At 42.6% G+C, this 56,572-nt stretch carries 61 protein-coding genes and 1 tRNA gene (1 of these 62 cut by a window edge); 41 read left to right on the forward strand and 21 right to left on the reverse strand.

Annotated elements, in window-relative coordinates:
- Positions 1-344: 344 nt before the first annotated feature.
- Positions 345-2,261 (reverse strand): transcription termination factor Rho, encoded by a 1,917-nt coding sequence (rho, locus tag BUC17_RS08980; RefSeq protein ID WP_073363513.1) that lies wholly within the window; start codon positions 2,259-2,261, stop codon positions 345-347.
- Positions 2,262-2,451: 190 nt separating this feature from the next.
- On the opposite strand from rho, the gene BUC17_RS08985 reads away from it, so the two are divergent.
- The 3 genes from BUC17_RS08985 to BUC17_RS08995 all read left to right on the forward strand — a co-directional run bounded on the left by BUC17_RS08985 (position 2,452) and on the right by BUC17_RS08995 (position 4,091).
- Positions 2,452-2,865, forward strand: coding sequence for a DUF4293 family protein (locus tag BUC17_RS08985; protein ID WP_073363674.1), 414 nt, complete (start codon positions 2,452-2,454; stop codon positions 2,863-2,865).
- Between the two features lie 85 nt (positions 2,866-2,950).
- Positions 2,951-3,460: an STM3941 family protein gene (locus BUC17_RS08990; protein WP_073363515.1), complete on the forward strand. Its 510-nt coding sequence runs from the start codon at positions 2,951-2,953 to the stop codon at positions 3,458-3,460.
- 76 nt (positions 3,461-3,536) lie between these two features.
- Positions 3,537-4,091 (forward strand): porin family protein, encoded by a 555-nt coding sequence (locus BUC17_RS08995; protein WP_073363516.1) that lies wholly within the window; start codon positions 3,537-3,539, stop codon positions 4,089-4,091.
- On the opposite strand, the gene BUC17_RS09000 is transcribed toward BUC17_RS08995, so the two are convergent.
- Positions 4,088-4,600, reverse strand: a complete 513-nt coding sequence (locus tag BUC17_RS09000) for a metallophosphoesterase family protein (RefSeq protein ID WP_073363518.1) — start codon at positions 4,598-4,600, stop codon at positions 4,088-4,090. The genes BUC17_RS08995 and BUC17_RS09000 overlap by 4 nt on opposite strands.
- 108 nt (positions 4,601-4,708) lie before the next feature.
- Between BUC17_RS09000 and truA the strand changes: the two genes are divergently transcribed.
- Positions 4,709-5,458, forward strand: coding sequence for a tRNA pseudouridine(38-40) synthase TruA (gene truA / locus BUC17_RS09005; protein ID WP_073363520.1), 750 nt, complete (start codon positions 4,709-4,711; stop codon positions 5,456-5,458).
- A gap of 3 nt (positions 5,459-5,461) precedes the next feature.
- Positions 5,462-7,222: an ABC transporter ATP-binding protein gene (locus tag BUC17_RS09010; protein WP_073363521.1), complete on the forward strand. Its 1,761-nt coding sequence runs from the start codon at positions 5,462-5,464 to the stop codon at positions 7,220-7,222.
- Between the two features lie 13 nt (positions 7,223-7,235).
- Here the strand turns inward: BUC17_RS09010 and BUC17_RS09015 are convergent, their stop codons facing one another.
- Both BUC17_RS09015 and BUC17_RS09020 read right to left on the reverse strand, forming a co-directional pair.
- Positions 7,236-7,988 carry a peptide deformylase gene (locus tag BUC17_RS09015; RefSeq protein ID WP_083544839.1) on the reverse strand — a complete coding sequence of 251 codons (753 nt, stop codon included), beginning with the start codon at positions 7,986-7,988 and terminating at the stop codon, positions 7,236-7,238.
- 7 nt (positions 7,989-7,995) lie between these two features.
- Positions 7,996-8,610 (reverse strand): DNA-3-methyladenine glycosylase family protein, encoded by a 615-nt coding sequence (locus tag BUC17_RS09020; RefSeq protein ID WP_073363523.1) that lies wholly within the window; start codon positions 8,608-8,610, stop codon positions 7,996-7,998.
- Positions 8,611-8,837: 227 nt separating this feature from the next.
- On the opposite strand from BUC17_RS09020, the gene lpdA reads away from it, so the two are divergent.
- Positions 8,838-10,226, forward strand: a complete 1,389-nt coding sequence (gene lpdA / locus BUC17_RS09025; RefSeq protein WP_073363524.1) for a dihydrolipoyl dehydrogenase — start codon at positions 8,838-8,840, stop codon at positions 10,224-10,226.
- Positions 10,227-10,628: 402 nt separating this feature from the next.
- Positions 10,629-11,045: a hypothetical protein gene (locus BUC17_RS09030; protein WP_073363526.1), complete on the forward strand. Its 417-nt coding sequence runs from the start codon at positions 10,629-10,631 to the stop codon at positions 11,043-11,045.
- A 6-nt stretch (positions 11,046-11,051) separates the two neighbouring features.
- On the opposite strand, the gene BUC17_RS09035 is transcribed toward BUC17_RS09030, so the two are convergent.
- From BUC17_RS09035 to BUC17_RS14160, 3 genes are read right to left on the reverse strand one after another with little or no spacing between them, the layout of a single operon-like run.
- Positions 11,052-12,173, reverse strand: a complete 1,122-nt coding sequence (locus tag BUC17_RS09035; RefSeq protein ID WP_073363680.1) for a cysteine desulfurase family protein — start codon at positions 12,171-12,173, stop codon at positions 11,052-11,054.
- Positions 12,174-12,200: 27 nt separating this feature from the next.
- Positions 12,201-12,764, reverse strand: coding sequence for a Smr/MutS family protein (locus BUC17_RS09040; RefSeq protein WP_073363528.1), 564 nt, complete (start codon positions 12,762-12,764; stop codon positions 12,201-12,203).
- Positions 12,751-12,927: a hypothetical protein gene (locus BUC17_RS14160; protein WP_200798332.1), complete on the reverse strand. Its 177-nt coding sequence runs from the start codon at positions 12,925-12,927 to the stop codon at positions 12,751-12,753. Before BUC17_RS14160 ends, BUC17_RS09040 begins: the two co-directional genes overlap by 14 nt.
- Before the next feature lie 95 nt (positions 12,928-13,022).
- Here BUC17_RS14160 and BUC17_RS09045 point away from each other — a divergent pair, with 95 nt between their 5' ends.
- Both BUC17_RS09045 and BUC17_RS09050 read left to right on the forward strand, forming a co-directional pair.
- A complete protein-coding gene (locus tag BUC17_RS09045; RefSeq protein ID WP_073363529.1) occupies positions 13,023-13,307 on the forward strand; it encodes a DUF2752 domain-containing protein in 285 nt (94 codons plus the stop codon).
- Positions 13,308-13,324: 17 nt separating this feature from the next.
- Positions 13,325-13,660 (forward strand): CCC motif membrane protein, encoded by a 336-nt coding sequence (locus tag BUC17_RS09050; protein ID WP_073363531.1) that lies wholly within the window; start codon positions 13,325-13,327, stop codon positions 13,658-13,660.
- A gap of 56 nt (positions 13,661-13,716) precedes the next feature.
- On the opposite strand, the gene BUC17_RS09055 is transcribed toward BUC17_RS09050, so the two are convergent.
- The 3 genes from BUC17_RS09055 to BUC17_RS09065 all read right to left on the reverse strand — a co-directional run bounded on the left by BUC17_RS09055 (position 13,717) and on the right by BUC17_RS09065 (position 16,141).
- Complete coding sequence (locus tag BUC17_RS09055; RefSeq protein ID WP_073363532.1) at positions 13,717-14,154, reverse strand: DUF5362 family protein; 438 nt, start codon at positions 14,152-14,154, stop codon at positions 13,717-13,719.
- A gap of 3 nt (positions 14,155-14,157) precedes the next feature.
- Positions 14,158-15,444, reverse strand: a complete 1,287-nt coding sequence (rocD, locus tag BUC17_RS09060; RefSeq protein ID WP_073363682.1) for an ornithine--oxo-acid transaminase — start codon at positions 15,442-15,444, stop codon at positions 14,158-14,160.
- A 232-nt stretch (positions 15,445-15,676) separates the two neighbouring features.
- Positions 15,677-16,141, reverse strand: a complete 465-nt coding sequence (locus BUC17_RS09065; RefSeq protein WP_073363534.1) for a DUF1003 domain-containing protein — start codon at positions 16,139-16,141, stop codon at positions 15,677-15,679.
- Between the two features lie 163 nt (positions 16,142-16,304).
- On the opposite strand from BUC17_RS09065, the gene rlmD reads away from it, so the two are divergent.
- Genes rlmD through BUC17_RS09080 form a run of 3 tightly spaced genes read left to right on the forward strand, consistent with a single transcriptional unit; the run spans position 16,305 to position 19,037 of the window.
- The gene (gene rlmD / locus BUC17_RS09070) at positions 16,305-17,717 is read left to right on the forward strand and encodes a 23S rRNA (uracil(1939)-C(5))-methyltransferase RlmD (protein WP_073363536.1); all 1,413 of its coding nucleotides are present in this window, start codon (positions 16,305-16,307) and stop codon (positions 17,715-17,717) included.
- A gap of 5 nt (positions 17,718-17,722) precedes the next feature.
- Positions 17,723-18,232, forward strand: coding sequence for a DUF6452 family protein (locus BUC17_RS09075; RefSeq protein WP_159433942.1), 510 nt, complete (start codon positions 17,723-17,725; stop codon positions 18,230-18,232).
- Positions 18,213-19,037, forward strand: coding sequence for a DUF6048 family protein (locus tag BUC17_RS09080; protein WP_083544845.1), 825 nt, complete (start codon positions 18,213-18,215; stop codon positions 19,035-19,037). The genes BUC17_RS09075 and BUC17_RS09080 overlap by 20 nt, the downstream gene beginning before the upstream one ends.
- Position 19,038: 1 nt before the next feature.
- Here the strand turns inward: BUC17_RS09080 and BUC17_RS09085 are convergent, their stop codons facing one another.
- Both BUC17_RS09085 and BUC17_RS09090 read right to left on the reverse strand, forming a co-directional pair.
- Positions 19,039-19,272 carry a hypothetical protein gene (locus BUC17_RS09085; protein WP_083544861.1) on the reverse strand — a complete coding sequence of 78 codons (234 nt, stop codon included), beginning with the start codon at positions 19,270-19,272 and terminating at the stop codon, positions 19,039-19,041.
- Positions 19,273-19,275: 3 nt separating this feature from the next.
- Positions 19,276-20,433 carry a THUMP domain-containing class I SAM-dependent RNA methyltransferase gene (locus BUC17_RS09090; protein ID WP_143161765.1) on the reverse strand — a complete coding sequence of 386 codons (1,158 nt, stop codon included), beginning with the start codon at positions 20,431-20,433 and terminating at the stop codon, positions 19,276-19,278.
- A gap of 137 nt (positions 20,434-20,570) precedes the next feature.
- On the opposite strand from BUC17_RS09090, the gene BUC17_RS09095 reads away from it, so the two are divergent.
- The 7 genes from BUC17_RS09095 to BUC17_RS09125 all read left to right on the forward strand — a co-directional run bounded on the left by BUC17_RS09095 (position 20,571) and on the right by BUC17_RS09125 (position 25,390).
- On the forward strand, positions 20,571-21,326 hold the full coding sequence (locus BUC17_RS09095) for a class I SAM-dependent methyltransferase (RefSeq protein ID WP_073363541.1): 756 nt from the start codon (positions 20,571-20,573) through the stop codon (positions 21,324-21,326).
- A gap of 370 nt (positions 21,327-21,696) precedes the next feature.
- Positions 21,697-22,368 (forward strand): ZIP family metal transporter, encoded by a 672-nt coding sequence (locus BUC17_RS09100; protein ID WP_073363542.1) that lies wholly within the window; start codon positions 21,697-21,699, stop codon positions 22,366-22,368.
- An 83-nt stretch (positions 22,369-22,451) separates the two neighbouring features.
- On the forward strand, positions 22,452-22,832 hold the full coding sequence (locus BUC17_RS09105; protein ID WP_073363689.1) for a PH domain-containing protein: 381 nt from the start codon (positions 22,452-22,454) through the stop codon (positions 22,830-22,832).
- Between the two features lie 2 nt (positions 22,833-22,834).
- The gene (murQ, locus tag BUC17_RS09110; RefSeq protein WP_073363544.1) at positions 22,835-23,647 is read left to right on the forward strand and encodes an N-acetylmuramic acid 6-phosphate etherase; all 813 of its coding nucleotides are present in this window, start codon (positions 22,835-22,837) and stop codon (positions 23,645-23,647) included.
- Positions 23,648-23,830: 183 nt separating this feature from the next.
- Positions 23,831-24,058, forward strand: coding sequence for a DUF6095 family protein (locus BUC17_RS09115; protein WP_073363546.1), 228 nt, complete (start codon positions 23,831-23,833; stop codon positions 24,056-24,058).
- Between the two features lie 60 nt (positions 24,059-24,118).
- On the forward strand, positions 24,119-24,496 hold the full coding sequence (locus tag BUC17_RS09120) for a lipoprotein (protein ID WP_073363547.1): 378 nt from the start codon (positions 24,119-24,121) through the stop codon (positions 24,494-24,496).
- Between the two features lie 39 nt (positions 24,497-24,535).
- The gene (locus tag BUC17_RS09125; RefSeq protein WP_073363549.1) at positions 24,536-25,390 is read left to right on the forward strand and encodes a TerC family protein; all 855 of its coding nucleotides are present in this window, start codon (positions 24,536-24,538) and stop codon (positions 25,388-25,390) included.
- Positions 25,391-25,576: 186 nt separating this feature from the next.
- Here the strand turns inward: BUC17_RS09125 and BUC17_RS09130 are convergent, their stop codons facing one another.
- From BUC17_RS09130 to BUC17_RS09155, 6 genes are all read right to left on the reverse strand, one after another.
- On the reverse strand, positions 25,577-28,297 hold the full coding sequence (locus BUC17_RS09130; RefSeq protein ID WP_073363550.1) for a DNA gyrase/topoisomerase IV subunit A: 2,721 nt from the start codon (positions 28,295-28,297) through the stop codon (positions 25,577-25,579).
- A 124-nt stretch (positions 28,298-28,421) separates the two neighbouring features.
- Positions 28,422-28,796 (reverse strand): GxxExxY protein, encoded by a 375-nt coding sequence (locus BUC17_RS09135; RefSeq protein ID WP_073363552.1) that lies wholly within the window; start codon positions 28,794-28,796, stop codon positions 28,422-28,424.
- Positions 28,797-28,862: 66 nt separating this feature from the next.
- A complete protein-coding gene (locus BUC17_RS09140) occupies positions 28,863-30,713 on the reverse strand; it encodes a DNA topoisomerase IV subunit B (RefSeq protein ID WP_073363553.1) in 1,851 nt (616 codons plus the stop codon).
- 150 nt (positions 30,714-30,863) lie between these two features.
- A complete protein-coding gene (gene ychF / locus BUC17_RS09145) occupies positions 30,864-31,958 on the reverse strand; it encodes a redox-regulated ATPase YchF (protein WP_073363555.1) in 1,095 nt (364 codons plus the stop codon).
- 61 nt (positions 31,959-32,019) lie between these two features.
- Positions 32,020-33,189 (reverse strand): hypothetical protein, encoded by a 1,170-nt coding sequence (locus BUC17_RS09150; RefSeq protein WP_073363556.1) that lies wholly within the window; start codon positions 33,187-33,189, stop codon positions 32,020-32,022.
- 125 nt (positions 33,190-33,314) lie between these two features.
- Entirely contained in the window at positions 33,315-33,665 is a 351-nt protein-coding gene (locus BUC17_RS09155) for a 4Fe-4S dicluster domain-containing protein (protein WP_073363558.1), read from the reverse strand.
- A gap of 60 nt (positions 33,666-33,725) precedes the next feature.
- Between BUC17_RS09155 and BUC17_RS09160 the strand changes: the two genes are divergently transcribed.
- The 6 genes from BUC17_RS09160 (at position 33,726) to BUC17_RS09185 (ending at position 39,342) form a co-directional block, all read left to right on the forward strand.
- Complete coding sequence (locus tag BUC17_RS09160; protein WP_073363559.1) at positions 33,726-34,784, forward strand: acyl-CoA reductase; 1,059 nt, start codon at positions 33,726-33,728, stop codon at positions 34,782-34,784.
- A gap of 34 nt (positions 34,785-34,818) precedes the next feature.
- On the forward strand, positions 34,819-36,216 hold the full coding sequence (locus BUC17_RS09165; protein WP_073363561.1) for a T9SS type A sorting domain-containing protein: 1,398 nt from the start codon (positions 34,819-34,821) through the stop codon (positions 36,214-36,216).
- Positions 36,217-36,353: 137 nt separating this feature from the next.
- The gene (gene serC, locus BUC17_RS09170; RefSeq protein WP_073363562.1) at positions 36,354-37,424 is read left to right on the forward strand and encodes a 3-phosphoserine/phosphohydroxythreonine transaminase; all 1,071 of its coding nucleotides are present in this window, start codon (positions 36,354-36,356) and stop codon (positions 37,422-37,424) included.
- 103 nt (positions 37,425-37,527) lie between these two features.
- Positions 37,528-38,484, forward strand: coding sequence for a D-2-hydroxyacid dehydrogenase (locus BUC17_RS09175; RefSeq protein ID WP_073363564.1), 957 nt, complete (start codon positions 37,528-37,530; stop codon positions 38,482-38,484).
- A gap of 85 nt (positions 38,485-38,569) precedes the next feature.
- A complete protein-coding gene (locus tag BUC17_RS09180; protein ID WP_073363566.1) occupies positions 38,570-39,004 on the forward strand; it encodes a DUF6146 family protein in 435 nt (144 codons plus the stop codon).
- A 20-nt stretch (positions 39,005-39,024) separates the two neighbouring features.
- Complete coding sequence (locus BUC17_RS09185) at positions 39,025-39,342, forward strand: DUF6787 family protein (protein ID WP_073363567.1); 318 nt, start codon at positions 39,025-39,027, stop codon at positions 39,340-39,342.
- Positions 39,343-39,364: 22 nt separating this feature from the next.
- Here BUC17_RS09185 and folE read toward each other — a convergent pair whose 3' ends face one another.
- Entirely contained in the window at positions 39,365-40,039 is a 675-nt protein-coding gene (gene folE / locus BUC17_RS09190; RefSeq protein WP_073363569.1) for a GTP cyclohydrolase I FolE, read from the reverse strand.
- Between the two features lie 150 nt (positions 40,040-40,189).
- Here folE and BUC17_RS09195 point away from each other — a divergent pair, with 150 nt between their 5' ends.
- From BUC17_RS09195 to scpA, 7 genes are all read left to right on the forward strand, one after another.
- Positions 40,190-40,846, forward strand: coding sequence for an ABC transporter ATP-binding protein (locus BUC17_RS09195; protein ID WP_073363691.1), 657 nt, complete (start codon positions 40,190-40,192; stop codon positions 40,844-40,846).
- A gap of 3 nt (positions 40,847-40,849) precedes the next feature.
- Positions 40,850-42,559 carry an LIC_10190 family membrane protein gene (locus BUC17_RS09200; protein ID WP_143161766.1) on the forward strand — a complete coding sequence of 570 codons (1,710 nt, stop codon included), beginning with the start codon at positions 40,850-40,852 and terminating at the stop codon, positions 42,557-42,559.
- Entirely contained in the window at positions 42,537-43,301 is a 765-nt protein-coding gene (locus BUC17_RS09205; protein WP_073363572.1) for a TIGR02757 family protein, read from the forward strand. Before BUC17_RS09200 ends, BUC17_RS09205 begins: the two co-directional genes overlap by 23 nt.
- 107 nt (positions 43,302-43,408) lie before the next feature.
- On the forward strand, positions 43,409-44,017 hold the full coding sequence (gene udk / locus BUC17_RS09210) for a uridine kinase (protein WP_073363693.1): 609 nt from the start codon (positions 43,409-43,411) through the stop codon (positions 44,015-44,017).
- A gap of 6 nt (positions 44,018-44,023) precedes the next feature.
- Positions 44,024-44,377, forward strand: a complete 354-nt coding sequence (locus BUC17_RS09215) for an FtsB family cell division protein (protein WP_073363574.1) — start codon at positions 44,024-44,026, stop codon at positions 44,375-44,377.
- A gap of 120 nt (positions 44,378-44,497) precedes the next feature.
- Positions 44,498-45,862 carry a methylmalonyl-CoA mutase subunit beta gene (locus tag BUC17_RS09220; protein ID WP_073363575.1) on the forward strand — a complete coding sequence of 455 codons (1,365 nt, stop codon included), beginning with the start codon at positions 44,498-44,500 and terminating at the stop codon, positions 45,860-45,862.
- A 2-nt stretch (positions 45,863-45,864) separates the two neighbouring features.
- Entirely contained in the window at positions 45,865-47,988 is a 2,124-nt protein-coding gene (gene scpA, locus BUC17_RS09225; RefSeq protein ID WP_143161767.1) for a methylmalonyl-CoA mutase, read from the forward strand.
- 477 nt (positions 47,989-48,465) lie between these two features.
- On the opposite strand, the gene BUC17_RS09235 is transcribed toward scpA, so the two are convergent.
- Positions 48,466-48,539: transfer RNA gene (locus BUC17_RS09235), tRNA-Pro, on the reverse strand.
- Between the two features lie 36 nt (positions 48,540-48,575).
- Positions 48,576-49,712 carry a methionine aminotransferase gene (locus BUC17_RS09240; protein ID WP_073363695.1) on the reverse strand — a complete coding sequence of 379 codons (1,137 nt, stop codon included), beginning with the start codon at positions 49,710-49,712 and terminating at the stop codon, positions 48,576-48,578.
- Between the two features lie 93 nt (positions 49,713-49,805).
- Between BUC17_RS09240 and BUC17_RS14095 the strand changes: the two genes are divergently transcribed.
- The 9 genes from BUC17_RS14095 to lepB form a co-directional block, all read left to right on the forward strand.
- On the forward strand, positions 49,806-49,976 hold the full coding sequence (locus tag BUC17_RS14095) for a hypothetical protein (protein WP_159433943.1): 171 nt from the start codon (positions 49,806-49,808) through the stop codon (positions 49,974-49,976).
- Positions 49,977-50,097: 121 nt separating this feature from the next.
- Positions 50,098-51,018, forward strand: coding sequence for a LysR family transcriptional regulator (locus BUC17_RS09245; RefSeq protein ID WP_073363578.1), 921 nt, complete (start codon positions 50,098-50,100; stop codon positions 51,016-51,018).
- Between the two features lie 185 nt (positions 51,019-51,203).
- Positions 51,204-52,136 carry a T9SS type A sorting domain-containing protein gene (locus BUC17_RS09250; protein ID WP_143161768.1) on the forward strand — a complete coding sequence of 311 codons (933 nt, stop codon included), beginning with the start codon at positions 51,204-51,206 and terminating at the stop codon, positions 52,134-52,136.
- Between the two features lie 396 nt (positions 52,137-52,532).
- On the forward strand, positions 52,533-53,414 hold the full coding sequence (locus BUC17_RS09255) for an SDR family oxidoreductase (RefSeq protein ID WP_073363581.1): 882 nt from the start codon (positions 52,533-52,535) through the stop codon (positions 53,412-53,414).
- A gap of 166 nt (positions 53,415-53,580) precedes the next feature.
- On the forward strand, positions 53,581-54,345 hold the full coding sequence (locus tag BUC17_RS09260; RefSeq protein ID WP_073363583.1) for a ParA family protein: 765 nt from the start codon (positions 53,581-53,583) through the stop codon (positions 54,343-54,345).
- 5 nt (positions 54,346-54,350) lie between these two features.
- Positions 54,351-55,253 (forward strand): ParB/RepB/Spo0J family partition protein, encoded by a 903-nt coding sequence (locus tag BUC17_RS09265; RefSeq protein WP_073363584.1) that lies wholly within the window; start codon positions 54,351-54,353, stop codon positions 55,251-55,253.
- Entirely contained in the window at positions 55,250-55,822 is a 573-nt protein-coding gene (locus tag BUC17_RS09270) for a DUF5683 domain-containing protein (RefSeq protein WP_083544847.1), read from the forward strand. The genes BUC17_RS09265 and BUC17_RS09270 overlap by 4 nt, the downstream gene beginning before the upstream one ends.
- A gap of 35 nt (positions 55,823-55,857) precedes the next feature.
- Positions 55,858-56,556, forward strand: coding sequence for a 4-hydroxy-tetrahydrodipicolinate reductase (gene dapB, locus BUC17_RS09275; protein ID WP_073363588.1), 699 nt, complete (start codon positions 55,858-55,860; stop codon positions 56,554-56,556).
- A 12-nt stretch (positions 56,557-56,568) separates the two neighbouring features.
- On the forward strand, positions 56,569-56,572 hold the start of the coding sequence (gene lepB, locus BUC17_RS09280) for a signal peptidase I (protein ID WP_073363590.1). The gene runs 1,595 nt beyond the window's last position; 4 of the gene's 1,599 nt are visible here — the first part of the coding sequence; its start codon is at positions 56,569-56,571; its stop codon lies off the right edge, out of view.

A 56,572-nucleotide genomic window follows, 5' to 3' on the forward strand; every position in this document is an offset into this window, starting at 1 on the left:
AAGTCCTCAGAAAACTTACGATGCTTACTGATTAATTTGATGTTTGCTTTCATATAAATTGACTTGATGTGGTCAACCTATATCAGGGACGTACACACTGCCCACTGAACACTGCTTACTGAACACTGTTTACTGAACACTGCCAACTGATCCGGGCGATCCCCTTCGGGTCGGGCTTTCGGCAGTCGCTGCCTTCGTTCCTCCGGCGAGCTTCAACAATGCCTCAATCCCTATCGCGGGAGGGTGCGAGAAAGCACTTAGGTAAAAAAATAAAACCTAACAGGTTTCAAAAACCTGTTAGGTTTACTATCATCATAATACAACCTCCCTAAGAGCCTGCCCTTTTAATCATTCATCGAAATCAAAAACTCGTCATTCGTACGCGTCTTTTTGATTTTGTCATTGATGGTATCCATCGCTTCTACCGGATTCATATCGGCCAAAAACTTGCGTAAAATCCACATACGCTGTAAGGTTTTCTCATCCAACAACAAGTCATCACGTCGCGTGCTCGACGAGGTAAGGTCAATCGCTGGGAAGATACGTCGGTTGGCAATCTTACGATCCAACTGAAGTTCCATATTCCCAGTTCCCTTAAATTCCTCAAAAATGACCTCATCCATTTTCGATCCCGTTTCTGTCAATGCCGTCGCAATAATACTCAATGAACCGCCATTTTCAACATTTCGCGCCGCACCAAAGAATCGTTTCGGTTTTTGCAGTGCATTGGCATCTACCCCACCGCTCAATACTTTTCCTGAAGCCGGCTGCACCGTATTGTAGGCACGCGCTAAACGGGTAATCGAATCCAATAAAATCACTACGTCATGACCACATTCCACCAATCGTTTGGCTTTTTCCAAAACAATATTGGCAATTTTTACGTGTTCTTGCGGTTCACGATCAAAAGTCGAAGCAATCACCTCACCACGCACACTGCGTTGCATATCGGTTACCTCTTCGGGACGCTCATCAATTAACAATACCAATAGGTAAACCTCTGGATGGTTGGCCGCAATAGCATTGGCAATATCCTTCAACAACATCGTTTTCCCTGTTTTAGGTTGCGCCACAATCATTCCGCGTTGCCCTTTCCCAATCGGGGAAAACAAATCGATGATTCGGGTAGAAACCGACGCTTGTTTGGCATCCATCTTAAACTTTTCCTGGGGAAAAACAGGGGTCAAATGGTCAAAAGATACCCGATCACGAACCACTTGCGGGTCATGTCCGTTTATTTTTAAAACTTTAACCAAAGGGAAGAACTTCTCACTTTCTTTGGGAGGTCGAACCACCCCTTTGACCGTATCGCCCGTTTTCAAACCAAACAAACGAATCTGCGACGTTGATAAATAAATATCGTCGGGAGAAGCCAAGTAATTATAATCCGAAGAGCGTAAAAAACCATAACCATCAGGCATCATTTCCAAAACGCCCTCACAGTCGATAATACCGTCAAACTCGTAGTCAGCATCCCGAACATTTTGGGTCTTTTTAAATTTATTGTTTTGATTGGCATAGGAGGAATTTCCGTTGCCGTTCGTATTTCCATTTGCATTTGGATTCCCCTGACCATTGGCATTTGAAACATAAGCAGGTTCTGCTATCGGGATATCTACATTTGGACCGGGTGGTACAAACTCTGGGCGACTTTTCTGAGGCGGTGTTCCCATAGGTTTTCGCACCTCTTGCTTTGCACTCCGTAGCGGCTCCATAAAATCCGATGGAAGCGATTCTGTAGTGATTTGTGGCGGCATAAAAGGCTCATAGTCCACAGGAGCTCCAGTAATATTGGGCGTCACAATGTTACGTTGGAACGGTTTGCGTTGACGCTCTGGAGCATTTTCACGACCCTCACGCACAAACGATTTTGGGGTTTCCTCCGCTGGAGCAGCTGGAGGTGTGGCCTCTGCAACAGGTGTGGGTGCGGACTCTGGCTGCTTGGGTTTACGTCCGCGGCGCTTGGGCTCTTCTACACGCTTTTCTTCCGTAGAAGCTTCTTGACCCGTCACTTCCGTGGGTACGTCAGCCGTAAATAAATTACCCGAAGCCGATTCTTGCGCCGATATGCGAGGTCTTCTGCCGCGTTTAGAAAATGTAGATGGTGGCGTTTCACCGCGATCGACCGCTTCTTGATGCGCAATAATCAATTCGATGAGCGCTTCTTTTTTTACACCAGCAAATTTTATGGTTTGTGCCAACTTGGCAATATCCTGAAGCTCAGAAAGCTTCATGGTTTTTAACGTTGAAATGTCAAACATATAATGATAACAAAGCGATTAAATTAGGGGTCTTTCTAAATACAATACAGTGGAGTTTTGCTTGAGAAATAAATTCCGTGAGATTGAAGTGGTTACGGAATTGCCCTGCAATAATACGAATAAAAATTCAGGGCGCAATAGTTTTTTAAAAAAAGAAATACTATTTTTGAGCCTCAAATTTGAACAGGAAATGTTTCAACGTATTCAAACACTTTACATGGCGGGAGCCATTCTTACTTCTGGATTTTTAGGTTATGTTTTTCCGTTGTGGAAAGACGCCAGTGGTAAGGATTTCTTCTTCATGATGGAGGTTTCCTACTTGGCCCTTTCTGGGGCAGCCACTGCACTTATTGCAATGAGTATAATTTCCTTTAAAAACCGCAAACAACAGTTCGTTTTTAATCGACTGTCTATCATATTAAATTTAATTTTATTAGGATTATTGATTTACCGCTCACTAAATCTATCCGGAGAAACCCCAACGGTTTCAGAGAAGGGTATTGGGATGTTCCTTCCTATTTTTTCTATCGTACTTTTGGCTTTAGCCAATAAAGCCATCAAAAAGGATGAAGATCTCGTAAAATCTGTGGACCGTATTCGGTAAACCTGTAAACTTAGTTTATTAGTGCGTTAAAATCCGTTTCTTTGGGAACGGATTTTTTATTTTTACCACTTTAAATAACCGCTCCATGGCAACCACCCTTTATATCCCACAAAAGAAAACAAAACTTTGGATTTCATTACTCGGCGCAATTTGCTTCGTAAGCATGGGGTTCTTTATCCTTTCCAAACCGCAATCCAAGGATTCATGGGCCCCAATTTTTGGATGGGGTAGCATCCTCTTCTTCGGACTCACAGGTGTATTAAGCATAATAAAACTCCTGGACACCCGACCCGCTTTAATCATCAATGATAAAGGGATTTGGGACAATACCACGTTTATGCAAGTTGGACTCATTTCATGGCATTCGATAACCAAAATAACACACCAAAAAGTAGTTAACAATCATTTCATTTTTATATACACCAAAGACCCTGAAGTATACCTCAACAAAGTTTCAGGAATATCCTTACGCATCCTGCGAAAAAACCAACAAGGATTTGGCACTCCTTTTACCATCAATGGCAATGGTGTTCGGTATAACATCACACAATTGCATCAACTGCTTGAATCCGAATGGGAAAAACACCGTAAATAAATCGCTTAAATCTCTTTTTCGAGCCTTGGCACAATGATTGATTCGAAACTTTCGTTAATCTATAAAAACAAGTCCCATGAAAAAGTATTTCTTCCTACTCGTGCTTTGCTTAAGCACTAGTTCATTCGTAAATGCTCAATTTTTAAAATTCGGAGTCAAAGCCGGCGTCAATTTTGCTAACTTTAATGGTGGATCTGTACAAGGTATTGATTTCTCCACACTCACCAGTTACCACGGAGGCTTGGTCCTCGAAGCCAAACTGTTTGAAAACTTTTCGCTCCAATCGGAACTTTTATACTCTACTCAAGGCGCCGAATTACGCGGACTCGGCACGCAAGTAAAAAATGAATTAGGATATCTCGCAGTTCCCGTTTTAGCCAAATTCTACCTCACCAAAGACGGCCTAAGTCTTGAAATGGGACCCCAAGCCTCGCTATTGGTGAGTCAACGCAATTCGTTTTCCTTAGGAGATACCCAAACCTTTGACTTTGCCTTGGCAGGAGGACTAAGTTATAAAATCACCAAAGAGGTATTCGTTTCAGGAAGGTATCTCGCTGGTCTTACCGAACCCAAACGCGAGGCCGATATTAAAAATGCCGTTGTACAATTCTCCGTAGGTTATTTATTCTAAACTTCACGAGGCAAAGCACGCGGACCCAATTCAACAATTTCCAAATCTTTAATATTCGACCCCTCAATAACCATGCGCAATAGGGTTCGAACTTGATGAAATCCATGAATGCCGGCCGCTCCTGGATTTAAATGCAAAAGATTTAGCGTTTTGTCAAACTGGACTTTTAAAATATGAGAGTGTCCACAAATAAACAGTTGTGGGGGTTGCGCTTTCAATTCTTCTCGAATCGCAGGATGATACTTCCCAGGATACCCGCCAATGTGGGTGATCCAAACGGAAACCTCTTCACAAAAAAAACGGTTATGCAACGGAAATTCAGCACGTGCTTGATGGTCGTCAATATTGCCATACACAGCGCGTAAAGGTCGAACCTTCTTAATCGCGTCCGTAACTGCCAAATCGCCTATATCTCCCGCGTGCCAAACCTCATCGGCCCAGGTTACATGATGCATAATGCGGGCGTCTATATGACTGTGGGTGTCGGATAAAACTAAAATTTTTCGCATCAAAACAAACTAAAAAAGCAGCTGCAAGATACATGGTTTTCTTAAGAAATGATTCACTATTCCCAAAGCAAATCTTTGTACCTTTGCCCCTGAAAACCCCATAATGCTTTGAGATATTTCATCGAATTTGCTTACAAAGGCTCCAACTACCACGGCTGGCAATACCAACCCAATGCCTCGTCGGTTCAAGAAACACTAACCCAAGCCTTGTCGTTGATGCTTCGGGAGCCGATTGAACTCACCGGTGCTGGACGAACCGATACCGGGGTGCACGCCCGTCAAATGTTTGCACATTTTGACAGTGAAGTTCCCTTTGTTTTCCCCGATTTAATCAAAAAGTTAAACGCTTACCTCCCGAAAGACATTGCGGTTTGGGACATTTATACGGTGGCTCCCGATGCACATGCGCGCTTTGACGCAACAAAACGAACCTATGAATACCACATTCACCGTCGAAAAGATGCTTTTGAATGCCATAACAGTTGGTTGTTTCCGCATTCTTTAGACATCGATCGGATGAATGATGCCTGTAAACTGCTTCTAAATCACACTGATTTTGAATGCTTTTCAAAATTGCATACCGATGTCAAAACATTTTTTTGCAAACTGACTCATGCCGAATGGACATCCCACGGTGATCGCTGGATTTTCACCATCAGTGCCGATCGTTTTCTACGCAATATGGTGCGCGCAATTGTGGGAACTTTAATCGATGTGGGAACAGGAAAAACAAGTTTAACCGACCTTGAACAAATTTTAGCAAGTAAAAATCGAAGTAAAGCCGGATTCTCTGTTCCCGCACACGGACTCTACCTTACCGAAGTGCATTACCCCTATATCCCCTTTCGGGCACGATAACTTATGAAAGCAAAAGCCTTTGATTCCAAACTTTTCCGGCGAATTCTCACCTATACTACCCCCTACAAACTATTGTATCGGGGCGTTGTGGCTACGGCAATTCTTCTTTCCATCGTTACAGCCTTACGTCCCTTTTTGTTGAAAAAAACGGTCGATGTATATATCGAACCTAAAGATAGTTACGGCTTGCTATGGTACGTCATCCTCATGGGGATTGTACTCATTTTGGAAGGCGTTTTCCAATTTTTCTTTGTCTATTGGGCCAATTTGTTGGGACAAAATATCATTCGCGATATTCGTCAACAATTGTTCTCCCATTTGCTTCGCTTTCGAATGAAGTACTTTGACACCGCACCCGTGGGGCAATTGGTCACGCGCACGGTATCGGATATTGAACAAATAGCGCGTATTTTCAGCCAAGGCCTTTTTATGATTATCAGTGATTTACTGAAAATGGTTGTTGTGCTTGGATTTATGTTTTATATGAACTGGAGGCTAACCCTGATCGTGGTGGCTGCTATGCCCCTTTTGGTCTATGTTACGCGTATTTTTCAACGCAAAATGCAAGTGGCCTTCGAAGAAGTTCGCCACCAAGTAGCCGCCATGAATACGTTTGTGCAAGAACGGGTCACTGGAATGAAAATCGTGCAACTTTTTAACCGTGAAACCATTGAATACCAAAAGTTTAAAGAAATCAATCAAAAGCACAACAAAGCGTGGATGAAAACCATTTTGTACAACTCCATTTTCTTCCCGATTGCCGACATCATTTCCTCGCTTTGTCTTGCACTGGTGGTCTTGTACGGTGGATTTCGTATTTTGGATGGAGACAAATTTACCACCTTTGGCGACTTGATCTCATATACCATGTTTATCGGGATGCTTTTCAATCCCCTGCGTCAAATTGCCGATAAATTCAACGAAATGCAAATGGGAATGATTGCTGGAAATCGCGTTTTTGATGTCCTCGATGCCCAAGATGACAAACAAGAAGGTGGGACGATAGAAGCTCCTCAGTTCAAAGGTAAAATTGAATTACAAAAGGTACGTTTTAGTTATATCCCCGGTGAAGAAGTTTTGAAAGGCATATCGATAGGCATTCAACCGGGACAAACGGTTGCCATTGTAGGTGCCACTGGAGCGGGTAAATCGACCATCATCAATTTATTGAATCGTTTTTACGAAATCGATTCGGGAACCATTACCATTGATGATACCCCAATTCATGACTTTACGCTTCCCAGTCTGCGTCGACAAATTGCCGTTGTTTTACAAGATGTCTTCCTTTTTGCCGACACAATTTACAACAACATTACCTTGGGCAATCCGAATATCACCCGAAAAGAGGTCGAAGCGGCCGCTGCCCGAATCGGAATTGCTGATTTTATCGAATCACTCCCCGGAGGCTATGATCATGACGTAAAAGAACGCGGGGTCATGCTTTCGTCGGGACAACGCCAACTCATTGCGTTCTTGCGGGCTTACCTTAGCAACCCGAGTATTTTAATTCTGGATGAAGCCACCTCCTCTATTGACACCCACGCCGAAGAGCTTATTCAACACGCTACCGAAACCATCACCAAAGGACGAACAGCTATAGTAATTGCACACCGCTTGGCCACCATTGTCAACGCCGATACCATTATCGTGATGGAAAAAGGAGAAATCGTTGAAACAGGAAACCACCAAGAACTATTGCAGTTGGAAAAAGGCTATTATCGAAAACTCTATGAATCGCAGTTTTCGGAATCGTCAATACAATAAATCGGTATTCACTTTATTTTTTCAACCCAAATTCATCCACGGTTTTATCCCGCTCAAACCCTTGAATTAGGAGTGGTAACGAATCGGAAGCTACTGCAAAAAAAGGAAGTTTACCCTGTTGAATTTTTTGATCCAAATCGGTTTTGGATTCAAAATGACGTGCTATGTCCATATACGTACCTCCCATTAAGTGTCTAAATTCATGCTGAAAAATGACCGCAGCAAATCCGTCCAACCGCCCCTCACGCCAGCTTCCATCCAAATTTTGACAGCGGTAGGCAATCCACTCGAAGGTAGCGACATTCCCCCGTTTTTCATCGGCAGCACTCAAACAACCATGCCAAAAGTTTTTTCGCCCTGAGGAAACCTGAGTAATCCTCGGATTAATAAACAATTGCTTGGCCACGGGCCCCAAAACCTTGTACCGCGGATTCGTTGCTTTGGCCTCAATAAAAAAAATCTGTAGACGTTTCCCAATCTGATTGGCCGCAATTCCCACCCCTGCTTGACGAACCATCACCGCATACAAGCTATCGGTAAACCGCTGTAACTCGGGTGTTCCGAATTCCTCTGGTCGAATGCTTCGCGGCGTTTGATAGAGTGTACTCGTGGCTCTACCAGGCGCCCCAGAGGGCTCTTGTTGCACCACCGAAAAACCTTCTTTGGGAATGGCTAAAGTTAGCGCCATCGGTTCGTTTTGACAGGTTTGTACAGCCCCAAAAACAACGGTGGCTAAAAGCCATCGGAAAGAAATCGAAACGTTCATATTTTCATCATTTTAATTTTGAAAACTGCTTTGACGCCAATAAATACAGCACCGCCAAGGAGGAATAATCCCCCCAAAACTCGGCAATGGCTTGCATTTGAGCTTTTAATTTTACCTTGGGATTCAAGGCATAGTGGCCTATCATAATTTGTTTTAAATGGTAGTCATCATAAGGAACTACGTGAGGCCGCTGTAAGGTAAACAATAAAATCATGTCTATGGTCCAGGGACCTATGCCTTTGATGGTCGATAACGTTGCTCGAACTTCAGCATCGCTCATCGTTTCAAAAGACAGCGAGTGAGTGCGCCAAAATTCAACTACTGCCAAAAGCGTTGCATACTTTGCCTCTGAGAGGGCCAACGGAGCAAGTCCAAACTGTTCAAATGTATCAAAATTTGCCGGCATAAGTTGGTTAATCCCTGCACGCTCCAAGGCCTTGGCAAATATTTTCTTGCTGCTGCGGTAGTGAATTTGTTGCTCTACGATGCAACTTACCAAATCGTGAAATACATTATGGGTTGATTCCCAATTGGGCACTATGCCACGCTCCATAATTTTAGCAAGCACAGCATCCGATTGCCGCAAGTATTCTAGGGCGGAATGATTTGAGGATATTCCCATAAAAACAAAGATAGAAAGAAGTTATCAAAGGTAAAACAGCCAAAATTCAAGAGAAAATTGAAAAGAAAATCATCGCCCTTTCAAGCCAACATCGGGAGAAAAATAGCAACCCATGATTTCCTTGATCTAAACCGCAATAACGACATAGAGTACTAAAAAAAAATCCGTAAATTCGCAATCGAATTGACAACTCGTCAATACACTAATTTAAGAAATACCTTTTTGCAATGAAATACGATATTATTGTTTTAGGAAGCGGACCCGGTGGATATGTAACGGCTATCCGAGCTTCTCAATTGGGCTTTAAAGTAGCGCTTATTGAAAAAGAAAATCTAGGTGGAATTTGTTTGAATTGGGGATGTATTCCCACCAAAGCCTTGTTGAAATCGGCACAGGTTTTTGACTATTTAAAACACGCCTCCGACTACGGATTAACCGTGAAAGAATTTGACAAGGATTTTAATGCGGTAATTGCACGTTCACGTTCGGTCGCTGACGGCATGAGCAAAGGGGTACAATTTTTAATGAAAAAGAATAAAATCGAGGTCATTGATGGCTTTGGGAAAATCAAACCCGGAAAAAAAGTCGATGTCACTGCCGCCGATGGAAAAGTGACCGAATACAGTGCTGACCATATCATTATTGCTACAGGAGCACGTTCACGGGAATTGCCCAACTTACCGCAAGATGGTAAAAAAATCATCGGCTACCGTCAAGCCATGACACTTCCTGAGCAACCTAAAAAAATGATTGTAGTAGGTTCGGGAGCCATTGGTGTTGAATTTGCCCATTTCTACAATACCATGGGTACCGAAGTAACGATCGTAGAATTTATGCCCAACATCGTTCCTGTAGAAGATGAAGATATCTCCAAACAATTTGAGCGCTCTTTGAAAAAATCAGGGGTGAATATCATGACCAATGCTTCTGTGGAACGTGTAGACACCTCTGGCAATGGCGTGAAAGCCTTTGTTAAAACCGCCAAAGGAGAAGAAGTATTGGAAGCCGATATCGTACTTTCTGCTGTGGGTATCAAAACCAACATTGAAAACATTGGACTTGAAGAAACCGGTATCGCCACCGATCGCGATAAAATCTTGGTCAACAGCTATTACCAAACCAATGTTCCCGGCTATTATGCTATAGGCGATGTCACTCCTGGACAAGCTTTGGCACACGTAGCTTCTGCTGAAGGAATCATCTGTGTTGAAAAAATTGCAGGACTCCATGTTGAACCCCTAGATTATGGCAATATTCCCGGATGTACGTATGCTACGCCAGAAATCGCCTCTGTGGGACTCACCGAAAAAGCCGCCAAAGAAAAAGGCTACGAAATCAAAGTTGGAAAATTCCCCTTTACCGCCTCTGGAAAAGCGAAAGCAGCTGGAACCCCCGATGGTTTTGTGAAAGTGATTTTCGATGCCAAATACGGAGAGTGGTTAGGCTGCCACATGATTGGCGCGGGTGTAACCGATATGATCGCCGAAGCTGTAGTGGCGCGTAAATTAGAAACCACCGGACATGAAATTCTTAAGGCCGTTCACCCCCACCCTACAATGAGTGAAGCGGTGATGGAAGCCGTTGCCGATGCCTACGGCGAAGTAATTCACATGTAGGATAAGCTACTAAGACACTGAGCTTCTAAGCTTCTGAGTCGACAGTAACCCTATACAAAGTCACTAGTCACTAGTCACTAATTACTAATCACTAGTTACTAATTACTAGTCACTAATCACTAGTCACTAATCACTAGTCACTAATCACTAGTCACTAAAAAAACCGTTCAACCCGAGCGGTTTTTTTTATGCGGCTTCTCCTGCTGTCCGCTTCAAGTCCTCGTAGTTGGTCCTGTTTTTTGGGTGCTGTCGTGGGCTTCCGAGGGCGCCCCACAGCACCTCAAAAAAACGTCGGCCCACCCCACTCCGGGCTTTTCTCTTCCATCAGGCCCGGGCTTGCGATAAGATTGAAAGTAATTGCATCAAAGAAAAATGTATTTTTACCTGTATATTCGCACTACTATGGTACGCAAAACCTACCCTATTTCCCGCGCGATTCATTTCATCAATATAGCCTTGTGGCTCACGTTTCAAGCCTGTGGGTTTGTCTGGAAAAACACCATTACTACCGTACTCCAATTGGAATACCTACTGTTGAGTGAACATCAATCCCTTGTAGCAAACCTCTCACATCCCCTAATTATCCTTGGAGTACTCGGTCAAATCCTTTTGCTTGTCCATGCTTTTCGACGCCGTTGGAACCGCGGCTTAAACACCCTTACAGTAAGCATACTGACACTTCTTGTCGCGTTTTTAGTACTCGTAGGAGTTCTCACAATGCAATGGACCATGGTAGGAATGCAACTCCCCTTTCTGATTTGTGTTTGTCTTTACTTTTACTTCGCCTATAAAAAAACCGAAGGGGAAGACCTTCGGTAGCTTGTATTACACCCCTTTCAAGGCATCACATAAGGCATCTATATCCTCTTTGGTGTTAAACCTACTGAAGGAAATCCGCAACGCTGGTCGCTTTAAATCGTCTTCTGCTACAAATTGCGCCAAAACATGGGAAGGCTTCGAACTCCCGCTTTGACAAGCACTGCCTCTTGAAACCGCAATTCCTTTGATGTCTAAATTAAACAACAACATCGCTGCCTTTTCCTCAGGCATGGGTAAGGTTACATTCAAAATATTGTAAAACGTATGTTCTCCATTGGTTTTGATTCCCGGAAACGCGATTTGCAACTGTTCCCAACAATAAAATTTCAACGCTTCTATATACCCTTGATCATGCGCCAAGTCGGTCATGTCCAATTCCAAAGCCTTGGCCATCCCGGCAATTTGATGTACCGCTTCTGTCCCTGCCCGCAATCCTTTTTCTTGCTCACCACCGACTATCATGGGTTTTAACACCACATTTTTTGAAATATAGGCAAATCCAACGCCTTTCGGCCCGTGGAACTTGTGCGCACTCGCCACCGCAAAATCTAAAGGTAAATCATGAAAATGCAATCTTACTTTGCCCACCGATTGAACCGTATCGCAATGAAAAAGGGCATTGTGTGCATGACAAAGTTGCCCTACTTCATCAATATTCAATACAGCACCCGTTTCGTTATTGACATGCATCAACGTAACCAAGGTCGGAATCTCCTGCTGCAACAACTCCGCTAAGCCTTCAAGAGCAACTGTCCCATCAGGCTTGGCAGGCAGATACGCAACGGTAACACCAAAGTCCTGAGCTAATTTTTCTACCGTATACAGGGTTGCATGATGTTCCATTCGAGACGTTATCAAGCGTTGAATGCCTAAATCACGGACCGCACTGGTCAAAATCATATTGGTTGCCTCTGTCGCATTGGCCGTAAAAATCAGTTCCCGCGCCTCACATCCCATCCATTGTGCTATGGATTTTCGCGCCGACTCAATAATTGATTTGGCACTCCGCCCATAACTATGCGTAGAAGAAGCATTCCCATATTCCGTTTGCATGACATCTACCATACAATCGATTACCTCAGGGCGTAAAGGAGTGGTGGCAGCATTATCCAGATAAACTCGTTTCATGTTGTTCATTTGCCCGACAAAAGTAGGCTATTTTAGATTTTGTTGAAAATAGATTTCGGTAGCACCCATCCCATATTTTTGATAGCTCGCCTCCTGAAAAGAAACTTGCGGATACTTGCGCATTAAAAATTCCAATTCGGTACGCAAAACTCCTTCTCCCACACCATGAATCAAAACAATTTTTGGAATGCGATTTTTTATCGCAAATTCAATATGCCGTTGTGCCGTTTCGAGTTGCAATGTTAGTATATCATAGTGCGATAAGCCCGTTACTTTTTTGACTAATTTTTCAATGTGTAAATCAAATTCAGGCGTACCACGATCGCGATTTTCCGACTTAAAAAGGATTTTTTTGGAAGCGTTTGAAGGCGTTTTGTCAATTTTTAACTTATGTAATGCATCACTTTTATTAAATGATTTTAAAATATTGGCATCGTGTTCTTTAACTAATTCGTTGACAAAAAATGTCATCACAAAATCATCGGTTGTTTTGAGGGTAATTTGATCGTTTTGCACCGCCACGACAACGCCGCGAATGACCTCATCCAAAACCGCAACGGTGTCCCCTACTTCGAACTTATTCTGTTTCATCGTGCTCTTTTTTGGAAGGTATTTTTGCTGATAATTTGGCCATGCAAAAAACAAAAACGAGTCCCGCAAATGCCATCAAATAATAATTGGGTTCTGCCTTACTTTGTTCGTACAAGGCTACTCCTGCTGCCACCAATAAAAGTGGAATCAACCATTTATCCATAGGAATGCTGTTTTGTTTTCAAAAATAACGAACCTGCCCCCAGTTCCCTGTATTTATGTTTCTTTTTTTTGTAAAATTGTAAAAAAGTTCAAGGTATGGAAGACTACATGTTGCCATGTATGTTTAAACAAACTTTTGGTTTTGATTGTATGGGATGCGGTTTACAGCGCGCCTTATACCTTCTCGTACAAGGCGATTTTTATGGCGCTTTCGCACTTTATCCTCCTGTATACACGTTGCTTCTTCTCTTCGGAATTACAGCTCGTTTTGCTTTAAAACCCACACAAAAAAATGGACGTCAAGTGCTGTTTACGGCCTTGCTCAACGTAATTGTGATTTTGGGCGCTTATTGCATTAAAATGAAAGATTTCTTTTTTTAACCTTAAAAATAAACACTATGGAAAAACAAAAATTACCGAATGCCACCGCCGTGCTCATCCTAGGAATCCTCTCATTTCTCACATTCTGTTGTTATGGGATATTTGGAATTGTCTTTGGACTTGTAGGTTACCTCATAAGCCGCAGCGACGCTAAAAGGCTACAAGAAAATCCCGGTGAATACAGCAACCAAAATGTTCACACCATCGGTAAAATTTTATCCCTTATCGGTTTGATTTTAGGAGTATTAACGCTAATATTCTTCATTTGGATCATTATGAAAATCGGTATGGAGAACATGCAGGACGAAGAGATGGTTCGCCGCCGAGTCGAAGAGCTCTTCGGAAAACGATAAAAACAAAAGAGGCTGTCCGTGATTCAGACAGCCTCTTTTTTTATGTTAGAACGCAATTAAAAACCTCTTGTCATACGCATCATGTAAATAACCAACCCGATCACCATAAGAATATACAACGAAATTAAGACAATCATCGAGATGCCAAGGTACTTGTGATGTGACTTTAAGTTTTGTAACGCAAAAGCCAGACTTTCAGCGCTGTTAATTCGCAAAGCTTCTGTAGTAGCGGTTGCATATCGGTATAAATACACCACCGGCGGAATGTAAAAGGCAGCACATAAAATATAAAAGACACCAATGCCTTTTTTGGCGGCTCCAAAAATGCCAAAACCGGGATTGCTTTGTGTACTAAAGCCCCAAAAAAGACCAACCAATAACATTAAAGCGAGTCCAATAAAACCCAAAACTGCCAAAAACAAGCACCAACGTGCACTCACCCTTAGAGATTCTTTGGCCAAATCATTGAGATAAAGTGTATTTTGATTTTCCATAGCTTAGTTTGATTTAGGTTCAAACCCAGTTAAAGTTTTAGTAATAATCGCTACACATTCCAATAATTGCGCTTCAGTCATCACCAAAGGCGGGGCAAAACGAATAATGTTTCCATGGGTGGGCTTGGCCAATAAGCCATTTTCAGCCAACTTTACGCAAATATTCCACGCGGTTTCACTTTCTTCCGTATCGTTGATTACAATGGCATTCAACAAACCTTTACCGCGTACCAAGCGAACAATATTGCTTTGCGCCACATACTCCCCTAATTTCTCACGAAAAATCTGACCCAATCGACGGGCATTTTGTGCTAAATCTTCCTCACTAACCACCTCCAAAGCCGCAATTGCCGTGGCCGCAGCTACAGGGTTTCCTCCAAAAGTAGAGCCGTGTTGTCCTGGACGAATAACATCCATCACGGCATGATCTGCCAAGACCGCCGAAACGGGATAAGCGCCTCCTGACAATGCTTTTCCGAGAATTAAAACATCGGGGCGCACATAGGTGGTTTGTTGCTCACACTGCTTTTCACAAGTACAATTTCCGCAAACTGCCAGCAGCGAACCCGTGCGCGCAATTCCGGTTTGCACCTCATCAGCCAAAAGAAGTACGTTATATTGAGTACACAAAGCCCTAGCGCGGGCCAAGAAATCCTCATCGGGAACGTATACGCCTGCCTCGCCTTGAATAGGCTCCACTAAGAAACCTGCCACATTGGGCGAAGCTGCTAAGGCACGTTCTAATGCATCAATATCGTTGTAAGGAATTTTCACAAAACCAGCAGTGTAAGGTCCGAAATTAGCGCGTGCATTTGTATCGTTGGAAAAAGAAATAATCGTAGTAGTACGCCCGTGAAAATTCCCATCACACACAATAATTTGCGCCTCATTTTCGGCAATGCCTTTACGTTCATAGGCCCATTTGCGGCAAATCTTTAACGCAGTTTCAACAGCTTCAGCTCCCGTATTCATGGGCAAAACCTTGTCAAATCCAAAATAACGCGTGATGAACTGCTCATACACCCCTAATTTATCATTGTAAAAGGCCCGTGAAGTTAAGGTTAGCGTTTGCGCCTGATGTACCATAGCGCCTACAATTTTAGGATGGCAATGTCCCTGATTAACCGCAGAATAGGCGGATAGAAAATCATAATATTGTTTTCCCTCGGCATCCCAAACATAAACCCCTTCGCCGCGACTTAACACCACGGGCAGCGGGTGGTAATTGTGAGCACCGTATTGATCTTCCAAGGCAATGGCTTCTTGAGACTGTAATTTTTCAGTAATCATACCGGATTGTAATTTTTTAAAAAGTAACTTAAGTATTCCTTCTTGCGGAGAGAAATCATCCGTTGCGTGCGACAAAACTACGGATTCTTCGTGCAACTTCATAGCGCAATTTCAAAATTCGCAATCGATTTCGAAAACAACAAATAAGCGTATAAAATGATTTTATACAATAAATATAATTAAATAAAAATCATAATTTTAAAGTAACTAATCTAAACCTATACATCAATTATTAATTTTCGTTTTTGTACTGCGTCAATTGCTGTAGTAAGTCGATTTGTTGACGTTGTAAAGCCATTAATTCTTCGTGTTGATGCTTGAGGATATGATCCATTTTTTGATGCAACTCACGAATCTCATGCTCTGCTTTTAGATTGATGATAAAATCTTTTTTGGCCCGTTCACGATCCTTTTCCTCTTGTCGATTTTGACTCATCATGATTATGGGCGCTTGTAAGGCTGCGATGCACGACAAAATCAAATTCAGTAAAATAAAAGGGTACGGATCAAATCCTTGGTTTTGAAACCAAAACACATTGGCCGCGATCCAAAGGAGTAAAAAACAGAAAAAACTGATAATAAACGTCCAACTCCCCCCAAAATCAGCTACTTTATCGGCTATCCGTTGCCCTAGGGTGCGTTGATCCTCGGTTTCATCCAATTCGATAATACTTTCAATCTCCGTATGTTTTTTCATGGCTTTGGGTATTTACTATTCAAAGGTAAGGCTTCTGAAATGATAATTAGCTGTAGCAACGAAAAAACGTGAGGAGGTAGAATTTGCTTTACTTTTTGCATTTTCGAACCAATTAATTCCTCAAAATTATTTCGTTTCCCATGCAATCCCCTATTTTTGCGCTATGGGAAAACGTAAACAAGACCGCGTCATTTTTGAAAATATAGCCGTATTGGATGCAGGTGCCAAAGGAGTTTCGGTTGCCAAAGCACCGGATGGAAAAGTAATTTTTATTCCCAATGTGGTGCCCGGGGATATTGTGGATGTGCAAACTTTTCGCAAACGCAAAGCCTATTACGAGGGAAAAGCAATTCGCTTTCATCAGTATTCAGAACATCGCATCGAACCGGTTTGTGCCCATTTTGGGGTTTGTGGGGGATGCAAATGGCAAAACATGAACTACAACCAACAATTGGTTTACAAACACAATGAAGTATTCAACCATTTGAAACGCATTGGAAAGATTGAATTGCCTGATTTTGAACCCATTTTAGGTTCGAAAGAACAGTTCTTTTACCGCAATAAAATGGAATTTGGGTTCTCTAATGCCCGTTGGCTTACCGATGCAGAAATCCAATCGGACACGACCTTTGACAATCAAAATGCATTAGGATTCCACATTCCTAAAATGTGGGACAAAATTTTAGACATTGAAAAATGCTGGTTACAAGCCGATCCGTCGAATGCAATTCGCAACGGGCTCAAAGCCTTTGCCAATGCGAACGGACTTTCTTTTTTTGACGCTCGAAATCATAGTGGCCTGTTGCGCACGTTGATGATCCGCACCGCTTCGACAGGCGAAATTATGGTGGTGGTTCAATTTTTTGACGATATTCCCCAGGAACGTGAACAGATAATGGATTATCTCGCCAATACTTTCCCCGAAATTACGTCATTACAATATGTCATCAACCAAAAAGCCAATGACACATTGTATGACCAAAACATCATCCTATACAAAGGCCGCGACTATATTTTGGAAGAAATGGAAGGCTTGAATTTTAGCATCAACGCCAAGTCGTTTTACCAAACCAATTCTGCCCAAGCCTATGAATTATACAAGGTAACGCGTGAATTTGCGGGATTAACGGGACAAGAATTGGTCTATGATTTGTATACTGGAACAGGAACTATTGCCCAATTTGTGTCTAAACAAGCCAAGAAAGTCATTGGTGTTGAGGCCGTACCCGAAGCGATAGCCGATGCCAAGGAAAATGCCAAACGCAATAGCATTACCAACTGCGATTTTTTTGTTGGCGACATGAAAAATATCTTTAATGCCGATTTTATAGCGCAACACGGCACGCCTGATGTAATTATCACCGACCCACCGCGCGATGGCATGCATAAAGATGTCGTAGAACAAATTTTGCGTATCGCCCCAAAACGCGTCGTTTACGTGAGTTGCAACTCGGCCACCCAAGCCCGCGATTTAGCCTTAATGGACGAAAAATATAAAGTCACCCGTGTGCGCCCCGTGGATATGTTTCCACAAACGCATCATGTGGAAAATGTTGTACTTTTGGAATTACGATAAATGTTATGATGCGCTACACTGTATTTTTGTTTTTACCGCTACTAATGGTCTTCTCCGGTTGTGAGAAAGACGATATTTGTAGTGACACGACATCTACTACCCCCCGATTGGTGATTGAATTTTATGATGTGACGAACTTGACACAAACTAAAAATGTTTCAAATCTTGTGCTTAAAACCAATGGAGTTTCCGAAACCATTCTCTTTAATGCGGTAAGCAAAATCTATGTCCCCTTTGACACAACAACGGATACTGTGCAATTTCAATTGATACAGAATGGTGGTGATACCGATACAACCAATGACAACATAGATAATATCACCATGAACTACACCCGCACAACGCAGTATGTTTCGCGCGCTTGTGGTTATAAACTAAATTTTGTTTTAAATCCAACCAACGGTTTTAGTTTTAGCGACGCTACACCTAATGACGGCTTGTGGATACAAACCATGGGGATATCTGAAACTACGATCACTAACGAAAATGAAGTCCATGTCAAACTCTATTACTAGAATACTCATGAGCCTCTTCGCGGTGAGTTTGGCCTGGGGACAAACTGCAACCCCTGTAGCCAAAGATAGTATTCCCGTCACAAAAGACACTGTTGTCCCCAAAAAGGACAAATACGGGTTGCGAGTTGGTGTGGACTTATTCAAACTGTCGCGTTCGTTTTATGACTCCAATTATCGGGGGTTGGAACTCACAGGGGATTTTCGTTTAACACGGAAGCATTACCTCGCAGTAGAACTCGGGAATGAAAAGAAAACCGTTCAAGAAGATCATTTTAATTTTACCACCAACGGAAGTTTTATTCGCGTAGGTTTTGATTATAACAGTTACGAAAACTGGACGGGCATGAATAACCAAGTATATACGGGTTTACGCTACGGATTTAGCACTTTTAGTCAAAGGCTTAATTCCTACTCGATTTATTCCCCCTACAACATATTTCCCATACCGCTGATTACGCCCAATACCGAATTTTCAGGACTCACTGCCCATTGGGCTGAAGTTGTTGCAGGGGTAAAAGCCGAAATCTTCACCAATTTTTTCATGGGATTTAGTTTTCGACTTAATTATTTGATTTCAGAAAAAAAGCCCGAAACCTTTGCCAATTTGTATATTCCTGGATTTAATCGAACCTACGAAGGCCGTTTTGGTGTGGGTTTCAATTATACCATTTCTTACTTAGTGCCGTTGTTCAAAGTTACGGTAAAAGACGCCGCAACGCTAGAAAAAGAGCGCAAAGCGAAAGAAGCGGCAAAAGCCAAAAAAATGGAAGCTAAATTAGCGCGCGAGGCCAAAAAGAAACGGTAAATCACCCCACTTTCTTCACCCCTTTTAAAAACAACCAACTCATAAAGATTTGTTCGCCATGTGCAGTTTTTACGGCTTGAAACTTGGGCGACAACAGTAAGGTAATGACAAAGGCGGCAACCGAAATCCAAATGCCTTGGTACCAAAAATAGGTCGACACCAAATACCGTGCACCGATGAACAATAGTGCAAATACAACAAAATTATAGAGTAAAGCTTTTGTTTTTTTTGACATCATTTATTGATTTTGAAATTTAGCTTTGCGACTGCCTGCATACAATTCATATTTGACCAAACGCGATTCCAAACTTCCGTTGAATAATTTTATTTTCTTTGAGGGTTTGAGTCCCACGAACTTTAGGGCTTCTAAATTGGCTGTTATAAACCACGCTTCAGTTCCCGGATAACTTTGTTTTAAGGTGTCGCCCAATTCCCGATAAAAACGCTCTAAATCGATTTCCAAACGCTCTCCATAAGGGGGATTGAAAACGAGTTGCAGCGGTCCTTGCGTTTCTTTTTCAGAATCAAAAAAATTGGCTTGTGTGACCGAAATATAGTCCTCCAAATTGGCATTCTGAATATTCTCTCGGGCTTTGGCAACCGCACTTGGTGCTTTATCTAAGCCTTTTAAGGTATATGGAAAATCACGCGTTTTTTTCATCAAACTGTCGATGATCGTATCAAACAAGTCGCTATCCCAATCGGCCCATTTTTCAAAAGCAAATTCTTTTCGATTGATATTAGCAGGAATATTACAAGCAATCATCGCTGCTTCAATCAATAGGGTACCCGATCCGCACATGGGGTCCATAAAGTCCGATTGCCCTTTCCAACCCGACAATAACAACATTCCGGCCGCTAAAACTTCGTTAATTGGAGCAATATTAGTTATTTTTCGATACCCGCGATGGTGCAACGAAGCCCCTGAAGTATCTAAAGCCACCGAAACTTGTTCGCGATCAATATGTACATTAATGCGTAAATCGGGATGGTCTTTATCGATACTGGGACGAATTCCATAGTTTTGGCGAAATTGATCCACGATGGCATCTTTGGTTTTTAAGGCAACAAACTGGGAGTGCTTAAAATTTTCAGAATGCAAGGTAACATCGACCACAAACGTTTGATGTGGATTCAAATACTGGCTCCAATCGATGGTTTGAATTCCTTGGTATAAGGCATTGTCATTGAAGGCACGAAATTGATGGATGGGCTTTAAAACCTTTAACGCGGTTCGCAAAGCTAAGTTGGCTTTGTACATAAACCCTTTATCACCGACAAATCGAACGGCTCGGGTTCCCATGTGCACGTCTTGGGCACCGAGGTCGCGCAATTCTTTGGCTAAAATTTCTTCAAACCCAAAGAGGGTTTTGGCAATCATTTGAAAATTTTCCATACACAAGGAATAACAGTTCAGCCGGTGAAAAATGAAGGGAACCCCTTCGAAACCTCCCACCAAAAATCCAATTTATTGGATAGTAATGCGCAAAAATACACTAAATTTGCACGTTGAAATTGATTTGAAACGAATAAATGTCTGAATTGAACTCCTCAACCACGGCCCTTTCCCCCGAACAATGGTACGCCTCTTGGTTTGATACCCCGTATTACCATATTTTGTACAAAGAACGAAATTATCGGGAAGCGCAACTCTTCATGGACAATTTGACGCAGTACCTCAACTTGCCTGAAAAAGCCAAAGTTTTGGACCTAGCGTGTGGTCGCGGGAGACATTCTATTTATTTAAGTCAGTTGGGGTATGATGTCACTGGCGTTGATTTATCACCCAATAGCATTCAAGAGGCGTCCAAAAATGTGAATAAAAATTTGCGTTTTGAAGTGCACGACATGCGCCAACCCTTTCCTGCCCAATTTGACGCTGTTTTCAATTTATTCACCAGTTTTGGCTATTTTGACGAGGATGAGGATAATTTTAAAACCTTGCAAGCCATTCATGATAGTTTAAGCGAATACGGCTTTGGAGTGATTGATTTTATGAATGTGGATTATGTGTTACACGATTTGGTGCCTGAAGAAACCAAAACAGTGGACGGTATCACCTTTCATATCAAACGCTACACCGATGCGAAATACATTATCAAAGAAATTCGTTTCGTTGATCAAGGACAGGATTTTTGTTACTACGAAAAAGTTCGCATGCTGTCGTTGGAAGACTTTCAAGCGATGATGGAACGGGCTGGTATTTACCTTTTGGATATTTTTGGCGACTATAAATTGAAGAAGTATTATAAAAAAACAAGTGAACGGCTTATTATGGTGTTCAAATAGCGAAATAAGAGAAAAGAAGCAAGAAAAAAGATTGCGTATGTAACTATCATCCCATTCCACCGCAATTACACTTTTTAAACTTTTACACTCTTACACTAACCTGAAACCTGACACGAGGCTTTAGCCAACTGATGTAGCAAAGCGAAATAAGTGAAAAGATGCAAGAGAAAAGAAGCAAGAAAAAAGATTGCGTATGTAACTATCAACCCATTCCACCGCAATTACACTTTTTAAACGTTTTACACTCTTACACTAACCTGAAACCTGACACAAGGCTTTAGCCAACTGATGTAGCGAAGCGAAATAAACCTGAAACTTGAAACTTGAAACCTGAAACTTGAAACCTGAAACTTGAAACTTGATTCCCCCCATGAACTATATTCTTCCCTTACTTTCTGTGCTCCTTGGTTTTGGTGTGGCACTTTGGTGGCAACCGCAAGGGAAAAAGAATTTAAAACTGCTGCTAGCGTTCAGTGGATCGTTTTTACTCTCGCTAACCGTTATTAATTTATTGCCTGAAGTCTACGCCGATGGTGCACAATTCCATACGGGAGTTTTCATCATGGTAGGAATTGTTTTTCAAATTATACTCGAATTTTTTTCCAAAGGAGCCGAGCACGGTCATGTGCATGGACACGAGAAAATTCAAATCATGCCATGGTCTTTATTCATCAGTTTGTGTTTACACGCATTATTGGAGGGATTCCCCGTAGGACACCACCAACATTTGGCTTTTGGAATCGCAATACATCATTTCCCGATTGCGATGATCTTGACATTATTTTTCCTCAAAGCTGGTATGTCCAAAAAACTTCTTTGGGTATTTATGATTGGTTTTGCCCTAATGACGCCTTTGGGAACCGTTTTAGCGGATTCTGCACCCATGCTAAAAACGTATTACCAAGAAATTACCGCAGTGGTTATTGGCATTCTCTTTCATATTTCTTCAACCATTATTTTTGAAAGTAGTGAGGGCCATAAATTCAATGTAGCCAAAATCACGGTTATCATTTTTGGAGTAATCATGGCCTCGCTGTTGTAATTTTTGATAAAACTTTAGCGAAAGGTCATCGTGCGTTTTGGCCGAGAATGTGTACCTTTATTCCATCGAAAAACACAAAAATCATGGGATTATTTTCAGCCTTAATGGGCAACGCTGGACAAGTGAGTCTGGAAAGCTTGCAAAACGAATATGGAAAATTATTGATCGAAGGCGAAACGATTGAAATCGGATTCAAACTGATTCGCGACACGTTTTTATTTACCAACAAACGCATTCTTCTGGTAGAAAAACAAGGGATTACAGGGAGTAAAGTCGAATACAAATCGATTCCCTACAAAAGCATCACCCGTTTTAGTGTAGAAAGTGCCGGCACGTTGGACTTGGATGCTGAATTGAAAATATGGGTTTCTAGCGAAGCCAATGCGAGTATCGTTAAACAATTCAACAAATCAGTGAATGTATACGATGTGCAAAAAATCATTACCTATTACACCTGTAAATAGTTATGACTTTTACAAAAACTACTGAACAGTCCTCAAAATATGAGCATTTGGAACAGATGTCGGTTCACGAATTACTCACCCACATCAACCACGAAGACCAAACAGTTCCCTTGGCCGTTGAAAAAGCCTTGCCACAAATCGAGGCGCTCGTTAATGCTACAGTCAACGCCCTAAAAGAAGGCGGACGATTGTTTTATATTGGCGCGGGAACATCAGGTCGTTTGGGTATTGTGGATGCGTCTGAATGCCCGCCTACTTTTGGCGTACCGCACGAATTGGTCAACGGAATCATTGCCGGAGGCGACCAAGCCATTCGGCGCGCGGTTGAAAACGCCGAGGACAGCACCACACAAGCCTGGCTCGATTTGAAAGCGGCGGGAATAACTGCTGGCGATGTTGTAGTGGGTATTGCTGCTTCGGGTACTACACCTTATGTTATTTCGGGCTTGGAAGCCTGTCACAAAAATAGTATTGTCACGGGCAGTATCACCTGCAATGCTGGAAGTCCGCTGGCTTTGGTAGCGCAATTCCCGGTAGAAGTGGTGGTTGGACCCGAATTTGTCACCGGAAGCAGTCGCATGAAAGCGGGTACGGCTCAAAAGTTGGTGCTCAACATGCTCTCCACTGCTACCATGATTCAGTTGGGACGGGTCAAAGGCAACAAAATGGTCGATATGCAATTGAGCAACGCCAAACTCGTTGACCGCGGCACCCGCATGATTATGGACGAAATTGGCGTCGATTATGAAACCGCCAACCACTTGCTGTTAACCCACGGCAGCGTTAGAAAGGCTGTTGAAAATTTTAAATTATAAATTTTAAATTATAAATTTTAAATTATACAAAGTGAAGGGTAAATGCTTTACTAATCAGCCCCATAGTTTCGTAGCTAATCCAATAACTAGTAACTAACCAGCCTGCTGGCACAAGCAGGTCACTAGTCTAATCACTAATCACTAGTCACTAGTCACTAGTCACTAGTCACAAATTACTAAACAATGAGTACCAACAAAACCCTCTTAGCCAAAGGCATTAAATTTCTCTTCGGGGCATTGCCACTCATGTTCATCGGTCCGAGTGTGATGTACAATGCCTTTATGAACAAACACACGAATTGGCATTATTTGGTATTGGCCATCGGATGTGGAATATGCATCACTTCGGTGGTGCTGGCCTTTAAAGGATTACAAACGATGATGAAAGCGCTTTTCGATGGCAATCCCTAACCCCTAGCCCAGATCAGCCTGCCAGTAGACAGGCTCTAAAAAATTATATGAAAAAATAATATGAAAAAAATAACGAGTCTCTTTTTAGTTCTTCTCACCGTTTCGGCCTGTCAAAAAATGCCGGAATGCAATTGTACTGATTTTAAAACCGGTACCTTCGAATTTGTACAAACCATCAACGGGAAGCAAGACACTACCCGCTTTGTGCGCACTGCCGATGAGCAAATTGAAACCTATCAAGGGCGAACGGATACCGCCAACGTGCGCTGGGTCAACGATTGCGAACTTATTATTCAGAAAAAAAATCCGCGCAACCGCGAAGAGAAAAAAGCCATCAGTATGAAAATTGTCGAAACCAAAGACAATCAGTACATTATGGAATATTCTTTCGTGGGGGATGTCAATAAACAACTCGGAACCGTAACAAAAAACGATTGATTTGCGTACAACTGACTGAAAACCTAAACCTAACCTTACATGGAAATTTTATTCTCGTCCAATGCGCTGATTGCGTTATTGACCCTTACCTTTTTGGAGATTATTCTCGGTATCGACAACATTGTCTTTTTATCGATTGTTTCAGGAAAACTCAAAGCTGAAGACCAACCCAAAGCGCGCCGCATCGGATTAATTTTGGCGATGGCCTTTCGTATCGTATTACTTTTCGGCATCACGTGGGTCATGAGTTTGAAAGCCACCATTTTTGATTTCGACTGGGGCTTTCTCTCGGGGCACGTAACCGGGCAAAGTTTGATCATTTTTGCTGGAGGCCTTTTTCTATTGTACAAATCGGTGACCGAAATTCACCACAAACTCGAAGGCGAAGAGGATAGCGAAAGCGGCAAAGCTTCCACCTCCTTGTCGGGAGCCATCCTTCAAATTGCCCTTTTAAACATCGTATTTTCATTCGACAGTATTCTTACGGCTGTCGGCTTGGTAAGTAGCGAACCCGCGCCCAAAGGGTTTGGCGAAGCGGCTTTGATTATCATGATTCTCTCCGTAGTGATTTCGATAATCATCATGATGATTTTCGCCGGACCCGTATCAAAATTCGTCAACGAGCATCCTACGATACAAATTCTGGGCTTATCGTTTCTCATCTTAATTGGTGTCATGTTGCTCGCCGAAGGGTCGCACCTCGCGCATTTCACCTTCTTTGGCCACAACGAGGTCCACAGCATCCCCAAAGGGTATTTGTATTTCGCAATTTTCTTCTCGCTGTTCGTGGAGTTTTTGAACATGAAAATGAAAAAATCGAGCAAGAAACCCGTCCAATTACGCAACAATACCATCCACGACGAAAAACTAAAAGATACCGACATCACCAATTAATAACAGAGCACCTTTCGGGGTGCTTTTTTTTTGGGCGTTGCGGTTCCCGCCGGGCTGTACGCGGTACCGACCTTGCCTCAAGGCTGCGGCAGGGTACCTTGCTCCCATCCCTAACGCGGGGGGAGTGCAAGATTCACGAATACTTACCACAAAAAAAACCTGCTCTTTCGAACAGGTTTCCTTTTTTTATTCCAAAGCCAAAGTAATTTGACCATCGTCATCTAATTCCGTGGGAATATCAGGGTTTTCACCTTCTTCGCCTTCCGTTACTGCTATTACTTCCGGTTCTTCTTCGGGTTCTTCATACGGCAACGGGTCTAATAAATTGATTTGTTTCAATTTATCAGCGGTCAATTGGTTGCCGAGCGCTTTAATACCTTTCACGGCAATAAATTGCTCCAAATCGACCACCTGATTTTCCTTTTGCACGCCTTTCACTTTGGCATAAATCACCTCAGCCACAGGACGCCAATCGGTAGAAACTATTTCCAATTGCGATTTCTCGTGTTCCGAAATAAATGTTTCCTCCTTATTTTCATTCTCCACCAAGAAACGCTTAACAAAATAGCGTTCTTTTTCGCCATCATAATAAATACAGGAAATCGGTTTCTTCGGATTCCATTTTTCCAATACGATCATGTCTTCGTCAAAGTGGGTCGTCAATTCCGGAATAATCGTTTTCAATTTTCCACTTTGGTTGATGATCAACAACCGATCGTTGGGTTTGAATTCGCCCAAAAGTTCGCCCCGACCATCCACATTTAACCGTTGTACCGTATCGTCAAACCACACTTTACGCGGACGGAGTGTCGAAATCCCTTTTTCTTTCAATTCAATTTTCTTGATTGGGTATTTGCTCACGGTATTGCCGCGGGAGGCCCGACCCTTAATCATGATTTCGGCAAAGTCAACATCCCATTTCAGCTTTTTCACACTACCCACTTGACGCAACAAAATGGTTACGGTTTCGGCTTCTCCATTAGGATTCGCAGAAAAATACAACACCATACTGCCCGCTTTTTCTTGGGTTAAGTCGTAAAACTTATCGCGAGTGACGCCACTTACGTTAAAACGTTTGATAAACGAAGCGCCGTTCTTCCCGTCGCGGTAAATCATATTGTAAATGGTGCGTTTGTCGTTTTTGTCAAAAACCGCCACATGGATAATATCTTTCCCGATGAACTTTTTATCGTCCACTTTGGAGATCATCATTTTCCCATCGCGCAAAAACACAATCACATCATCGATATCCGAGCAATCGGCCACGTATTCATCGCGTTTTAAACTCGTTCCAATAAAACCTTCTTCGCGGTTAACGTACAATTTGGTATTGCGCAACACCACTTTGGTCGCTTCGATGGTATCGAAGTTGCGAATTTCCGTTTGTCGTTCCCGCCCTTTACCGTATTTGTCTTTGATGTTTTGGAAAAACGCAATGGCATAGTCGGTCAAATGTTCCAAGTCGTGTTTCACTTGCTCCATTTCGGCTTCCAATTTGGCAATGGCGTCATCGGCCTTATCCGAGTCAAATCGGGTAATACGAATCATCGGAATCTGTGTCAGCTTTTGTAAATCGTCGTCGTGGATATCGCGAACGAAATCCTTTTTAAACGGCTCAAAACGTTGGTACAAGTACTGGTATAAATTTTCGCGATCGGAGTACAATTTGAAATCGATGTACATTTCTTCCCGAATGAAAATCTTCTCCAAGGTGGACAAATGCCACTTGTTTTCGAGTTCGTCCAACTGGATTTCCAACTCGCGTTTAAGCAAGTTTTTGGTGCGTTCGGTCGAAATGCGCAACATTTCCGAAACACCCATAAACACCGGATTGTTATCGACAATCACACAGCCCAGTGGCGCAATGGACGTTTCACAAGCCGTGAACGCATACAAGGCATCAATGGTTTTATCGGGAGAAACGCCGGGCGGTAGATGAATTAGAATCTCTACTTCAGCGGCTGTATTGTCTTCAATTTTTTTGACTTTGATTTTCCCTTTTTCATTCGCTTTCAAAATACTATCAATCAAGGTCGATGTATTCGTTGAAAACGGAATTTGGGTAATCACCAAGGTTTGCTTATCCAATTGCGAGATTTTGGCACGAACGCGAACACGACCGCCGCGCATCCCGTCATTATAATTGGACATATCGGCAATACCCGCTGTAGGGAAATCGGGATATAAAGTAAACGACTTTCCTTTCAACACCTTGATGGAAGCGTCGATGAGTTCGTTGAAATTATGCGGTAAAATCTTGGTCGACAACCCCACGGCAATTCCTTCTGCGCCTTGTGCGAGCAATAACGGAAACTTTACCGGTAAATGAATCGGTTCATTTTTACGACCGTCATAGCTGAGTTGCCAATTGGTTACTTTGGGTGAATACAAAATATCCTGCCCCAATTTGGAGATACGCGCTTCGATATAACGGGAAGCCGCAGCCCCGTCACCGGTGAGGATATTCCCCCAGTTTCCTTGCATATCGATGAGCAAGTCTTTTTGACCGATTTGCACGATGGCATCCCCAATACTCGCATCACCGTGCGGATGGTACTGCATGGTATGTCCAACGATATTCGCCACTTTGTTGTAGCGACCGTCGTCCAACTCTTTCATGGAGTGCATAATACGACGTTGCACGGGTTTGAATCCGTCCTCAATCGCAGGCACCGCGCGCTCTAGGATGACATACGACGCATAATCCAAGAACCAATCCTTGTACATACCGGTTACTTTGGTAATGGTATCCTCTGGATTTTCATCGTTTTCGTAAAAATGACTACCGGAAGCGGGACGAATTACGTCGTCAAAGCCTTCTTCGGTGTGCTCTTGCGGTGTATCGTTACCTGAATCGTCTTGCGATCCGTCTTCATTGGGAACGATATCCTCTTCTTCGTCTCTCATTTTTTATGTATTCACTTTCTATTTTACAGAAATACTTTTTTTCTTTTGGTTCACAATGTTTCACAAAGTGATACACAATGTTTCTCGATGTTGTATTAATTCAAAAATGTTTAAAAATACATTCTCAAAGTACTAATCGTTTAATTCCATCTTTCATAGATTTTTTGTAGAAATTCAACAACAAACCTAATCTACTTTCTGAAAGACGCATGTAGGTTAAGCATTGTGCGATGTGTTCAATTGTAAATTCGTCTACTACTTTTAATTCAACTATTACTTTATTATTTATGAACAAATCAACTCTGTAACCGCAATCCATTTTTACCTCTTCATAGTATACAGGAAATGGTTTTTCTTGCTCTACAATCAAACCTTCTTTTCTCAATTCATAAGCTAAACACTCACGATATACTTTTTCTAATAGTCCCGAACCTAGTTTTGTATGAACTTTATAAGCACATTGCAATACCATTCTACTGATTTCATTTTCCTCTTTCATATTTCCTCAACATTAAATTCATCTTTGTATACATTGTGCCCCACTTTGTGTGACTTTGTGCTCCCCTTATTCTATGACATCCAACTCCACTTTCAAATTATTGATAATGAAATCTTGACGGTCGGGGGTATTTTTGCCCATATAAAACTCCAATAACGTTTCAATCGACGTGGCTTTATCCAGCATCACCGGATCGAGTCGAATATCTTCGCCAATGAAATACTTGAACTCGTCGGGCGAAATTTCACCTAATCCCTTGAATCGCGTGATTTCGGGTTTGGGTTTTAACTTTTCAATGGCCGCGACACGTTCTTCGTCGCTGTAGCAATAGATGGTTTCTTTTTTGTTGCGCACCCGGAATAGTGGCGTTTGCAAAATAAACAAATGTCCTTCTTTGATTAATTCGGGGAAAAACTGCAAGAAAAATGTAATCAACAACAAACGAATATGCATCCCATCGACGTCGGCATCGGTGGCGATTACGATATTGTTGTAGCGCAAGCTTTCGTAATCTTCTTCAATATCCAAAGCCGCTTGGAGCAAATTGAACTCCTCATTTTCATACACAATCTTTTTGGACATGCCATAAGAATTCAACGGCTTCCCGCGTAAACTAAAAACGGCTTGCGTATTCACATCGCGACTTTTGGTGATCGACCCCGAAGCCGAGTCCCCCTCGGTGATGAACAAGGTACTTTCAAGGCAGCGTTCGTTCTTGGTATCGGTAAGATGAATACGACAGTCACGGAGTTTTTTATTGTGCAAACTTGCTTTTTTCGCGCGATCACGAGCCAACTTACGGATGCCCGACAGCTCTTTCCGTTCGCGTTCTGCTTGCAATATCTTTTTCAACAAGGCTTCGGCCGCTTCTGGATTTTTATGCAAATAATTGTCCAATTTGGTCGACACAAAGTCATTGATGAAGGTTCGAATCGTGGGGCCATTGGGACCAATATCAGTGGAGCCCAATTTGGTTTTGGTTTGGGATTCAAAAACGGGCTCTTCGACTTTCACCGAAACGGCGGCCACGATCGACTTACGAATATCGGAGGCTTCGAAGTTTTTATTGTAAAAATCCCGTATCGTTTTTACCACCGATTCGCGAAAAGCGTTTAAGTGGGTTCCTCCTTGGGTCGTGTTTTGACCGTTGACAAAGGAGTGGTATTCCTCTGAGTATTGCGTTTTACTATGGGTAAGGGCCAATTCAATATCATCCCCCACCAAATGAATAATCGGATACACCGAATCCTCTTCTGTGATGGTTTCTTGTAGTAAATCCTTTAAACCAAAATCGGAGTAGTATTTTTCGCCATTGAAATAAATCGTCAACCCGGTATTGAGGTAACAATAGTTTTTCAACATTCGTACTACATACTCGTTGCGGTATTTGTAGTTTTTGAAAATGGTATCGTCGGCGATAAAGGAGACTTTAGTACCGCGGCGTTTGGTCGATTCTTGGATATCTTCTTCCACAGTTAAATTCCCTGCCGAGAATTCAGCCGCTTTTTGTTGGTTATCCCGCACGGATTCCACACGGAAAAAGTTAGACAACGCATTGACCGCTTTGGTACCAACACCATTTAAACCTACAGACTTTTTAAAGGCTTTGGAGTCGTATTTTCCACCCGTATTCATTTTGGACACCACATCGACCACTTTCCCGAGCGGAATACCACGACCGTAATCGCGAACGGTTACCAATTTGTCTTTGATGGTTACTTCGATGGTTTTTCCGGAGCCCATGACAAATTCGTCAATACAGTTGTCGATGACTTCTTTGAGTAAAATATAAATACCATCGTCGGGTGAAGAACCGTCTCCTAATTTTCCGATGTACATACCCGGACGCATCCGAATATGCTCCTTCCAATCGAGTGAGCGTATGTTATCTTCATTATATTGCACCTGTTCAGCCATATTCAAAATTGTAACGAATTTCAGCTAATATAAGGCTTCCGAAGCGGTTTTGGAAGGTAAAAAATGGAAAGTTATCAATAATGTTTTTGACATTCACTCAAAAAAAAACACGGTAAAAAACCGTGCTTCTCCAACATACTTTTCGCGTATTTATACATTAAAACGGAAATGCATCACATCGCCGTCTTTCACAATATATTCTTTTCCTTCAACGCGGAGTTTTCCTGCTTCTTTGACTTTCGCTTCAGAACCGAATTGCACATAATCATCATAGGCGATCACCTCAGCTCGAATGAATCCTTTTTCAAAATCAGTATGGATTACACCGGCTGCTTTGGGTGCGGTATCGCCTACATGGATGGTCCAGGCGCGCACTTCTTTCACACCGGCTGTAAAATAGGTTTGTAAGTTCAGCAAACGATAGGCTGCCCGTATCAATTTGGAAACGCCAGGTTCGTCCAAGCCCATGTCTTCTAAAAACATTTGGCGTTCTTCATAGGTTTCAAGTTCGGTAATATCGGCCTCAGTAGCAACCGCCAACACCAATACTTCTGCATTTTCTGACTTCACCAATTCGCGCACTTGATCGACATAGGCATTGCCGTTTACTGCTGAATTTTCATCTACATTACATACATAAAGCACCGGCTTGGTCGTAATCAATTGAAAGGCTTCCAACAAATCGGCTTCATCTTGGTTTTGCGCCACCACGGTTCGTGCAGATTTTCCTTGCAACAACAAATCGCGAATTTGGTTCAACAACGACTGTTCCAAAACGGCTTCTTTGATACCTGCTTTGGCCGTTCGATTCACTTTTTCGAGGCGTTTTTCAACGGTTTCAAGATCTTTTAGCTGCAATTCGATATCGATAGTTTCTTTATCGCGAATCGGATTCACATTACCATCTACGTGTACAATATTGTCGTTGTCAAAACAACGAAGTACGTGAATAATCGCATTACACTCCCGAATATTGGCCAAAAACTGGTTTCCTAACCCTTCCCCTTTACTAGCGCCTTTTACCAATCCTGCAATATCTACAATTTCAACAGTAGCGGGCAATACCCGTTCTGGATTGACCAATTCTTCCAATTTCTCCAAACGTGGATCGGGTACATTGACTACCCCAATATTCGGTTCAATGGTACAAAACGGAAAGTTGGCACTTTGCGCTTTGGCATTGGACAAACAATTAAAAAGAGTTGATTTCCCTACATTGGGTAATCCCACGATACCTGCTTTCATTGATTTTTATTTTTGTGGGGCAAATATAGCGCATTAAACCCATTCAAAAAACAGCAAAAATCTAAGGCTCGTCGGAGATGTTCTTGATAATGGTTTCCTCTTCGGGGGTGGGTACCAATCCTGAAACATTCCAATAATCGGTAAGAATTTTATCTTTTAGGTTAAAAAGGGCTTTGTCTTTGAAAATTTCGCTCTCTTTGAACGAAAATTCGTTGCGACTAAACCCTGTGGTGATGAAGTAATTGCGGACTTCAATCTCGGTGCGAACATCCTTCTTATCGACCCGCTCAAAACCAATCTCCTCGCGGGAACTCAACAAATAATACTCATTATCCCCCGCATACCGATAGATATTTTTGTAATTGGATTTGTAGAGATTACGCGCACCCACACTTCGCTTTTCGGGGGCATTGGCCACGGCGTTGGGGGTCACAGAGGAGCTAACCTCTAGAATGATTTTCTTTTTTTTATCGTATAAAATGGTATAATCGTCTTTAAATCCTTTCACGGGATCAAGGGGATTGATGACCATCAAATAATAATTGTCATTTTTAGTGTAGGATTTAATTAAAAAATCGTAATCCTTCCGTGCGCGAGCCTCCAACAAGGGTTCGAGGTATTTAAAATTGTAATAATTCCCCATAATGTTATTCAAATCGTACCCTAACAAATCTTGCGAAACATCGGCATCCACCAACCCGATGGAACGATTTTGCTCCACGAGTATGTCGTTTTTAAAGTCTTTATTTTTCCCTGAAATCTGAAAATGCAACAACCCATCGTTGTAAAACATATAGTTCCCATTGCGTTTAAAAAATTCACGGGAATAGACTTTCAAGCGGCAAGGAGTCGTTAATTTATCTACCGAGTTTTCGATTAACCCTTTGAGTATTTTTTGGGGATGCTGTTTGGTAATCACAATTTCATCAAGGGTATTTACAGCACTTTTAAGAAAAATCACATTTTCTTTCAGCTTCAAAGCGGTCGAGCGAACACTCTGACTTTCGTAACTCGAGTGGGCTATTTGAATACTAGACACCCCGGTAAGCGCAAAGGACACGCGCCCTTCGGGATTGCTGATATAATTTTGCTTGGTACGTAAAACCGTAACGGTCACGTCTTCAATAGGGGCTTGCGTTTCGGCATCTTTAAACACCAAATGAATATCGCCTTGTTGGGCATGCGCGATCGTCAGGAGACATCCGAACCAAAACAGTAGAAACGTACGCATCGCTAGTAGGGTTTGTTCTCAAATTTAAGAAAAACACCTTAAAATAGACAAGCTTTTAACAAAAAGACATAAAAAAACACCTGAAAAGCGTCAGGTGTGTACATTTTTAAAAAGCTTGAATACGTTTATTCGTTGTGCAAAAACGATTGACGGTTCAACAACGTTTCTTCACTTTCCACATGATCGTCATCGGGTACACAACAGTCAACGGGACATACGGCAGCGCATTGAGGTTCTTCGTGAAACCCTTTACACTCGGTACATTTACCAGGGACAATGTAATACAAGTCGTCTGAAATCGGTCGTTGTGGCGCATCCGCATCAATAGACGTTCCGTCGGGAAGGACAACCGTTCCGCGTAATTTTGTACCGTCTTTATAGCGCCAGTTATCCGCACCTTCATAAATCGCAGTATTCGGACATTCCGGCTCGCAAGCACCACAATTGATGCACTCGTCAGTTATTTTGATTGCCATAGCGAATTTTATTAGTTTTGTGCAAATTTACAATCAATACCCTTCATACACAAGCAACCCATGTTACAATTCGATAAAAAATCAGCGTTGGTTCACTTAGGCCATTTTTTACAGCAATTTGGCACCACGACTCCTACCAAAAATCCAGCGGTTTTACACAACGAATTGTTTTTTGACCGTATGGTAGGGCAACTCGAATCGGCGCAAAATTATAACGGATGGTTTACCCCCGAACAAATGCGGTTTGCGGTGCAATCATGGGCTCAAGCACTCACCGAATCCAACCTAAACAAGTGGCTGCAACCCTATGATTTTGGAGGGATCACACCCAAAACGGTGGGCTTGGTGTTGGCGGGAAATATTCCGTTGGTGGGGTTTCATGACGTGTTGAGTGTATTGGTTTCGGGACACAAAGCCCTCATCAAAACATCGTCCAACGATCAAAAAATGGTCCCTTTTTTGGTGGAATATTTGATCGCTTGTGAACCCAGAATAGCCGATTGTATCACCTTTACCGCGGGAAAACTTGAAGGATTTGAAGCCGTTATCGCAACAGGAAGCAACAATACCGCGCGTTATTTTGAGTATTATTTTAAAGACAAACCGTCTATCATTCGTAAAAACCGAAATTCAGTCGCCGTGTTGGACGGTAGTGAAACCAAAGACGACTTAATTCAGTTGGGCGAAGATATTTTTCGCTATTTTGGACTGGGATGCCGCAATGTTTCGAAATTATTTGTTCCCAAAGGCTACACGTTTGACCTATTTTTTGAAGCGATGTACACCTACAAGGATTGTATTGACTATGAAAAATACGCCAACAATTATGATTACAACAAAGCGGTATTTTTGATGAGTCTGTTTCCGATTTTGGACAATGGTTTTTTAACCTTGAAAGAAGATTCGGGCTTTGCCTCCCCAATTTCCTCTGTTTTTTATGAATACTACACGCATTTGGACGAGGTAAAAAAACGACTTACAGAAGAGGCCGATCAGTTGCAATGCATTGTATCCAACGGACTAATTGCCGACAGCATCCCTTTTGGAAAAACCCAACGTCCTGAATTATGGGATTATGCCGATCATGTAGACACCTTGGCTTTTTTACAAACGATATAAAAAAAACACTACATTTACTTTAAAATGTAATTGTATGAAGCCACTAGTACTTGTATTCGTTTTTATTTCTTTTTTTGCAAATTCCCAAACCCTCTCACCTATTTATCCCTCTTCAGGGTTTTCTGGTAGTGCCTTTGGTAAGCGAGTGGTTTTGGATGAAAACAATCATTTATTTGCGACGACTCAAAACACAACCTTTAATGCGCAAAAGGGTAAGATTTACCGATTTGACTGCACATTAGGAAACGTAGTACAAACCAATTTTTATGACATTCCAACCTTGACGGCGGAAGACGATTTTGCCTACAGTATAGATGTCAATCAAAATTTTGTTGTAGCAGGTGCACCGGGTAAAGATGGGTCGGTTGCGAACGCGGGTAGTGTCTACGTTTTTGAAAATTCAACAACAGGGACATTGGTCCAAACCCTAACAGCCCAGAATCCAACAGCTGAGGATCAGTTTGGAAAAAACATCCATATTTTGGGCAACTTCCTGTTTGTGAGTCAGATTTCCAGCTTAAGCGGCAATGCAGGTTCGGTCTATGTTTACCAATTCAATGGTACAACCTACAATTATATTCAACAAATTACAGCCCCGGGAACACCCTTTTTTGGGAGTAAAATTTGGACCCATAACAACCGAATTTTCATTGGAACTGGTAATTCATATTACACCTCGGGTGACTTTCAATCGTTGAAAGCCTATGATTGGAACGGAAGTACTTGGGTTGAAAATGCGGCTTTCAATTTTAACAATACTTCTGCAAATGTGATTAAGGATTTTGCCTTTCACAACAATAAACTCCTCGTCTTAACGAATGATTTCTCGGCCAATTATCTAACAAGCTTTGAACACAATGGAATGGGGTGGACCAATTCAAATACTATGAATCTAAATTACGGCGATTCTATGGTCAACGGGTTGAAAATTGAAGGCGATATTATGGCTATTGGAACAAATAATTACACGTTACAAATAGAGCGAAAATTTCCTTTACGAATCTATCAATATGCAAACAACACCTGGAATCACACCTTGACGCTTTATGGCCAAGGAACCGATTTTCAAGATGATGCCTTCGGAAGTGTCCTCGCGATAAACAGCAGTGGTTTAGGTATCGGAGCGCCCTTAGAAAACAACCCTAGCCCTTATGACGGTAAAGCCTATTTCGTGCCTTTTGCAAGTTTGGGAAATTCCACATTTTCAAACGCTACTTTGGTTATCGCTCCCAATCCTGCTCACGATTACATTCAATTACCAGCTGATTTTAGCTTTCAAAACTTGACCCTTTATGATGTAAGCGGCAAATCATTATCGTTTACGAATGAAAATAGATTTATTTCTATCGCTCACTTGGAAAGCGGGATGTACATGCTACAAGCCACCGATAAAAACGGTGTGATTTTCACAACAAAATTCTTAAAAAACTAATAAACTACTTATCAACTAAAACGTTTTAGTTGATAAGTCGAATTGGATTCCATTCGTTCAAAATCGGATATCTCTCGCGTAATGTTGAAATTTGCACCCACACAACAACATAACACGAATTTATTGGATAGTTGATCATGAAAAAACACAATTACAGCGCAGGACCCTGCATTCTCCCCCAAGAAGTTTTTGAACAATCGGCACAAGCGATATTGGATTTTAATCAATCGGGCTTGTCGATTTTAGAAATTTCGCACCGCAGCAAAGATTTTATTGCCGTTATGGAAGAAGCCCGCGCTTTGGTTTTGGAATTGCTTGGCTTGGAGGGAAAAGGCTACCAAGTTTTGTTTTTACAAGGCGGTGCCAGTATGGAGTTTTTACGGGTTCCTTACAATTTTATGAAAGTCGATGGGAAAGCCGCGTACTTAGAAACGGGTACCTGGGCTGCCAATGCTATTAAAGAGGCACAGTTGTTTGGAGAAACCGAAGTGGTTGCTTCATCGAAAGCCGCCAATTTCAATTATATCCCGAAAGACTACACCATTCCGGCGGAGGCTGATTATTTCCACTGCACAAGTAACAACACCATTTTTGGTACCCAGATGAAATCGTTTCCGAAAACGGATGTTCCCATGATATGCGACATGAGTTCGGATATATTTTCACGCAGTCTTGACTTTTCACAATTTGCTTTAATTTATGCGGGCGCCCAAAAAAACATGGGGCCGGCAGGGACAACCTTAGTGGTCATTAAAGAAGAATTGTTAGGAAAAACAGGCCGCACCTTACCCAGCATGATGGACTACCAAAAACAGATCAAAGGGGAAAGCATGTACAATACACCTGCGGTTTTTCCGGTGTATGCCTCATTACTCACCTTGCAATGGTTGAAAAAGCAAGGCGGCATTGCAGGTATCGAAAAAATCAATGCAGCAAAAGCGGCCTTGTTGTATGCCGAAATTGACCGTAACCCTTTGTTTGAAGGCACTGCCGCTATTGAAGATCGCAGTACCATGAATGCCACCTTTTTATTGAAGGACCCGGCACATACCGAAAAGTTTGATGCTCTTTGGAAAGCGGCGGGTATTTCGGGGTTGAACGGCCACCGTTCGGTAGGCGGATATCGGGCTTCGATGTACAACGCTTTACCGTTGGAAAGTGTCCAAATTTTAGTAAACACAATGCAAGAATTGGAGCGTTCGATTTAAATCGGACTAGCCCGGATAGGAGCGGCATCCTTTTATGAAGCGACAGCGGCATAAAAGATACAGCGGATAGCCGGAATAGCTTCAAAAAAAAAATACAATACAAATGAAAGTTTTAGCAAACGATGGCATTTCCAAAAGTGGAATTGCAGCCTTGGAAAAAGGCGGTTATGAAGTAATCACTACAAAAGTAGCGCAAGAACAAGTGGCTAATTTTGTCAATGAAAAAGGAATTGAAGTCGTCTTAGTCCGCAGCGCCACCAAGATTCGTAAAGACATTATCGATGCCTGCCCCGGTCTCAAAATCATTGGCCGTGGGGGTGTTGGAATGGACAACATCGATGTAGATTATGCGCGTAGCAAAGGAATTCAGGTAATCAATACCCCGGCTTCCTCGTCGGAAAGTGTAGCCGAATTGGTATTTGCCCATTTGTTTACGGGGGTTCGTTTTTTACAAGATGCCAACCGAAACATGCCTTTGGAAGGTGATTCCAACTTTGAAGGGTTAAAAAAGGCGTACGCCAACGGTACCGAATTGCGCGGGAAAACCTTAGGAATCATCGGTTTTGGACGCATTGGGCAAGCGGTGGCAAAAATGGCTTTGGGCTTGGGAATGCGTGTGATTGCAGCGGATAGTTTTATCGATAAGGCTACGGTTCGGGTGGAATTTTACACCGGGCAGTTTATCGATGTGGACATACTCACCGAACCTTTGGCTGATGTCCTCAAGCACTCTGATTTCATCACGTTGCATGTGCCAGCACAAGAAAAATATATTATTGACCAAGAAGAATTTGCGCTGATGAAAGACGGGGCAGGTATTGTCAATTGTGCTCGAGGAGGTGTGATCAATGAAGTGGCATTGGTGGAAGCACTTGACCAAGGAAAAATTGGATTTGCGGGATTGGATGTTTTTGAAAAAGAACCCCATCCGGAGATTCAACTATTAATGCACCCCAAAATCTCGTTAACGCCCCATATTGGTGCGGCTACTTTGGAAGCCCAAGACCGTATCGGAACAGAATTGGCCGAGCAAATTATCGGTCTGTTGGGTAAAAAATAATACGGAAAGCATCCTTCGGGGTGCTTTTTTGTTAAAAGGACGTAAAATCTTCGTACAACTTTCGTGGTTTTTGTACCTTTAAGTCATGAAAATTGGCGGTGTATTTATCGTTTTTCTCTTCATGCTTTGGAGTTGCGCGACTACTGCCCCAAAGTCCGATGCGACTGCGGTAGTGCAAAAAACTTCCTCAGGCGATACCTTGCGGATTGCCAATGACTCCTTAGAATATGAAGTAATTATCATTGAACCCGGATTTTATGGGTGGTTGGACTCATTTGCACGACCCCGAGGGTATTATTCGGAAACATTTTTGGAGAGTCGTAATCGATTGTGGGTTCAAGAATGGAACAGTCGTGTAAATCAAGCAAGTCGGTATAACGCATTACAATATGATATGCGCATTGATTACGATCCGAATATACGCTATGGTTATGAGGTGAATTACCTGATTTACAACTTTTTTATTTACTTTCAGTTGCAACACAACCAACGGTTTGGCTTCTTTGATGTTCGCCCCTAATTCGATACCTTTGTTCCCTTATGGCTAGCTTTAAAGAACGATACCACATTACCTCCAATTGGCAATACGCTGTGATATTACTCGTGTTTGCACTCACGGGTTCAACGGCAGCTTATGTGGCAAAAACTTTATTGGCATGGGTGGGAATTACGCGGGAAACTGTTCCTGTCGGGTTGTATTACTTTATTTATTTTGTGGGAATTTTTCCAGTATACCAAGTATTGTTGGTGGGCTACGGCTTTCTTTTTGGGCAGTTTAAATTCTTTTGGACTTTTGAAAAGAAAATGTTGCGGGGCATGAAGTTGGGATTCCTTGTCGATTTATTTGAAAAAAAATAAGGGACGTTACCGCCCCTTTCTATTAACTATTCTTCTCTCCCAACAAGCGGAAAAAGTCGTCTCGATACTCTTTTTTCTCAAAAATACCGCCGTATTGTAAGGTAGAGGTAAAACTTGTCTCGTCTTTAATACCTCGGCTTGAGACACATAAATGTTTGGCTTCCATTACCACCATTACATCCTCAGTATCTAACACGGTCTTGAGTTCGTTGAATACTTGCATCACCATACGCTCTTGAACCTGCGGACGACGGGCAAAATAATCAACAATACGATTCAGCTTTGACAAGCCAATCACTTTACCATTGGACACATAGCCAATGTGTGCCTTACCGATAATGGGTAAAAAGTGGTGCTCACAAGTGGAGTTGAAGTTGATATTCGCTTCGACCAACATTTTATCGTAGTGGTACGAATTATCAAAAACTGAGATTTTGGGTTTGTTGTCAGGGTGTAATCCTGAAAAAATTTCTTGCACATACATTTTGGCTACCCGGTGGGGAGTGCCTCGCAAACTGTCGTCGGTAAGGTCCAACCCGAGGGCTTCCATTATTTGCTCAAAATGATGCTCGATTACCGTCATCTTCTCCGCATCCGTTTTGACGAAAGCATCCGGACGTAAAGGGGTGTCGGCAGCGGTCATTTGGTGATCATCACCAAGGATTTCATACAATTCTTTTTCTGTGACGGTGTTCATGGGTTTTAAATTTTGTCTAACAAATGTACGTTTTTATTAAACAAAAAGCGGACTTTAACGAATATTTAATAGCTGTCAAGTGGATGAGTTTACGGGTTACCCCTTGTGGTATTCCCATTTTTCTTCGTTTCTTTGTAAAAAATGGAATCGATGATAGCGGCCAAAAATATCCACAAACACTACGACCAATTGCATGTGCTCAAAGGAGTCGATTTAACGATTGAAAAAGGAGAAATTGTTTCTATTGTAGGGGCTTCTGGTGCGGGAAAAACCACCTTGCTGCAACTGTTGGGCACCCTCGATCACCCCGATAAAGGAGCGGCCTCCCTCACGATTGATGGCGTCGATGTGTTGGCCTTACGCGACAAAAAACTGTCGGCCTTTCGGAACCAAAAGTTAGGTTTCATCTTTCAATTTCACCAACTCTTGCCTGAATTCACCGCGCTTGAAAACGTGTGTATTCCTGCCTTTATCGCTGGAAAATCGAAAACCGAAGCGGAGGCTGCTGCCAAAAAACATTTGGAATACTTAGGTTTGGGCGAACGTTTACACCATAAACCCGCCGAACTCTCTGGAGGGGAACAGCAACGGGTAGCCGTGGCCCGTGCGCTAATCAACCAGCCCGCAGTGATTTTTGCCGACGAACCTTCGGGGAATTTAGACACTGCTTCAGCCGAAAATTTGCATCAATTGTTTTTCAAATTGCGCGACGAGTTGGGACAAACCTTTGTTATTGTCACGCACAATGAGGAATTGGCCAACCAAGCCGACCGTAAGTTGGTGATGGTCGACGGAAAAATGAGTTAGCCCATGCTTCTTATACTGATTTCTTGGATGTACATAGCGTTTACCCTCTTGATCTGGGGAACAGCAGGAAATCAATGGCTCAAAACTCAGGTAAGAATTCCGCTCGTAAAAACCATTTTGGGATTGGGATTGGTAACTTTTTTTGCCGGTGTTTGGGCGTTTTTCGGTCGAATTCACTGGGAATTTCATCTGGCATTGTTGGTCCTCAATGTTTTTTTGGGCTGGCGCTATTACCCGTTGTGGAAAAGAGCGGTATTCCAATCGTATCTCCGTTTTCAAGCCTGGTCATGGCCCTTAAAGGGTTACTTCGTAGTGGTTAGCTTACTTCTTTTGGCTCAATGTGCTTCGGCGCCCTATGTGATTGACAATGAATCGTATTACATTCAAAATATCAAGTGGCTCAATGAATACGGCTTGGTCAAAGGCTTGATCAACTTGCATTTCTTTTTAGGGCAATTGAGTGGATGGCATATTGCCCAAAGTGCTTTTAATTTCTCCTTTCTCTACGATCGATTCAATGACCTAAGTGGCCTACTCTTGTGGTATGGATTTGCCTTCGCTATGGAGCGATTATCCATCTATTTTGAACGTAAAAAACGAATAGATTTAGTGGTGGGCTTGTTTCCCATAACCGCTCTACTTCTCTTTCAATTTATCAGTGCGCCTTCCCCTGATGTTGTTGTTTATGTGCTCAGTTTTCTCATTTTTTATCTTTTTATTACCGAGTTTCATCAGCCCACGAGGGCAACTTTTGTACAACTGACCTTTTTAGTGCTTTTCACGCTTTTGGCCAAAAATACAGCGTTAACTTTAGCTTTGTTGCCGTTGTATTGGTTTGTGGTCCATTTTAAAACGCTCAACATTTGTTTCCCCAAAGTAGCCTTGCTTTGTGGGTTGACCCTAGGATTATTTGTCGTCAAAAATGTAATCACTTGTGGGGTCCCCGTTTTTCCTTCCCAGCTGTTTTCGGGACAGTATTTTGATTATTCCCTACCCCCTGAAATCGAGCATTTTTATTACGAAGAACTGAAGAAATATGGCTACTTTCTCACCACTGAGAACTACGACGCCTTTTCGCGTTGGGAGCTATTTTTACGTTGGCTGCAACTCCCCAAAATGAATGGATTGTTCAATAAATTAGAAGTGCTTTTACTCGTACTTACGCCCTTTGTCTTTTTCATAATCAAAGAAAAAGGATACCGCGTGGTGTATGGAATACTCGTCATTCAGTTGGGTGTTTTATTTGCCACCTCACCCCAATACCGCTTCTTCCTCAACGGGATTTTGTTTTTAACATGCCTTTGGCTTAGCTTGGTAATTTCACAACGGAAAGCCGTCTATAGTTTGCTTTTTATCAGTCTACTACCCGTGTTTTGGGCGGTTTTGGTTCCTGTGAATTTAAACCGATTTTCCAACTATCGATTTATGTTGGAACTCAGCCATTTCAAACCCGAATATACGCTAACACCCCACCCCAACTCCAAATACCAAATGTACTTTGAATCCCTCAAAGAAGGGAATTTGAACTATTACAGTCCCAAGAGTAACGACTTCTTCTGGGGTACCTATAACGGTCCTCTACCCACCGTCAATAAAGAACAAATCGAGTATTTCAAAACGTATTTTCATTTAATTCCGCAACAGCGTACCAATAACCTGAAAGACGGTTTTTATTCCAAATACCTCCCCGATGACACCCAACGAACTCCGTGATTTTTTGAATGAAAAGGTAGAACGGTATAATCGTCCCGATTTTATTTCCTCCGATCCGATTCAAATTCCCCATCAATTCAGCCAAAAAGAAGATATTGAAATTGCAGGTTTTTTGGCCGCTACCATCGCTTGGGGCAACCGAAAAATGATAATCAAATCAGCGCAAAGTCTTATCGAACGAATGGGAAATGCGCCCTATGATTTTGTGATGACGCATCGGGAATCCCACTTGGAGCCGTTGGACGGATTTGTGCATCGAACGTTTAACGCCACCGATGTGAAAACCTTTATTCGAGGGTTGCGGCATGTGTATACCCAACATGGCGGCATGGAAGCGCTCTTTGAAAAATATCATACATCACACTCGATGCAGCCCGCCATCAGTGCCTTTAAAAAGCATTTTTTTGAAATCGCCCATGAGGAACGAACCCAAAAACACATTTCCGACCCCCTGAATAACTCAGCCGCCAAACGCATTAATATGTTCTTGCGTTGGATGGTGCGTCAAGACAAAAAAGGGGTGGATTTAGGCCTTTGGAAAAACATCCCCATGGCGGCCTTATCGTGTCCACTCGACGTGCATTCGGGCAATGTGGCGCGTAAACTCGGACTCCTTTCGCGAAAGCAAAATGATGCCAAAGCCCTGGTCGAATTGGACACAGCCCTACGAGCGTTGGACCCCTACGATCCTGTGAAATATGACTTTGCCTTGTTTGGCTTGGGCGTGTTTGAACAATTTTAGGCGTACAAAACGATACTAAATTTGCAAGATTTGTCGCCTTTAGGTAGGTGGCTATCGAACAAAAATTGCTATTTTTGTCTACTGGTTCAACACTGAAAACAACACCCATGCTGATAATTGGAATTGCCGGAGGAACAGGCTCTGGAAAAACCACGGTAGTACACCAAATTATGAATGAGCTTCCGCAAACGGAGGTGGGCATCATTTCCCAAGATTCGTATTACAAACACCATCCTCATTTGAGTTACGAAGAACGCAGTATGATTAATTTTGATCATCCGCGGGCTATTGATTTTGAACTGCTGGTTGCGCATTTACAGGATTTAAAAGCGGGAAAAACCATTGAGCAACCCGTGTACTCCTTTGTCACGCACAACCGCACCGAGGATACCGTGATCACCCATCCGCGGAAGGTGATGATTGTCGAGGGGATTTTGATTTTCAACAGTCCCGAACTACGCGATATGTTTGACGTAAAAGTGTTTGTGCATGCCGACTCCGACGAACGGTTGATTCGCCGCTTAAAACGAGATATCGCCGAACGTGGTCGTGACATGGAAGAAGTGCTGAATCGTTACCAAACGACCTTAAAACCCATGCACCAACAGTTTATCGAACCCACCAAAGCCTTCGCCGATATTATCATTCCTAACGACAAATACAATACCGTAGCCATCGATGTGGTGCGCGCGGTGATTAACCAACGAATTGCCTAACCGACGATGAAACAGTGGTATCAAAATCTTATTGCCAATTATCCCTTCCTTCGCTTTTTGGGAAGCCGATATACGCTGGTTTTGATATTCTTTGTGGTTTGGATGTTGTTTTTGGACAATTACGCCTACTTCGACCACCGCATTTTGGATAAAGAAATTAAGGAACTCGAAGAGAACAAAGCTTATTACCAAGAGGAAATTACCAAAGACGAAAAAAGCATCAAAGAAATGAATTACCCGGGGCATATCGAACGCTATGCTCGTGAAAAATATTACATGAAACGCGATAGCGAAGATATCTACATTATTGATATCGAGGAACAACGCCGTAAAGATAGTATTGAAGGAGCAAAACTTTAGTACATCCATGGAACGTCATTCCCGCTGTCCGCACTACATGCCTGTCGGCAGGGTAGTTTGCTCCCATCGGGGCTATACCGCCGACGTCATTCTAGAATATAAAATACTAAAACAGCATTCGTGAGTCAGAACAACCTCTTTCAAGAATTTGATGCCGTTTCCTCCAAACAATGGAAACAGCAAATCCAGTACGAACTCAAAGGTGCCGATTACAACGAAACCTTGGTTTGGGAAAGCCCCGAAGGGATTAAAATAAAACCCTTTTACCACCGCGACGAATTTGAACTTTCGTTGCCTTCCGGGCGTCCGACAAATGGATTTAAAATCACGCAAAATATCTTTGTCCATGATGTGGCCAAGTCCAATGCACGGGCACTCGACACGCTACAACGTGGCGCCGAATGCATTCGATTTACCCTCGAAAATAAGGCAATCTCCCTGGGCGATTTAATGCAAAATTTGCCTCTAAAAGATATCCCTTATTTTTTTTATTTGCCTTTTCTTGAAATCGATTTCGTAAATCAACTGCAGCAATTTGCCCTGCAACACCAAGCGCATTTCATCCTTCAAATTGACCCCATCGGGCAACTCGGAAGAGATGGGAACTGGTTTGAAAATTTAGAAAAGGATTTTGAGAAGATCCACCACATCGCCCAGAACAGCCCTATCCCTTTTCTTTCGATTGACAGCAGTTTGTATCAAAATGCAGGGGCCAATGGAGTGCAACAATTAGCCTATACGTTGGCCCATGCCAACGAATATTTTAACCGTATTCCCCAACACCCACATCCTTTCACGGTGAATGTAGCGGTGGGATCGAATTACTTTTTTGAAATCGCCAAATTGCGTGCCCTACGGTTGTTGTTTACCACTTTGGCCAAAGAATACGGCCATGAACATGAGGTACGTATTCTCGTTACGCCAAGCCGCCGCAATAAAACCTTGTACGATTACAACGTAAATATGTTGCGTACCACCACCGAATGCATGAGTGCCGTATTGGGTGGAGCCGATTTTGTTGCCAATTTACCGTATGATGCGTTGTACCATAAAGACAATGAATTTGGGGACCGAATTGCACGAAATCAGTTGTTGATTTTAAAACACGAAAGTTATTTTGATAAAGTCCACAACCCTGCCGATGGCGCGTATTATATTGAAACGATAACCCAACAATTAGCCGAAAAAGCCTTGGCATTGTTTAAAGATATTGAGGCCCATGGCGGCTTTATCACTCAATTGATGGAAGGTACCATTCAACGTAAAATCAATGAAAGTGCCCAAAAAGAGCAGGAAGCCTTTGATAGCGGGAAAGAAGTTTTATTGGGAACCAACAAATACCCCAACAAAAATGACCGCATGAAGGGCGATTTGGAATTGTATCCGTTTGTGAAACAAAATCCACGAAAAACGCTAATTAGTCCGATAATCGAAAAACGTTGGGCTGAAAAAATGGAACAAGAACGTTTAGCTTCAGAAGAATAGTGATGCGAAAAAATATACAACACCTAACCCTCCCCTCTGCTACCGCAGAAACAACAGTTCATGCAACAGAGCATTTTACAACGGCAGAAGGAATTACGGTCAAATCGAGTTACAGTGAATCGGATTTAGAAGGATTGACGCATTTGGATTTTGGAGCGGGTTTTGCCCCCAACTTACGGGGACCCTATGCCACCATGTATGTGCGACGTCCTTGGACAATTCGGCAGTATGCGGGATTTTCGACTGCTGAAGAAAGTAATGCCTTTTACCGTCGTAATTTAGCCGCCGGTCAAAAAGGACTTTCGGTAGCCTTCGACTTGGCTACGCATCGCGGCTACGACTCCGATCACGAACGCGTGGTGGGCGACGTAGGAAAAGCAGGCGTGGCGATTGATTCGGTGGAGGATATGAAAATCTTATTCGATCAAATCCCACTGGATGAAATGTCGGTTTCCATGACCATGAACGGTGCTGTTTTACCCATTATGGCTTTTTATATTGTAGCCGCCGAAGAACAAGGGGTAGCCCCCCATTTATTGTCGGGTACGATTCAAAACGACATTTTAAAAGAGTTCATGGTGCGGAATACCTACATTTATCCGCCTACCCCCTCGATGAAAATCATTGCCGATATCTTTGAATATACGAGTAAAAATATGCCAAAGTTCAACTCGATTTCGATTTCAGGCTACCACATGCAAGAAGCGGGCGCAACCGCCGATATTGAGTTGGCGTATACCCTTGCCGACGGATTAGAGTACATTCGAACGGGAATGGCTGCTGGAATGGACATCGACAGTTTTGCGCCTCGATTGTCGTTCTTTTGGGCGATTGGGATGAACCATTTTATGGAAATTGCAAAAATGCGTGCCGGTCGGATGCTGTGGGCCAAATTGCTAAAGCAGTTCCAACCGAAAGACGATAAATCCTTGGCCTTGCGCACACATTGCCAAACATCGGGTTGGAGTTTAACCGAGCAAGATCCGTTCAACAATGTAGCTCGAACCACAATTGAAGCCGCAGCAGCTGCGTTTGGGGGAACCCAATCCTTACATACTAATGCCTTGGATGAAGCCATTGCATTACCCACTGATTTCTCGGCGCGCATAGCCCGAAATACGCAAATTTATTTGCAAGAAGAAACCAAAATCTGCAAAACTGTCGATCCTTGGGCAGGCAGTTTTTATGTCGAGAAATTAACCGCCGAAATTGCCGAAAAAGCCTGGGCTTTAATTGAAGAAGTGGAGTCACTCGGCGGGATGACCAAAGCGATTGAAGCGGGAATTCCGAAATTGCGTATTGAAGAGGCGGCCGCTCGAAAACAAGCCCGTATTGACAGCGGACAAGATGTGATTGTTGGGGTGAACCAATTCCGATTGGACAAAGAAGATCCTTTGCATATTTTGGAAGTAGACAACCAAACCGTACGCCGTCAGCAAATCGAACGTTTGGAACAAATCAAAGCAAGCCGCGATACCCAAGCGGTCCAAGCGGCTTTAGCACGTATTACAGCATCGGCGAAAAACGGTGGCGATAATTTATTATTTTTAGCGGTAGAAGCGGCCCGATTGCGTGCCACTTTGGGTGAAATTAGTGATGCTTTAGAGTCTGTTTTCGGCAGGTATAAAGCCCAAATTAGAAGTTTTAGCGGCGTGTATAGTAAAGAAATTAAAAACGATGAAAGTTTTGCCAAAGCGCAACAATTAGCCGATGCTTTTGCCCAAAAAGAGGGTCGTCGTCCGCGGATTATGATTGCCAAAATGGGACAAGACGGCCACGATCGGGGGGCGAAAGTGGTTGCTACGGGCTATGCCGACGTAGGTTTTGATGTAGACATTGGTCCTTTGTTTCAAACCCCTGCCGAAGCCGCCAAACAAGCGGTAGAAAATGATGTACATATTTTGGGTGTATCGTCTTTGGCAGCGGGACATAAAACCTTAGTCCCCCAAGTTATAGAAGAATTAAAACGCTACGGTCGTGAAGATATCATGGTGATTGTAGGCGGTGTCATTCCGGCACAAGATTACCAATTCTTGTTTGATGCCGGCGCGGTCGCTGTGTTCGGTCCAGGGACAAAAATTAGTGAAGCTGCGATTCAAATTTTGGAAGTGCTTTTGGAAGAATAATCTACACCCTTCGGGCCTGCGACTGAGACTGCGACTGTGACTGCGACTGCGATTGTGACTGAGACTGAGACTGCGACTGAGACTGCGACTGCAACTGCGACTGAGACTGAGACTGTGACTGAGACTGAGACTGAGACTGTGACTGCGACTGCGAATGCAACTGAGACTGAGACTGAGACTGAGACTGTGACTGCGACTGCGAATGCAACTGAGACTGAGACTGAGACTGAGACTGTGACTGCGACTGCGACTGCGACTGAGACTACGACTGTGACTTAGACTGAGACTGCGACTGCGACTGTGACTACTACTGAGACTGAGACTGAGACTGCGACTACTACTGAGACTGAGACTGAGACTGCGACTCTAAATCCAACCGCTTCGCAGTTGTTTTTTTGTGGGTATCCTTTCGCTGCAAAATGAATTTTGCGCTCAGGATACCCACAAAAAAACCGGACACTGTCCGGTTTTCTTCGGTCGGGATGACTGGATTCGAACCAGCGACCCCTAGCACCCCATGCTAGTACGCTACCAGGCTGCGCTACATCCCGATTTGAGCGATGCAAATATAAAGTTTTTTTTACGTTTCAAAATTTTATTTTTTGTAATCTTTCAACGGCTTGCTCGAGGGTGGTATCGGATTTGGCAAAACAAAATCGAAGGTGTTGATTTTGAGGCGGATGCTCATAGAAGGGCGATAGCGGAATTGCAGCAACTCCCACCTCTTGTACCATACGTCGCACCAATTTCATATCCGATTCAACATGCGCCGTTGGCCAACTAACCAACTGAAAATAGGAACCTTCACAAGGAAGTAAAGTAAAAGCGGTCGTTTGCATCAAACGGGCGAAATAATCGCGTTTTTGACGATAGAAATCACCTAACAAAGCTACGGACACTTCCTCCAAATAGGCAGTTAAAGCTACTTGGGCCACCGAATTGACACTGAAAACCAAAAATTGATGTACCTTTTTAATCTCGCGCATGAGCGGTTCAGAGGCTACCATATAACCCACTTTCCAACCGGTGCAATGGAATGATTTTCCAAAGGAAGAAACCGAAATACAACGCTCCCATAACTGTGGATATTGATGCACGGATTGGGGGCGAGAGGCAAAGGTGATGTACTCATACACCTCATCCGATAGCACGAGTAGCTGCGGATGCTGTGCAACCAATTTTTGTAAAGCAAGATAATCACTTGAGTTCCAAACCCGCCCCGAGGGATTGTGAGGAGTGTTGATAATAATCATTCGGGTACGCGAACACACAGCACCTTCAATTTGGGGCCAATCGGGTAAGAAATCAGCGCCCAGCGGCACTCGCACCGGATGTGCTGACACCAAATGGATAGGTGTAGTATAACAATCGTAACTCGGATCCAGTACGATAACCTCATCGCCCGGATGAACCAACGCCTGGATGGCCGCAAAAATTCCCTGCGTCGCACCCGCGGTAACCAGTATTTCATGTTGCGGATTGATCAAACGACCGTATTGCGTTTCTGTTAAGGTGGCCAAACGTTCCAGCAAAGGACCATAACCAGCCATAGGCACGTATTGATGAAAATGGGACTCTGCGGCTTGCGCCAAATGCAACTTCAACCGATCATCAATGGGGAAATCTGGAAACCCCTGCGACAAATTGATCGCATTATATTGCACTGCCAATTGCGACATTTCAGAAAAAATACTAGAACCCATCTGAGGAAATTTGGACACCATCCCTTCACTTTTTTCACGAAGATAGTAGGAATAAGGCAATCAACCAAAGTTAGTGATCAAACAGCTGAAGATACTTTTAATCATTATTTACCAATGATAACTGACACCACTTATAAAGCCGAAAATGCTTACAACATTCTGCAAGGGTATTTTATAAAAAAGGATTCAAAAAATTTTCATCGTTGGTTAATTGCCTCTGACCTCAAAAGTGATAAAAAATTACTCCCCTATTTGGAACGCATGGTTGCCAACTTAAAAGAATAAGTACCTAACCATTAACTCATTGACACATCGACACATTGACACATAAACACATTAATACTTCCTTTTTACAAGTAGCATAAAAAAAATAGATATATTTGTTACTTATCCATAAAAAAAGGTTATGAATTACACCCTACACCAATTGCAAGTGTTTTTGAAAGTTACCGAAACCAAAAGCATCACGAAAGCAGCAGAGCAACTCTACCTCACCCAACCCGCTGTATCGATTCAGTTGCGTAATTTTCAGGATCAATTTGATATTCCGCTAACCGAAGTAGTAGGACGACAGTTGTATGTCACCGAATTTGGAATGGAAATCGCACGTGCGGCCCAAAATATATTAAACGAAGTGCAAGCTATCAACTACAAAACGATGGCTTACAAAGGTAAACTAAGTGGAAAATTGAGTATCACCTCGGTGTCTACTGGGAAATATGTGATTCCGTTTTTACTCGCCGACTTTTTAAAACAACATACCGAAGTAGAGCTTGTGTTGGATGTTACCAATAAAAATAGGGTCGTACGTTCGCTCGAAAATAATGAAGTTGATTTTGCTCTCGTGTCGCTTTTCCCCGATTTATCCGTGCAAAGCATTCCGCTGATGGAAAACCAACTCGTGCTTGTGGCCAACCGCGATTTTCCCATGCCCAAAAAACCGCTGACCCTCGAGGCCATACAAGCCTTACCTCTAATTTATCGGGAAGCAGGTTCGGGCAGTCGCTTTGTGATGGAACGGTTTTTAAACCAATTGGACAGCAAGGGAACCAAAAAGATGGAACTCACTGGCAATGAAGCCGTCAAGCAAGCCATTATGGCTGGACTCGGGTGCTCTATCATGCCCGTGATTGGGATTAAAAATGAGTTGCAAAACGGCGATGTGCAAATCATACCCGCCGAAGGACTCCCCCAATCGTCGCAGTGGAACATGATTTGGATGAAATCCAAAAACCTATCACCGGTAGCTGAGGCCTATAAAAATTACCTACTTGAAAATAAATCCACCATCATTCAAAATCATTTTGGTTGGACCGAACAACTGTGAAACTAGTATTCTTCGAATGTTCATAAACATATCATTTCTGTTGTTTACTTAATGTAAATCATATATTGGCTAGCGTCCTTAGCATTCCTCAATTCTCCATAGAAATGAAAAATAGAAGTCTCAATTGAAACAAATTGTACTTTTGGACAACCTATCATCAATCAAAAAGCGAAAAATTAAATCCAATGAAAAAAAATTATCTTATTTCCAGTTTGACCGCCTTTCTTCTTAGTTGGTGTGGTTTTGCCCAAGTAGTCAATGGCGATTTTGAAATTGTTAAAGAGAATTTTCTCCCTTCCAATTGGGGTATGGATTTTGTGCAATTGGTTAGCATAAACCCGACAACAGGGGAAACCGAAATGGATCAAATCCAGTATCCTTGGTCGATCCCTTCTTTTGTATTCGCTACCACAGAAAGTCAATCGGGTATGTATGCCATGGAGTTATCCAATGGATTTAATACAACACGAAATGAAGTTATAATGGCTGAAGCATCAATATTTAACAATCCTGAATTAGACAGTCCAGGCTGGAATGCTGGAGTGCCTATTGAACCCGGAGCCAATGTCACCCTATTGGGATTGTATTATAAATTCTTACCCTTTGGAAATGAAACAGGTGAGGCAAAAATAACCGTGCTCGATGAACTGGGAGAAGAAATAGGTTCGACCACCATTGACTTAGTCGCCACAGGAAATAATTTTGAATACTTATATAGTTTTATTCCTTTCAATACGAGTTCAACACCCTCCTACATGTACATTACTTTGAAAACAGCAAAAGAAGGACAAACACCAGTATTTGGCACCCGATTGATCGTGGACAATGTGGTTACTAATTTCAATGCATTAGTTGTAACAAATCCTCTTCCAAAACCTGAATTCAGTTTAATATCTGAAGTTGTAGATGGTACATTGCAAATACAACCGGGTGATTTAAATGGGTTGGTTACCTATTCATTATTTGACACTAGCGGCAAATGTATCCGACAGAATCAATTAGAAAATAACAACAACTATTTATATACTATGGATGTTTCTGACTTATCCTCGGGCATTTATATCGTTACTGCACAAGATGCGAGTCATTTCTATACCCAAAAAATCATCAAACGATAAGGAGCTAAACTAAATTCGAAAACTACTTATAAAAGCCGAACTTGGGAAACTGGGTTCGGTTTTTTTAGTTATGAATTATGGGTTATGAATTATGAATGTATGGAAAAGTGGAGAAAGTGGAGAAAGTCGTCAGTCAACAGATATTTATTAGAAGGAACATTTTCAAATCTTCAAATTACCTCATTTTCAAATCGGCATATCGACACATTGACACATTGACACATTGACACATTAATCCGCGCCAGGGGTAGCAGTGGAAAGCCCGGATGGCGTACGAAGGGAGCCAACGGACTTGTAACGGATGACCCGGCCGACGTGAGGAGGGGCGCCCCAAAAAATAATTTTATTATGCGCGCATATAAAATTAATTCCTATCTTTACGAAAAATAGACCTCTATGAATTTTGCAGCTAAAATGCTTCGCGACGGAGCTTTGGAAGGAAAAACCATTGTTGTTACTGGCGGTGGAAGTGGCTTAGGGAAAGCCATGACAAAATATTTTATGGAATTGGGCGCTCAAGTAGCCATTACCTCTCGGGACTTAGACAAGTTAACAACCACGGCTGCCGAATTGGAAGCTGCCACGGGAGGAACTTGTTTACCGCTCGCCTGTGATGTGCGGCATTACGACCAAGTCGAAGCAATGTTGGCGGCAGTCATCGCAAAGTATGGCAAAGTCGACGTGTTGTTGAACAATGCAGCCGGAAACTTTATCTCGCCCACCGAGCGCTTGTCGGCCAATGCCTTTGATACGATTATTGATATTGTTTTAAAAGGAACCAAAAACTGTACCTTGGCGTTTGGAAAGCATTGGATCGCCGCCCAACAAACCAATTGCAATGTGTTGAATATTGTCACGACCTACGCTTGGACCGGTTCGGGCTATGTTGTTCCCAGTGCAACTGCCAAAGCAGGGGTGCTCGCCATGACTCGTAGTTTGGCCGTGGAATGGGCAAAATATGGTATTCGTATGAACGCCATTGCTCCGGGTCCGTTTCCAACCAAGGGAGCATGGGACCGCTTGCTGCCAGGAGATTTGGCCGAAAAATTTGATATGTCCAAAAAAGTACCTTTGCGTCGTGTGGGCGATCATCAAGAATTAGCCAACTTAGCTGCCTATTTGGTTTCGGACTTTTCGGCGTATATCAACGGGGAAGTAGTAACAATTGATGGCGGTGAATGGTTGCAAGGTGCTGGGCAATTTAATATTTTGGAAAAGATACCCCAAGAAATGTGGGATATGCTCGAAACGATGATAAAAAGTAAGGGCAGTAAGTAATAAAATTAGGGGTTCGACCCCTTTTTTTGTATCCAAAGGTAAGGTACTCTTGCACAGATTTTAAGCGGAAATGAAGGACAAACTTTAGTCGATTGTTAACAAATAAGACTTGAATAAACCATAAAAAAGCGTATTTTTACACCTCTTAAATTTGACGCGAATTTTCATGGGTAAAATCATTGCAATTGCAAATCAAAAAGGCGGTGTCGGCAAAACCACAACTTCGGTTAATTTGGCGGCCTCTTTAGGTGTTTTAGAAAAAAAAGTATTACTTATTGACGCCGACCCACAAGCCAATGCTACTTCAGGATTAGGAATTGATGTTGAATCGGTGGCTATCGGTACGTATCAAATTTTAGAACACAGCAACATCCCTTCGGAAGCTGTGGTGCAGAGCACTTCGCCTAATGTAGATGTCATTCCGGCCCACATTGATTTGGTAGCGATTGAAATCGAATTGGTCGATAAAGAAAACCGCGAATACATGTTGCGCGAAGCCTTAAAAGACATTCGCAACCACTATGATTACATTTTAATCGACTGCGCGCCTTCGTTGGGATTACTCACGTTGAACGCGTTGACTGCGGCGGATTCGGTGATTATTCCGATCCAGTGCGAATATTTTGCCTTGGAAGGATTGGGGAAATTGCTCAATACCGTCAAAAGTGTCCAAAAAATTCACAATCCAGCCTTGGATATTGAAGGAATGCTCCTCACCATGTACGATTCACGTTTACGTTTGTCCAATCAAGTGGTTGAAGAAGTACAAAAACACTTCAATGATATGGTGTTCAAAACCATCATTCAACGCAATGTAAAATTGAGTGAAGCCCCTAGTTTTGGGGAAAGTATCATCAACTTCGATGCGACCAGCAAAGGAGCTACCAACTACTTAAGTTTGGCCGAAGAGGTGATTAAAAAAAATAGTTAAGGGGTATGACAAAAGCAATTAAAAAACAAGCGCTGGGACGTGGATTGTCGGCTTTATTGAAAGATCCAGACAACGATATTCGTTCGGTTGAAGATAAAAATGCCGATAAACTCATCGGTTCTATTTTGGAAATTGATATCGATGCAGTAGCCATCAACCCGTTTCAACCCCGTTCCAATTTCAATGAAGAAGCCTTACAAGAATTGGCAACATCGATTCGTGAATTGGGGGTTATCCAACCCATCACGGTCCGAAAGCTTGACTTCAATCAATACCAATTAATTTCTGGGGAACGCCGTTTGCGCGCTTCAAAGTTGGTGGGACTTACGACAATTCCCGCCTATATTCGCATCGCCAATGATAATGAATCTTTGGTGATGGCTTTGGTTGAGAATATTCAGCGTCATGACTTAGACCCCATCGAAATTGCACTTTCGTACCAACGTTTGATGGAAGAAATTCAATTAACGCAAGAGCAAATGAGCGATCGTGTAGGCAAAAAACGCTCAACGATTGCCAATTATTTGCGTTTGTTAAAATTGGATCCGATTATTCAAACGGGAATTCGCGACGGTTTTATCTCCATGGGTCACGGACGTGCCATCATCAACATTGAAGATCACGAAGCACAAGCCGATATTTATCACAAAATCATCAGTCAAAATCTTTCCGTTCGCGAAACTGAGGCCTTGGTAAAAAAATACCAAGAGGGTCAAAAACCAACTGCTCCCAAGAGCAAAAAGGGCACCTCTTTTGCTGTAGCCCCTTCGCACCAAAAAACGATGACCGAATTCTTTGGCGCAAATGTAGAAGTAAAAATCGGAGGCAATGGGAAAGGGAAAATTTCGGTTCCTTTTCATTCGGAGGAGGACTTTAACCGGATACTCAAATTGTTGCAAAAAGGGTGATTCGTTGGATTTACATACTCTTTTGCTGGGGTTGTTTAGCAATCTCTACCGGTTGGGCACAACAAATGCCTGCACCGACACCCCCTGTGAAACCCACGGATAGTCTTAATACCCCCGCCAAACCGATCAACATGCTTGCCCCTTCGCGCGCAGCTTTTTATTCGGCGGTAATTCCGGGTTTGGGTCAGGCGTACAACAAAAAGTATTGGAAAATCCCCTTAGTCTATGCCGCTTTGGGAACCACCGTTTATTTTTACATTACCAACAACAACAAATACAACGATTATCGGGATGCTTACAAGCGCCGTTTGTTGGGCTTTACCGATGATGAATTCTCATATCTAGACACGTCGCGATTGATACAAGCCCAACGTTTTTACCAACGAAATCGGGATTTATCAGCTTTATTGATTGGCGTTTTCTACATTCTAAATATTGTCGATGCCAATGTTGATGCACATTTGATGCAGTACAATGTGAGCGACAAACTCACGCTTCAACCCGACTTGATTCAGAACGACCTCACCCAGCGCCGGCAACTCGGTTTGGGCATCAGCTTTAAGTTTTAATGTAACAAACCAACAAAAACCGCTACTAAATAGGTATGAACATCGCGTTATTAGGGTATGGAAAAATGGGTAAAGTTATCGAGCGAATCGCCTTGGAACGCGGTCATGCTATCGTGTTACGAAAAACGCGTCAAGACAGCTTTGAAGGTTTAGAAACCGCCGATGTTGCCATTGATTTTAGTATTCCTGATGCGGCAGTCGAAAATATAACTGCCTGTCTTCAAAACGGCATCCCTGTTGTTTCGGGCACTACGGGTTGGCTCGCGCAGTATGAGGCCATGAAAGCGCTTTGTGAAAAACAAAATGGTGCGTTTTTATATGGTTCAAATTTCAGCTTGGGCGTGAACTTGTTTTTTGAATTAAATCAAAAATTAGCGCAATTGATGGCTAAATTCCCGCAATATGCCGTGGATATGGAAGAAATTCATCATACCCAAAAATTAGACAAACCCAGCGGTACTGCCATTACTTTGGCCGAGGGGCTACTCCCCTACACTCCTTTTACCCAATGGAGTTTAGAGGCCGAGGCGACAGATAAGCTTTATATTGATGTAAAGCGAGAAAATGATGTTCCCGGTACCCACAGCATTTTTTACCGTTCTGCTGTTGATACTATTGAAATCAAACACACCGCGCACAACCGAGAGGGATTTGCCTACGGAGCTGTTCTTGCCGCTGAATGGCTTGCTACACGCAAAGGGGTGTTTACCATGAAAGACGTTTTAGATTTATAAAAATAGAGTATTATGA

Origin of the sequence: Flavobacterium fontis, assembly GCF_900129405.1 — a bacterium.
GTDB classification, from domain to species: Bacteria; Bacteroidota; Bacteroidia; order Flavobacteriales; family Flavobacteriaceae; genus Flavobacterium; species Flavobacterium fontis.

What these genes read in the sequence shown, in the direction of transcription:
- rho (WP_073363513.1), bottom strand. Translation starts at nt 2,261, where the DNA reads ATGTTTGACATTTCAACGTTAAAAACCATGAAGCTTTCTGAGCTTCAG.
- BUC17_RS08985 (WP_073363674.1), top strand. Translation starts at nt 2,452, where the DNA reads ATGTTTCAACGTATTCAAACACTTTACATGGCGGGAGCCATTCTTACT.
- BUC17_RS08990 (WP_073363515.1), top strand. Translation starts at nt 2,951, where the DNA reads ATGGCAACCACCCTTTATATCCCACAAAAGAAAACAAAACTTTGGATT.
- BUC17_RS08995 (WP_073363516.1), top strand. Translation starts at nt 3,537, where the DNA reads ATGAAAAAGTATTTCTTCCTACTCGTGCTTTGCTTAAGCACTAGTTCA.
- BUC17_RS09000 (WP_073363518.1), bottom strand. Translation starts at nt 4,600, where the DNA reads ATGCGAAAAATTTTAGTTTTATCCGACACCCACAGTCATATAGACGCC.
- BUC17_RS09010 (WP_073363521.1), top strand. Translation starts at nt 5,462, where the DNA reads ATGAAAGCAAAAGCCTTTGATTCCAAACTTTTCCGGCGAATTCTCACC.
- BUC17_RS09015 (WP_083544839.1), bottom strand. Translation starts at nt 7,988, where the DNA reads ATGAACGTTTCGATTTCTTTCCGATGGCTTTTAGCCACCGTTGTTTTT.
- BUC17_RS09020 (WP_073363523.1), bottom strand. Translation starts at nt 8,610, where the DNA reads ATGGGAATATCCTCAAATCATTCCGCCCTAGAATACTTGCGGCAATCG.
- lpdA (WP_073363524.1), top strand. Translation starts at nt 8,838, where the DNA reads ATGAAATACGATATTATTGTTTTAGGAAGCGGACCCGGTGGATATGTA.
- BUC17_RS09030 (WP_073363526.1), top strand. Translation starts at nt 10,629, where the DNA reads ATGGTACGCAAAACCTACCCTATTTCCCGCGCGATTCATTTCATCAAT.
- BUC17_RS09035 (WP_073363680.1), bottom strand. Translation starts at nt 12,173, where the DNA reads ATGAAACGAGTTTATCTGGATAATGCTGCCACCACTCCTTTACGCCCT.
- BUC17_RS09040 (WP_073363528.1), bottom strand. Translation starts at nt 12,764, where the DNA reads ATGAAACAGAATAAGTTCGAAGTAGGGGACACCGTTGCGGTTTTGGAT.
- BUC17_RS14160 (WP_200798332.1), bottom strand. Translation starts at nt 12,927, where the DNA reads ATGGATAAATGGTTGATTCCACTTTTATTGGTGGCAGCAGGAGTAGCC.
- BUC17_RS09045 (WP_073363529.1), top strand. Translation starts at nt 13,023, where the DNA reads ATGGAAGACTACATGTTGCCATGTATGTTTAAACAAACTTTTGGTTTT.
- BUC17_RS09050 (WP_073363531.1), top strand. Translation starts at nt 13,325, where the DNA reads ATGGAAAAACAAAAATTACCGAATGCCACCGCCGTGCTCATCCTAGGA.
- BUC17_RS09055 (WP_073363532.1), bottom strand. Translation starts at nt 14,154, where the DNA reads ATGGAAAATCAAAATACACTTTATCTCAATGATTTGGCCAAAGAATCT.
- rocD (WP_073363682.1), bottom strand. Translation starts at nt 15,444, where the DNA reads ATGATTACTGAAAAATTACAGTCTCAAGAAGCCATTGCCTTGGAAGAT.
- BUC17_RS09065 (WP_073363534.1), bottom strand. Translation starts at nt 16,141, where the DNA reads ATGAAAAAACATACGGAGATTGAAAGTATTATCGAATTGGATGAAACC.
- rlmD (WP_073363536.1), top strand. Translation starts at nt 16,305, where the DNA reads ATGGGAAAACGTAAACAAGACCGCGTCATTTTTGAAAATATAGCCGTA.
- BUC17_RS09075 (WP_159433942.1), top strand. Translation starts at nt 17,723, where the DNA reads ATGATGCGCTACACTGTATTTTTGTTTTTACCGCTACTAATGGTCTTC.
- BUC17_RS09080 (WP_083544845.1), top strand. Translation starts at nt 18,213, where the DNA reads ATGTCAAACTCTATTACTAGAATACTCATGAGCCTCTTCGCGGTGAGT.
- BUC17_RS09085 (WP_083544861.1), bottom strand. Translation starts at nt 19,272, where the DNA reads ATGTCAAAAAAAACAAAAGCTTTACTCTATAATTTTGTTGTATTTGCA.
- BUC17_RS09090 (WP_143161765.1), bottom strand. Translation starts at nt 20,433, where the DNA reads ATGGAAAATTTTCAAATGATTGCCAAAACCCTCTTTGGGTTTGAAGAA.
- BUC17_RS09095 (WP_073363541.1), top strand. Translation starts at nt 20,571, where the DNA reads ATGTCTGAATTGAACTCCTCAACCACGGCCCTTTCCCCCGAACAATGG.
- BUC17_RS09100 (WP_073363542.1), top strand. Translation starts at nt 21,697, where the DNA reads ATGAACTATATTCTTCCCTTACTTTCTGTGCTCCTTGGTTTTGGTGTG.
- BUC17_RS09105 (WP_073363689.1), top strand. Translation starts at nt 22,452, where the DNA reads ATGGGATTATTTTCAGCCTTAATGGGCAACGCTGGACAAGTGAGTCTG.
- murQ (WP_073363544.1), top strand. Translation starts at nt 22,835, where the DNA reads ATGACTTTTACAAAAACTACTGAACAGTCCTCAAAATATGAGCATTTG.
- BUC17_RS09115 (WP_073363546.1), top strand. Translation starts at nt 23,831, where the DNA reads ATGAGTACCAACAAAACCCTCTTAGCCAAAGGCATTAAATTTCTCTTC.
- BUC17_RS09120 (WP_073363547.1), top strand. Translation starts at nt 24,119, where the DNA reads ATGAAAAAAATAACGAGTCTCTTTTTAGTTCTTCTCACCGTTTCGGCC.
- BUC17_RS09125 (WP_073363549.1), top strand. Translation starts at nt 24,536, where the DNA reads ATGGAAATTTTATTCTCGTCCAATGCGCTGATTGCGTTATTGACCCTT.
- BUC17_RS09130 (WP_073363550.1), bottom strand. Translation starts at nt 28,297, where the DNA reads ATGAGAGACGAAGAAGAGGATATCGTTCCCAATGAAGACGGATCGCAA.
- BUC17_RS09135 (WP_073363552.1), bottom strand. Translation starts at nt 28,796, where the DNA reads ATGAAAGAGGAAAATGAAATCAGTAGAATGGTATTGCAATGTGCTTAT.
- BUC17_RS09140 (WP_073363553.1), bottom strand. Translation starts at nt 30,713, where the DNA reads ATGGCTGAACAGGTGCAATATAATGAAGATAACATACGCTCACTCGAT.
- ychF (WP_073363555.1), bottom strand. Translation starts at nt 31,958, where the DNA reads ATGAAAGCAGGTATCGTGGGATTACCCAATGTAGGGAAATCAACTCTT.
- BUC17_RS09150 (WP_073363556.1), bottom strand. Translation starts at nt 33,189, where the DNA reads ATGCGTACGTTTCTACTGTTTTGGTTCGGATGTCTCCTGACGATCGCG.
- BUC17_RS09155 (WP_073363558.1), bottom strand. Translation starts at nt 33,665, where the DNA reads ATGGCAATCAAAATAACTGACGAGTGCATCAATTGTGGTGCTTGCGAG.
- BUC17_RS09160 (WP_073363559.1), top strand. Translation starts at nt 33,726, where the DNA reads ATGTTACAATTCGATAAAAAATCAGCGTTGGTTCACTTAGGCCATTTT.
- BUC17_RS09165 (WP_073363561.1), top strand. Translation starts at nt 34,819, where the DNA reads ATGAAGCCACTAGTACTTGTATTCGTTTTTATTTCTTTTTTTGCAAAT.
- serC (WP_073363562.1), top strand. Translation starts at nt 36,354, where the DNA reads ATGAAAAAACACAATTACAGCGCAGGACCCTGCATTCTCCCCCAAGAA.
- BUC17_RS09175 (WP_073363564.1), top strand. Translation starts at nt 37,528, where the DNA reads ATGAAAGTTTTAGCAAACGATGGCATTTCCAAAAGTGGAATTGCAGCC.
- BUC17_RS09180 (WP_073363566.1), top strand. Translation starts at nt 38,570, where the DNA reads ATGAAAATTGGCGGTGTATTTATCGTTTTTCTCTTCATGCTTTGGAGT.
- BUC17_RS09185 (WP_073363567.1), top strand. Translation starts at nt 39,025, where the DNA reads ATGGCTAGCTTTAAAGAACGATACCACATTACCTCCAATTGGCAATAC.
- folE (WP_073363569.1), bottom strand. Translation starts at nt 40,039, where the DNA reads ATGAACACCGTCACAGAAAAAGAATTGTATGAAATCCTTGGTGATGAT.
- BUC17_RS09195 (WP_073363691.1), top strand. Translation starts at nt 40,190, where the DNA reads ATGATAGCGGCCAAAAATATCCACAAACACTACGACCAATTGCATGTG.
- BUC17_RS09200 (WP_143161766.1), top strand. Translation starts at nt 40,850, where the DNA reads ATGCTTCTTATACTGATTTCTTGGATGTACATAGCGTTTACCCTCTTG.
- BUC17_RS09205 (WP_073363572.1), top strand. Translation starts at nt 42,537, where the DNA reads ATGACACCCAACGAACTCCGTGATTTTTTGAATGAAAAGGTAGAACGG.
- udk (WP_073363693.1), top strand. Translation starts at nt 43,409, where the DNA reads ATGCTGATAATTGGAATTGCCGGAGGAACAGGCTCTGGAAAAACCACG.
- BUC17_RS09215 (WP_073363574.1), top strand. Translation starts at nt 44,024, where the DNA reads ATGAAACAGTGGTATCAAAATCTTATTGCCAATTATCCCTTCCTTCGC.
- scpA (WP_143161767.1), top strand. Translation starts at nt 45,865, where the DNA reads ATGCGAAAAAATATACAACACCTAACCCTCCCCTCTGCTACCGCAGAA.
- BUC17_RS09240 (WP_073363695.1), bottom strand. Translation starts at nt 49,712, where the DNA reads ATGGTGTCCAAATTTCCTCAGATGGGTTCTAGTATTTTTTCTGAAATG.
- BUC17_RS14095 (WP_159433943.1), top strand. Translation starts at nt 49,806, where the DNA reads ATGATAACTGACACCACTTATAAAGCCGAAAATGCTTACAACATTCTG.
- BUC17_RS09245 (WP_073363578.1), top strand. Translation starts at nt 50,098, where the DNA reads ATGAATTACACCCTACACCAATTGCAAGTGTTTTTGAAAGTTACCGAA.
- BUC17_RS09250 (WP_143161768.1), top strand. Translation starts at nt 51,204, where the DNA reads ATGAAAAAAAATTATCTTATTTCCAGTTTGACCGCCTTTCTTCTTAGT.
- BUC17_RS09255 (WP_073363581.1), top strand. Translation starts at nt 52,533, where the DNA reads ATGAATTTTGCAGCTAAAATGCTTCGCGACGGAGCTTTGGAAGGAAAA.
- BUC17_RS09260 (WP_073363583.1), top strand. Translation starts at nt 53,581, where the DNA reads ATGGGTAAAATCATTGCAATTGCAAATCAAAAAGGCGGTGTCGGCAAA.
- BUC17_RS09265 (WP_073363584.1), top strand. Translation starts at nt 54,351, where the DNA reads ATGACAAAAGCAATTAAAAAACAAGCGCTGGGACGTGGATTGTCGGCT.
- dapB (WP_073363588.1), top strand. Translation starts at nt 55,858, where the DNA reads ATGAACATCGCGTTATTAGGGTATGGAAAAATGGGTAAAGTTATCGAG.